Source organism: Burkholderia sp. BCC1977 (assembly GCF_905339595.1).
GTDB lineage: Bacteria > Pseudomonadota > Gammaproteobacteria > Burkholderiales > Burkholderiaceae > Burkholderia.
This window is the reverse complement of record NZ_CAJPGQ010000010.1, coordinates 1-57671: the sequence shown is the minus strand read 5'-3', so window position 1 is coordinate 57671 and position 57671 is coordinate 1. Positions and strand designations below refer to the sequence as shown.

The 57671-nt window shown below is 68.7% G+C and carries 36 protein-coding genes and 2 pseudogenes (1 of these 38 running past the window's edge); 14 read left to right on the top strand and 24 right to left on the bottom strand.

The window, feature by feature from the left end; genetic code table 11:
• Positions 1 to 1395 carry the 5' portion of an acid phosphatase gene (locus tag U5771_RS11135; RefSeq protein ID WP_322024009.1) on the bottom strand. Its footprint begins 270 nt before the window's first position, so 1395 of the gene's 1665 nt are visible here — the first part of the coding sequence; it begins with the start codon at positions 1393 to 1395; its stop codon lies beyond the left edge, outside the window.
• Positions 1396 to 1811: 416 nt separating this feature from the next.
• Between U5771_RS11135 and ftsH the strand changes: the two genes are divergently transcribed.
• Together ftsH and U5771_RS11125 are read left to right on the top strand one after the other, a co-directional pair.
• Positions 1812 to 3779, top strand: coding sequence for an ATP-dependent zinc metalloprotease FtsH (gene ftsH / locus U5771_RS11130; protein WP_322024008.1), 1968 nt, complete (start codon positions 1812 to 1814; stop codon positions 3777 to 3779).
• Between the two features lie 123 nt (positions 3780 to 3902).
• Positions 3903 to 4370 carry an OsmC family protein gene (locus tag U5771_RS11125; RefSeq protein ID WP_322024007.1) on the top strand — a complete coding sequence of 156 codons (468 nt, stop codon included), beginning with the start codon at positions 3903 to 3905 and terminating at the stop codon, positions 4368 to 4370.
• Positions 4371 to 4392: 22 nt separating this feature from the next.
• On the opposite strand, the gene otsA is transcribed toward U5771_RS11125, so the two are convergent.
• Together otsA and U5771_RS11115 are read right to left on the bottom strand one after the other, a co-directional pair.
• Positions 4393 to 5799, bottom strand: a complete 1407-nt coding sequence (gene otsA / locus U5771_RS11120; protein ID WP_322024006.1) for an alpha,alpha-trehalose-phosphate synthase (UDP-forming) — start codon at positions 5797 to 5799, stop codon at positions 4393 to 4395.
• 579 nt (positions 5800 to 6378) lie between these two features.
• Entirely contained in the window at positions 6379 to 8457 is a 2079-nt protein-coding gene (locus tag U5771_RS11115; RefSeq protein WP_322024005.1) for a TonB-dependent receptor, read from the bottom strand.
• A 404-nt stretch (positions 8458 to 8861) separates the two neighbouring features.
• Between U5771_RS11115 and adhP the strand changes: the two genes are divergently transcribed.
• Positions 8862 to 9890 (top strand): alcohol dehydrogenase AdhP, encoded by a 1029-nt coding sequence (gene adhP, locus U5771_RS11110; protein WP_322024004.1) that lies wholly within the window; start codon positions 8862 to 8864, stop codon positions 9888 to 9890.
• A gap of 64 nt (positions 9891 to 9954) precedes the next feature.
• Here adhP and U5771_RS11105 read toward each other — a convergent pair whose 3' ends face one another.
• From U5771_RS11105 to U5771_RS11095, 3 genes are all read right to left on the bottom strand, one after another.
• A complete protein-coding gene (locus U5771_RS11105; RefSeq protein WP_322024003.1) occupies positions 9955 to 11415 on the bottom strand; it encodes a sialidase family protein in 1461 nt (486 codons plus the stop codon).
• 471 nt (positions 11416 to 11886) lie between these two features.
• Positions 11887 to 12324, bottom strand: coding sequence for a MarR family winged helix-turn-helix transcriptional regulator (locus U5771_RS11100; RefSeq protein WP_322024002.1), 438 nt, complete (start codon positions 12322 to 12324; stop codon positions 11887 to 11889).
• Positions 12321 to 13238, bottom strand: coding sequence for a serine aminopeptidase domain-containing protein (locus tag U5771_RS11095; protein WP_322024001.1), 918 nt, complete (start codon positions 13236 to 13238; stop codon positions 12321 to 12323). The genes U5771_RS11100 and U5771_RS11095 overlap by 4 nt, the downstream gene beginning before the upstream one ends.
• A 301-nt stretch (positions 13239 to 13539) precedes the next feature.
• Here U5771_RS11095 and U5771_RS11090 point away from each other — a divergent pair, with 301 nt between their 5' ends.
• A complete protein-coding gene (locus U5771_RS11090; protein WP_322024000.1) occupies positions 13540 to 14505 on the top strand; it encodes an ABC transporter substrate-binding protein in 966 nt (321 codons plus the stop codon).
• Between the two features lie 40 nt (positions 14506 to 14545).
• Positions 14546 to 15646, top strand: coding sequence for an LLM class flavin-dependent oxidoreductase (locus U5771_RS11085; RefSeq protein WP_322023999.1), 1101 nt, complete (start codon positions 14546 to 14548; stop codon positions 15644 to 15646).
• A gap of 133 nt (positions 15647 to 15779) precedes the next feature.
• Here U5771_RS11085 and U5771_RS11080 read toward each other — a convergent pair whose 3' ends face one another.
• From U5771_RS11080 to U5771_RS11040, 9 genes and pseudogenes are all read right to left on the bottom strand, one after another.
• Positions 15780 to 16712: an ABC transporter substrate-binding protein gene (locus tag U5771_RS11080; protein ID WP_322023998.1), complete on the bottom strand. Its 933-nt coding sequence runs from the start codon at positions 16710 to 16712 to the stop codon at positions 15780 to 15782.
• Positions 16713 to 16746: 34 nt separating this feature from the next.
• On the bottom strand, positions 16747 to 18534 hold the full coding sequence (locus U5771_RS11075; protein ID WP_322023997.1) for an amino acid ABC transporter permease/ATP-binding protein: 1788 nt from the start codon (positions 18532 to 18534) through the stop codon (positions 16747 to 16749).
• 59 nt (positions 18535 to 18593) lie between these two features.
• Entirely contained in the window at positions 18594 to 19952 is a 1359-nt protein-coding gene (locus U5771_RS11070) for an LLM class flavin-dependent oxidoreductase (protein WP_322023996.1), read from the bottom strand.
• Positions 19953 to 19959: 7 nt separating this feature from the next.
• Entirely contained in the window at positions 19960 to 21018 is a 1059-nt protein-coding gene (locus U5771_RS11065) for an LLM class flavin-dependent oxidoreductase (RefSeq protein ID WP_322023995.1), read from the bottom strand.
• 39 nt (positions 21019 to 21057) lie between these two features.
• Complete coding sequence (locus U5771_RS11060; protein ID WP_322023994.1) at positions 21058 to 21999, bottom strand: ABC transporter substrate-binding protein; 942 nt, start codon at positions 21997 to 21999, stop codon at positions 21058 to 21060.
• A 64-nt stretch (positions 22000 to 22063) separates the two neighbouring features.
• Complete coding sequence (locus U5771_RS11055; protein WP_322023993.1) at positions 22064 to 22624, bottom strand: GNAT family N-acetyltransferase; 561 nt, start codon at positions 22622 to 22624, stop codon at positions 22064 to 22066.
• Positions 22625 to 22935: 311 nt separating this feature from the next.
• Positions 22936 to 23337 carry a type II toxin-antitoxin system MqsA family antitoxin gene (locus tag U5771_RS11050; protein ID WP_322023992.1) on the bottom strand — a complete coding sequence of 134 codons (402 nt, stop codon included), beginning with the start codon at positions 23335 to 23337 and terminating at the stop codon, positions 22936 to 22938.
• A gap of 2 nt (positions 23338 to 23339) precedes the next feature.
• Positions 23340 to 23633 (bottom strand): annotated as a pseudogene (locus U5771_RS11045) (type II toxin-antitoxin system MqsR family toxin); the annotation flags it as partial.
• A 109-nt stretch (positions 23634 to 23742) separates the two neighbouring features.
• A complete protein-coding gene (locus tag U5771_RS11040; protein ID WP_322023991.1) occupies positions 23743 to 24777 on the bottom strand; it encodes a succinylglutamate desuccinylase/aspartoacylase family protein in 1035 nt (344 codons plus the stop codon).
• On the opposite strand from U5771_RS11040, the gene U5771_RS11035 reads away from it, so the two are divergent.
• Positions 24776 to 25018: a hypothetical protein gene (locus tag U5771_RS11035; protein WP_322023990.1), complete on the top strand. Its 243-nt coding sequence runs from the start codon at positions 24776 to 24778 to the stop codon at positions 25016 to 25018. The two genes, U5771_RS11040 and U5771_RS11035, sit on opposite strands and share 2 nt — an antisense overlap.
• A 5-nt stretch (positions 25019 to 25023) precedes the next feature.
• Here the strand turns inward: U5771_RS11035 and U5771_RS11030 are convergent, their stop codons facing one another.
• Together U5771_RS11030 and U5771_RS11025 are read right to left on the bottom strand one after the other, a co-directional pair.
• Entirely contained in the window at positions 25024 to 25299 is a 276-nt protein-coding gene (locus U5771_RS11030) for a hypothetical protein (RefSeq protein ID WP_322023989.1), read from the bottom strand.
• A 280-nt stretch (positions 25300 to 25579) separates the two neighbouring features.
• On the bottom strand, positions 25580 to 27130 hold the full coding sequence (locus tag U5771_RS11025) for a diguanylate cyclase domain-containing protein (RefSeq protein WP_322023988.1): 1551 nt from the start codon (positions 27128 to 27130) through the stop codon (positions 25580 to 25582).
• A gap of 501 nt (positions 27131 to 27631) precedes the next feature.
• Here U5771_RS11025 and U5771_RS11020 point away from each other — a divergent pair.
• From U5771_RS11020 to U5771_RS11010, 3 genes are read left to right on the top strand one after another with little or no spacing between them, the layout of a single operon-like run.
• Entirely contained in the window at positions 27632 to 30508 is a 2877-nt protein-coding gene (locus U5771_RS11020) for a xanthine dehydrogenase family protein molybdopterin-binding subunit (protein WP_322023987.1), read from the top strand.
• Entirely contained in the window at positions 30505 to 31209 is a 705-nt protein-coding gene (locus U5771_RS11015) for a (2Fe-2S)-binding protein (protein ID WP_322023986.1), read from the top strand. Before U5771_RS11020 ends, U5771_RS11015 begins: the two co-directional genes overlap by 4 nt.
• Positions 31206 to 32465, top strand: coding sequence for a cytochrome c (locus tag U5771_RS11010; RefSeq protein ID WP_322023985.1), 1260 nt, complete (start codon positions 31206 to 31208; stop codon positions 32463 to 32465). The genes U5771_RS11015 and U5771_RS11010 overlap by 4 nt, the downstream gene beginning before the upstream one ends.
• A gap of 107 nt (positions 32466 to 32572) precedes the next feature.
• On the opposite strand, the gene U5771_RS11005 is transcribed toward U5771_RS11010, so the two are convergent.
• Positions 32573 to 32752 carry a hypothetical protein gene (locus U5771_RS11005; RefSeq protein ID WP_322023984.1) on the bottom strand — a complete coding sequence of 60 codons (180 nt, stop codon included), beginning with the start codon at positions 32750 to 32752 and terminating at the stop codon, positions 32573 to 32575.
• Between the two features lie 210 nt (positions 32753 to 32962).
• On the opposite strand from U5771_RS11005, the gene U5771_RS11000 reads away from it, so the two are divergent.
• Complete coding sequence (locus U5771_RS11000; protein WP_322023983.1) at positions 32963 to 33436, top strand: hypothetical protein; 474 nt, start codon at positions 32963 to 32965, stop codon at positions 33434 to 33436.
• 43 nt (positions 33437 to 33479) lie between these two features.
• Here the strand turns inward: U5771_RS11000 and pal are convergent, their stop codons facing one another.
• The gene (gene pal, locus U5771_RS10995; RefSeq protein WP_322023982.1) at positions 33480 to 33971 is read right to left on the bottom strand and encodes a peptidoglycan-associated lipoprotein Pal; all 492 of its coding nucleotides are present in this window, start codon (positions 33969 to 33971) and stop codon (positions 33480 to 33482) included.
• 341 nt (positions 33972 to 34312) lie between these two features.
• Entirely contained in the window at positions 34313 to 35572 is a 1260-nt protein-coding gene (locus U5771_RS10990; protein ID WP_322023981.1) for a porin, read from the bottom strand.
• A 570-nt stretch (positions 35573 to 36142) separates the two neighbouring features.
• On the opposite strand from U5771_RS10990, the gene U5771_RS10985 reads away from it, so the two are divergent.
• The gene (locus U5771_RS10985) at positions 36143 to 48541 is read left to right on the top strand and encodes an LWXIA domain-containing protein (protein ID WP_322023980.1); all 12399 of its coding nucleotides are present in this window, start codon (positions 36143 to 36145) and stop codon (positions 48539 to 48541) included.
• A gap of 101 nt (positions 48542 to 48642) precedes the next feature.
• On the opposite strand, the gene U5771_RS10980 is transcribed toward U5771_RS10985, so the two are convergent.
• Complete coding sequence (locus U5771_RS10980) at positions 48643 to 49290, bottom strand: response regulator transcription factor (protein WP_322023979.1); 648 nt, start codon at positions 49288 to 49290, stop codon at positions 48643 to 48645.
• A gap of 85 nt (positions 49291 to 49375) precedes the next feature.
• On the opposite strand from U5771_RS10980, the gene U5771_RS10975 reads away from it, so the two are divergent.
• The 3 genes from U5771_RS10975 (at position 49376) to U5771_RS10965 (ending at position 54472) form a co-directional block, all read left to right on the top strand.
• Positions 49376 to 51217 carry a hybrid sensor histidine kinase/response regulator gene (locus tag U5771_RS10975; RefSeq protein WP_322023978.1) on the top strand — a complete coding sequence of 614 codons (1842 nt, stop codon included), beginning with the start codon at positions 49376 to 49378 and terminating at the stop codon, positions 51215 to 51217.
• A 447-nt stretch (positions 51218 to 51664) separates the two neighbouring features.
• On the top strand, positions 51665 to 52546 hold the full coding sequence (locus U5771_RS10970; RefSeq protein WP_322023977.1) for a sterol desaturase family protein: 882 nt from the start codon (positions 51665 to 51667) through the stop codon (positions 52544 to 52546).
• 9 nt (positions 52547 to 52555) lie between these two features.
• A complete protein-coding gene (locus U5771_RS10965; protein WP_322023976.1) occupies positions 52556 to 54472 on the top strand; it encodes a serine hydrolase domain-containing protein in 1917 nt (638 codons plus the stop codon).
• A gap of 137 nt (positions 54473 to 54609) precedes the next feature.
• Here U5771_RS10965 and U5771_RS10960 read toward each other — a convergent pair whose 3' ends face one another.
• The 3 genes and pseudogenes from U5771_RS10960 to U5771_RS10950 form a co-directional block, all read right to left on the bottom strand.
• On the bottom strand, positions 54610 to 55251 hold the full coding sequence (locus U5771_RS10960; protein ID WP_322023975.1) for an ankyrin repeat domain-containing protein: 642 nt from the start codon (positions 55249 to 55251) through the stop codon (positions 54610 to 54612).
• Between the two features lie 89 nt (positions 55252 to 55340).
• Positions 55341 to 56843 carry a catalase gene (locus U5771_RS10955; RefSeq protein ID WP_415859402.1) on the bottom strand — a complete coding sequence of 501 codons (1503 nt, stop codon included), beginning with the start codon at positions 56841 to 56843 and terminating at the stop codon, positions 55341 to 55343.
• Between the two features lie 260 nt (positions 56844 to 57103).
• Positions 57104 to 57592, bottom strand: a pseudogene (locus tag U5771_RS10950) (helix-turn-helix domain-containing protein); the annotation flags it as partial.
• Positions 57593 to 57671 lie beyond the last annotated feature (79 nt).

The window sequence follows — 57671 nt, the reverse complement described above, 5'->3', positions numbered from 1 at the left end:
GTGCGTCATCACGATCACGGTGTTCGCCCACTGCGGGCCGCGCCGGATGCGTTCGATCACGTTCGCGATGTGGCGATCGCCCGATTCGACGTCCGCATAGCCCGCGTGCATGTTCAGGTTGCCCTGCGGCTTGTAGAACGCGACGGCCGGCAGGCGGCCGGCGTCGATGTCGGCGATGAAGTGGTTGGTCGACGGTTCATCGCCGAGGCCCGCGTCGCGCAGGTGTGTGCGGCGCGCGTCGGTGCCCGGCGCGTAGTTCACGAAGTAGTTGAACGGCTGGTGGTGATACTGGAAATCGGGAACCATGCCCGTGTCGCGGTGCTCGAGCGCGTACTGCCACGCGCCGCTGTACCACGCCCAGTCGACGTTCTTCTCCGACAGGCGGTCGCCGATCGTCGCATGGCCTTGCGGCGGGATCACGCGATGGTCGGCCGGATCCGCATAGGCGGCGTTGCCCGGATCGGCCGGCGGCACGTAGCTCGGCTGGTAAGGCGGCGCCATCGTGTTGACGCCGTAGCCGTCGGGCGTCAGCGGGCCGTCGACCGCGAACTTAGGCGGGCCCTCGAGCGCGGACGCCGGCGAATCGGCTGCCAGCGTCAGCCGCGTGCCGGCCGGATCGTCGCCGTCGACCTTCGACAGCAGCTTCGCCGCGTGCGGATGCTTGTGCGCATCCGGATACCTCGGCGGCTGCGCGGAAATCAGGAACATGTGGTTCAGCCACGAACCGCCGAAGGCCGCCATGAAGAAGTTGTCGCACAGCGTGTATTGCCGTGCGAGGTTCCACAGCCGCAGCGTGTCGGCGGAGTTGCGGTAATGGCCCATCACGAGGCCGCCGGAATCGGCCCACGCGGCGAACTGGTTGTTGCGGCCCGCGGCGATCTGCATCTGGTTCTGGTAGAAGCGGTGCCACAGGTCGCGCGTGATCACGCCGTTGGGCAGCGGCTTGCCCTGCGCGTCGGCGATCCGGAACGGCGCGTTCGGCAGCGTGTCGATGTCGCGCTCGGCGATCGCGTAGCGCTTGCCGTCCACTTCCTGCGCTTGCGGCACGAGCCCGCCCCAGATCTTCGGCAGCGTCGGCAGCGGCGTCTTGCCGTCGCGATCGAGCTGCCGCGCATGCTCGGGCGGCACCTCGCTCAGCGGGTAGCGCACACCCGGGAAGTCGCCGTACAGGTTCGTGAAGCTGCGGTTCTCCGCATAGATCACGACGATGTGACGCACCTGCCGGCGCAGCGCGTCGTCGAGCCGCAGGTCGGCGGCGGCGCGCGGCGCGCCGCCCGGCGTGGTCTCGCAGCCGCCGAGCGCGACGCCCGCGCCGAGCGCGGCGAGGCCGCCGAGCATGCGGCGGCGGTCGGGGTCAACGGGAAGGTCGTCGGGGCGATCGGGGGTGTCGTTCACGTCGTGTGCTCCTCGGATGGGCGGTTGTCGTTCGATGCGCGGCAGCGTCGCACCGCCGGCCGCGACGCGGGACGGGGCGCAACGGCCGGCGCCGCACCCGGGCGGAGTGTTACGGACTGTCACGAAAATGTCACGAACGCGACTATAACGCGGCCGGCGGCGTCGATGAAAGGTGTTTGTCGGACAATGCGCGACGTCCGCGCGCGAACTAGACTTGAATCACGGGCGGCGCGTTGCGGCGCGCTGTCCATGCGAAGGACGCCCGGCGGCGCCTTCGCGGTGTCATTCATGCGACGAAACGAGGCGACGATGGCGCGGATTCATTCCGTTTGCGCGTGGCTGCCGATGCCGCGCGCCGGCCGGGCGCGCGTGCACGCATAAGCGCGCGCGTCGACGCGCGCGGCCGGCCCGATGCCATGGACAGAAAATTCGACTACGCAGGATTGCTGATCGCGGCGGGCTTCTTCGTGCTGTTCGCCGCGCAGTTGCTGATGCTGCGTCCGGCGTCGACGCTGATCGCGTACAGCGACTTCCATCGGCTCGTCGCCGCGCGGCTCGTCGACGATCTCGAGATCGGACCGGCGACCATCACCGGCACGCTGACGATGCCGCAGGCCGGCGCGATGCTGCCGGCTTCCGAAGTCGCGGCCGTGAAGTCGGACGGCACGCCGCCGCGCTTCAGCACCAACCGCGTGACCGACCCGCAGCTGATCGACACGCTCACCGCCGCCAGCATCCGTTTTCACGGCACGTCCGACACCGGCTGGATCGCGTCGCTCGCGTCGTGGCTGGTGCCGCTCGTCGCGTTCGTGTTCATCTGGAACCTGATGCTGCGCAAGCGTGGCGGGCTGCAGGATTTCACCGGGATGGGCAAGAGCCGCGCACGCGTGTACGTGCAGCAGGAAACCGGCATCACGTTCGACGATATCGCGGGCATCGACGAAGCGAAGGCCGAGTTGCAGCAGCTCGTCGCGTTCCTGCGCGACCCCGATCGCTACCAGCGGCTCGGCGGCAAGATCCCGAAGGGCGTGCTCGTCGTCGGCGCGCCCGGCACCGGCAAGACGCTGCTGGCGCGCGCGGTGGCCGGCGAGGCGGCCGTGCCGTTCTTCTCGATCAGCGGCTCGGCGTTCGTCGAGATGTTCGTCGGCGTCGGCGCGGCGCGCGTGCGCGACCTGTTCGAGCAGGCGCAGCAGAAGGCGCCGTGCATCGTGTTCGTCGACGAGCTGGACGCGCTCGGCAAGGTGCGCGGCGTGGGTCCGATGTCGGGCAACGACGAGCGCGAGCAGACGCTCAATCAGCTGCTCGTCGAGATGGACGGCTTCCAGGCCGGCTCCGGCGTGATCATCATGGCCGCGACCAACCGGCCGGAGATTCTCGATCCCGCACTGCTGCGCCCGGGCCGCTTCGACCGCCACATCGCGATCGACCGGCCCGACGTGAACGGCCGTCGCCAGATCCTCGGCGTGCACGTGAAGCGCGTGAAGCTCGCGGCCGACGTCGACCTCGGCGAACTCGCGTCGCGCACGCCGGGCTTCGTCGGGGCCGATCTCGCGAACGTCGTCAACGAGGCCGCGCTGCATGCGGCGGAACTCGGCAAGCCGGCGATCGGGATGGACGATTTCGACGAGGCGATCGACCGCGCGCTGACGGGCCTCGAACGCAAGAGCCGCGTGATGAACGCGCAGGAGAAGCTGACGATCGCGTATCACGAGGCCGGCCATGCGCTCGTCGCGGAAAGCCGTGCGCATTGCGATCCGGTGAAGAAGGTGTCGATCATTCCGCGCGGCGTGGCCGCGCTCGGCTACACGCAGCAGGTGCCGACCGAGGATCGCTATGTCCTGCGCCGCAGCGAGCTGCTCGATCGGATCGATGCGCTGCTCGGCGGGCGCGTCGCGGAAGAACTCGTGTTCGGCGACGTGTCGACGGGCGCGCAGAACGATCTCGAGCGCGCGACCGCGATGGCGCGCCACATGGTCATGCAGTACGGGATGAGCGAGAGGATCGGGCTCGTGAGCTTCGACGACGGCGAGACGCGCACCGGCATCCCGGGCGTATGGCACGCGGGCGAGGGCCGCTGCAGCGAGCACACCGCAAGGATGATCGACGACGAGGTGCATACGCTGCTGACCGACGCGCATGCGCGCGTCGCGGCAACCCTCGGCGAACGTCGCGCTGCGCTCGAGCGCATCGCAAGACGGCTGCTCGCGCGCGAGGTGCTCGAACGCGATGCGTTGCAGGCGCTGATCGACGGGCGCGAGGAGGCGGTCCCGGAGCCGTCCCCGACGGATCGCGGGCCCGGCGCGAGCGCGAATGCGCCGGAGCAGGCGTCGGCGATCGAGCGCGATTTCGTCGCGTACGGGCCGCCGCGCGAACCCGAGCGCTGAAGCGCACATCGCTAGCGCAGCCGGCGGGCGGCCGTGATCGCGCCGCACCGTCGCTGCGACTCACTCTGGCCGGCGCGGCGTTGCGCCGGCGTTCCCTTTTCTCTTTCCAGTCCCGGAGTCGCCATGAGCGAGGCGCACGTATCGGTCGATGTCGCGCAGCATGCGCGTTTCAGTTTCGAAGTCAGGTTTGCCGGCACCGAGCTTTCGCCGGTGCTCACCGACGAACCGCCGCCGCTCGGCGCCGGCCGCGGCCCGAACCCGGTCCGGCTGCTGGCCGCGGCGGTCGCGAGCTGCCTCGCGGCGAGCCTGTTGTTCGCGCTCGAGAAACAGCGCGTCGATCCGCAGCCGGTCACCGCGCATATCGACGTCGACATGGTGCAGAACGATGCGGGGAGGGTGCGGGTCGGTGCGATGGCCGTGACGCTGTCGGTCGGCAAGGCATGGTCCGATCTCGCGGCGGCGACGCGCATGCTGCACGGGTTCGACACCTATTGCGTGGTGACCGAGAGCATGCGCGAAGGCATTCCGATCGCGGTGGCGGTGCAGGACGTGAACGGTGCGGTGCTCGACCGCGAGATGACCGGCGTGTGAACGTGCGGCAGGACCGGATGCGTCAGGACTCGGTCGCGGCGGCGACTTCCGCCGCTTCGGCGAGTGCGTCGAGAAAGCGCGTGCGCCACCAGTGCACGTCGGTCTTGCGCACGATCGCCATCAGCGCGTCGTGACGCTGGCGGCGCTCGTCGAGCGGCATCGTGAGCGCGCGCTGGATCGCCTGCGCGGTGCCCTGCGTGTCGTACGGATTGACGAGCAGCGCGGGCTTCAGCTGCTCGGCCGCGCCGGCGAAACGCGACAGCACGAGCACACCCGGGTCGGTCTCGTCTTGCGCCGCGAGAAACTCCTTCGCGACCAGGTTCATCCCGTCGCGCAGCGGCGTGACGAGCGCGACGCGGCTCGCGCGGTAGAGGCCCGGCAAGCGCTTGCGCGCGACCGTGCGGTGGATGTAGCGCATCGGCATCCACTCGAGTTCGCCGTAGTCGCCGTTGATCGCGCCGCACAGGCTGTCCATTTCGCGCCGCAGGTCGTCGTATGCGCCGAGATCCTCGCGGCTCGGCGCGGCGATCTGGATCAGCGTCGCACGGTCGCGGTTCTCCGGATATTGTTCGAGCAACTGACGGAACGCGTGCACGCGCTGCGGCAGCCCCTTCGTGTAGTCGAGCCGGTCGACGCCGACGAGCAGCTGGCGGCGCGAATACTCGTCGCGCATCCGCTCGAACATGTCGATGCCGTCGCGATTCTCCGCGAGCGCCGCGAATTCGTCGACGTTGATGCCGATCGGGAACGCACCGGCCGACAGCGTGCGGCCGAACGCGCGCAGGCGGCCGTCCGGCAGCCGCGCGGCGCCGGCTTCGGCCTCGACGTAGTGCTCGAAGTGAAGCAGGTCCGATTCGGTCTGGAAGCCGACGAGGTCGTACGCGAACAGCGAGCGCATCAGCCACTCGTGCTCCGGAATCGCGGCCATGATCGGCGGCGGCGGCATCGGAATGTGCAGGAAGAAGCCGATCGGATTCGTGCAGCCCGTCGCACGCAGTTCGGCGGCGAGCGGAATCAGCTGGTAGTCGTGGACCCAGACGATATCGTCGGGGCGCAGCAGCGTGCTCAGCTTGCGCGCGAACAGCTGGTTCACGCGCCGGTAGCCGTCCGCGAAGCGCCGGTCGAACTGCGCGAGATCGAGCCGGTAGTGGAACACCGGCCACAGCACGTTGTTCGAGTAGCCGAGGTAATACGCGTCGTAATCCTGCGGATCGAGATCGATCGTCGCGAGCTGGATGCCGCCGACGTTCTGGATCTGCACGTCGTCGCCGTGCGCGGGATGGTCGCCGTCGCCGCGCAGCCTGCCGCTCCACCCGAACCAGACGCCGCCCGATTCCTGCAGGCTGTCTTTCACGGCCACGGCAAGCCCGCCTGCCGCGGCTTTACGGGGATCTGCAATACGATTGGATACGACGACGAGTCGGCTCACCAGCTCTCCTGCGAATGGTTGGGGAAGGTTCGTGCGGCCAGGGCGTGAGGCGGACGCCGCCATCGACGCGAGGCGCGATGGGGCCGCGAGACGAGCGGACGGGAATCAGGGCACGCGATTCGCCGTTCGAACGTGGAGTGCTTTTTTAAGCATACTCGTCATTCGGGTGATTTAAAAGTGCATGACCTGGATCAACGCAACCGCGCATCGATGCGATGCGCGTTGTTCCGTGCGTTTGACCGACAGGATCGGAAATTGCGCGGCCGTGTGCGCAACGGGAAGCGGAGGGCCGGAGAAGGGGGATCGAAGGCGACGGCGAGCGATCGTGTTCGGCCACGCTGGCGCTGTCGATCGCGACGGTTTCGGTCGACGCGGGCGGGCCGCGCCGATCGATCATGGGGGGCGTTGTCGGCATGCGGGAATGCGCGGGGCGAACGCACGGCGCGTGCCGCGTGATGCGTGGCGTTTCAGGTCCGCGCGAGCGCAACGACCACCGCACGCGGGCCGGGCCGATGCGCGGCCGGGCCGTGTTCCCGCACGACCGGCGAACGGATACCCGCCGGTTCGAACCGTCCCGCGTCAGAACGTCGTGCGCAGGCCGGCCATCACGCTGCGGCCGCCTTCCGGCGCGAAGCCGCGCACGACCGAGGTCGCATAGCGGATCTCCTGGTTCGTCAGGTTGTCGCCGCGCAGGTACGCGAGCCAGTGCGTCGCGCCGACGCGGAACTTGTACGTGAGCATCACGCCGAGCGACGTGTAGCCGTCCGTCGAGAAGTCGTTGTCGGGCACGCGGTGCTGCGACCACGCGTGCGTGACCTGCGCGCGTGCGCCGAACGGGCCGTAGCCATAGTCGGCCGCGAGCGTCGCGCGCAGCGGCGCGATCCGCGGTAGCGGCTGGCCGGTGTCGACGTTGCGTGCATGCGTGTAGTCGGCGGTCAGTTCCAGGTCGACCGTATGGCCGCGCCGCGAGAACGCGCGCCATTTTCCATCGAGTTCGACGCCGTAGAACTCGGCGCGCACGCCGCGATAGATTGCTTCGTTGAGCGTATCGTCGGCGCCGGGCGCGACCGGCTCGCCGTCGTCGTTCACGACGCGGCCCGTGTTGTACTCGGTCAGGTAGTTCGAGAAGCGGTTGTAGAACACGCCGACGCTGCCGCGGTTCGGGCCGCTCGCATAGCGCAGCGACAGGTCGGTCGACACGGCCTTTTCCTTCGCCGCGTTCGGGTTGCCGATCAGGAACTGGCCGGTCGCATCGTGCGGGCCGTTCGAGTACAGCTCGTAGAAGGTCGGTGCGCGCTCCGTGTAGGCGACGTTCGCCGCGACCGACCATACGGGCGTCAGCGAGAACAGCGCGCCGGCCGAGACGCTGCCGGCATTGAAGTCGCGCGGCTGCGCGCGCGCGAATTTCTCGACGCCGGCCGGATCGGGATCGACCTTCACGTGCTCGAAGCGTCCGCCGAGGCTCAGCTTCAGCGCCGGGACGACCTGCCATTCCTCGAGACCGAACAGCGCGACGCTGTTCGTGCGGGTGGACGGCACGAGCAGTTCGTCGCCGAGCGCCGAGAACGTGTTCTGGCCGAACTGCACGCCGATCGCGCCTTCGAACGGCCCGATCCTGCGATGCCGCGCCTCGATGCGCGCCTCGTAGCCGCGGTTGCGGAAGGTGGTCGCCGTCTCGCCGTTGTCGACTTCCTTGTGGCGATAGTCGGTGTACGCGAAGTCGAACTTCAGCTTCGTGAACGGGCCGCTCAGGTTGCGTACCTCGGACGCGAACGCGAGGCGTTCCTGGCGCATCCGCAGGCGCACGTCGTCCTCGGCGACGGAGCCGTAGTTCGACTCGTAGCCGCTGTACGACAGGCCCGCGAAACCGTCCGCCCACGTGTACGACGCGCCGAGCGCGCCGCCATGCACGCGGCCGTCGCTGTTCGGTACGCTGCCTTCCGGCTGCGGCGTGTCGGGGCCGTCGATCGCGCGTTGCTGGCTGCTGCGCGCGTAGCCGGGAATCCGCAGCTTGCTCGTTTCGCGATCGAATGCGTCGACATGGAACGCGAAGCGGCCGTTGCCGCCTTCGACCTGTGCAGCGCCCGCGCGCACTGAATTCGCGCCGCCGTAGCGTGCGTCGAGCGCGCCCGTCACGCCTTCGATCGCTTCGCGCGGAATCCGGTTGTCGATCGTGTTGACGACGCCGCCGACCGCGTTGCCGCCGTACAGCAGCGCGGCCGGACCGCGCACGATCTCGACGCGTTCGATCGACAGCGGATCCTGCGGCACCGCGTGGTCGTACGACAGCGACGACGCGTCGTACGCGGCGACGCCGTTCTGCAGCAGCCGGATCCGGTCGCCGTCCATCCCGCGGATGATCGGGCGGCCGACCATCGGCCCGTAGGTGGTGGTCGACACGCCGGGCAGGCCGTTGAGCGTCTCGCCGAGCGAGTCGGCCTGGCGGCGTGTCAGCGCGTCGCCGGACAGTTGCGCGGTCGGCGCGATCAGCTCGGTGTCGCCGAGCGGGTTCGCGGTCACAAAGATCGGCGCGAGCGGCGTGGTCTGCGTCGAGGTCGACGGGGCGGGCGTATCGGCCTGCGCGTGCGCGACGGCGGCGAACAGCATCAGCGAAACGGGCGAGAGCGGGCGAAGCGGTAGACGAGGGAGGTCGCGCATGGTCGGTGAATCGTTGGAATCGGATCGGAAAGCGAGCCATGCGGGTCAAGGCTGGATACGATATATTGTTGCATCTGCGGCGCGCAGTGACCCGTCTGGATATGGCTCGGCGTAGCCCGGCCACCCGGATGGAACGGCTTCGGATGGACGAGGTCGCGAAATGATATGTTATATCATTTCAAATTCCAAGCGAAACGGCGGCATGCCGCAGGGTTTCCGGCACATGGCCGAAATGGCTGCGAAAGCAGAGGCGGCCAGTCAAGCCGGGACCGACGGCCCGCGCACCCCGTGTCGCGATGAATCCGCCGGCGTCGCACGCGTTTCCCGCCCCGTTGATGCGCATCAAGGCGTTCCGGTTTCGAGCCCGGATACTGGCCCGGTCATCGACCAGACAGGAGCGACGCATGACACAAACCATGAAAGCGGCCGTGGTGCACGCGTTCGGCGAACCGCTGCGCATCGAGGAAGTGCCGATCCCGACGCCGGGCCCGGGCCAGATCCTCGTCAACATCAAGGCGTCGGGCGTCTGCCATACCGACCTGCATGCAGCCGACGGCGACTGGCCCGTGAAGCCGTCGCTGCCGTTCATTCCCGGACACGAAGGCGTGGGCGTCGTCGCGGCGGTCGGGGCGGGCGTCACGCACGTGCGCGAGGGCGACCGCGTCGGCGTGCCCTGGCTCTACACGGCATGCGGTCATTGCGAGTACTGTCACACCGGCTGGGAAACCCTTTGCCACGGACAGCAGAACACCGGCTATTCGGTCAACGGCAGCTATGCGGAATACGTGCTGGCCGATCCCGACTACGTCGGCCATCTGCCGGCGCAGGTTGCGTTCGACGAGATCGCACCGATCCTGTGCGCGGGCGTGACCGTCTACAAGGGCATCCGCGTCACCGACACGCGTCCGGGCCAGTGGCTCGCGATTTCGGGCATCGGCGGACTCGGCCACGTGGCCGTGCAATACGTGCGGGCGATGGGCCTGCACGTCGCGGCGATCGACGTGTCTCCCGCCAAACTCGCACTCGCGCGCGAACTGGGCGCACAGCTGACGATCGATGCGTCGGCCGACGATCCGGCGAAGGTCATCCAGAAGGAGATCGGCGGCGCGCATGGCGTGCTGGTCACGGCCGTGTCGCGCAGCGCGTTCGCGCAGGCGCTCGGGATGGTGCGGCGCGGCGGCGCGGTGGCGCTCAACGGCTTGCCGCCCGGCGATTTCCCGTTGCCGATCTTTTCGACCGTGCTGAACGGCATCACGGTGCGCGGCTCGATCGTCGGCACGCGTCGCGACCTGCAGGAATCGCTCGATTTCGCGGCGGACGGGCGGGTGCGCGCGCATATCCATCGCGACCGGCTCGGCAACATCAACGACATATTCGCGCGACTGCGCGAAGGGAAGGTCGACGGTCGCGTCGTGCTGACCGACATGCAGTGACGCGCCTTCGGGTACGCTGCCGCGACGCAAGGGGCGCCGCGGCAGCGCTGCGCTCACGCGCAGATCACGGCGCGAAGAACACGTCGGTGCGGTTCGTCAGGTTGCCTGCGTTGGTCTGGACGAAGAACGGATGGAACGACGACGACGGCAGCACGTCGAGCCCCTGGTAATCGCCGATGAAGAAGCCCTCGGCGTTCGGCGCGAGCTTCATGTCGAACGGGCCGCCGACGCGCCGCTCGTCCGCGAACGTGGTGCCGTTGTCATGCGAGATCTTGCGCCAGAATCCGGTCGGCAGCGTCGTGGTGTTGCCGGCCTGCAGGTCGCGGAAGTCGTAGTAGTTGACCATCACCGCGCCGGTATTGTCGACCCGCACCGATGGATTGAACGCGGGACGCCCGGTCGGCGTGTTCAGTTGCAGCGGCGCACTCCAGCTCGCGCCGCCGTCCTTCGACGTCGACAGCGCGATCTCGTCGTACTGGCCGCCATTGAAGCGGCTGTCCTGCCAGACGACATAGAGCTGCCCCGACGCCGGATCGATCGCGGGTTCCGGAATGATGTCGCCGGTGCGTACCGGTTCGCCGGTGTTCGGATCGGTCACGCCGACCGTCTGCAGCCCGGCGATCACCTGCGGCTTCGTCCAGGTCGCGCCGTCGTCGGTCGACTTGATGAACGCGACCTTGCCGGCCGCCTTGCTGAACGGCGGCTGGATCAGGTCGAAGAAGTCGTAGAGCGTGCCGGTCTTCGGATCGACGACGATCTGGTTGCCGATCGTCTGCTGACGCGACGGCACGTTGACGATCACCTTCGCGCGGCTCCACGTCTTGCCGCCGTCGACCGTCTTCGAGAACAACGTCGGCCCGCGGTAGGCCTGCGTGTGCAGGTTCGCGTACGGGTTGCCGTTCGGCAGTTCGAGGCGGTCCCACACCGCGTAGGCCGTGCCGGCCTTCACCGGGTTCGCCGTCACCGATTCCTTGTCGTTGAAGAACTGCGTCGTCGGTTCGTCGTTCGCGATCAGCACGGCCGGGCTGCTCCAGGTCTGTCCGCCGTCGGTCGACACCGACGCCGCGACCGCATTGCCGTTGTTCGACTGGTTGAACGAGATCGACACCGAATACGCGGTGCCGTCCGGCCCGAACGACACCCACGGATCGGACGCGCGCTCGTACTTGAGCCCGCCCGGCGCGCAGGCGCTGAACGGCTGCGGCGTGCGCGCCCAGGTCGCGCCGCCGTCGAACGTGTAGCCCGCGACGAGCCCGTGGGCGCCGCCGTTCGACCAGCGGTCCTGCTGCCACACGCCGATCATGTTGGTCGGGTTTGCCGGATTGACTGACAGCCACGGTTCGACCTCGGCGTTCACGTAGACGGTGCCGGGGCCGCCGATGGTGCAGGCGGCGAACGGGCTCGGGCCGGACACGACCACGGGCTCGGCATGGGCTGCTGCTGCGGCGACCATCGCCATGGCCGTCGCGGCGGACAGGCGGGTGAGGCGAGTGACAAGGGCGGGGGACACGATCGTGCGTCGCATGGACTGCTCCTCGTTGACGTGCGGCGGCGACGGCGCGGCATAGCGGCACGACGCGCACCGGCACGCGGCGGCGATGGATGCCGTGCAGCGCGTCGGCTCGTGTCGTTCAGGGGGCCGCTTCGGTCATCGCAATCCGCGGGTGCTGGAGGCCGCCAGCACGTCGGTCAAGACTCCTCTTCATTTTCATTGGGTGTCGGGTGCGTCTCGGGAGGCGGGCCCGACGGGAAGGCCAGTCCGTGCATACGACGAATGCGTCGAAGTGGATTGCAATGTAGGCGATCCGTATGCGGCACGGCAGGCAATTTTTTGTAACAGAGCGTAGCCGGAAAGCGTTGCCGGCGCGGCGCGGTCGGCACGCAAAATTTGCCGCCGCGAGCGGGGGCAAAAACGAAGCGAGAAGACGAATCGCAATCGCTCTCGATTGCGCTGCTCGCATCACCGGTTGTCGATGCGGCGTGCCGCCCGCGTGGTTCAGCGTTCGGCCGGAAAGCGGTCCTGCAAGGCGTGCAGCCAGCGCGCGACGACGTCGAGTTCGTCGTCGGAAAAGCCGTCGCACAGCTTGCCGTTCAGATCGCGCAGCAGCACGCGCGCACGCTTGAGCGCCGCGTGACCTTCGTCGGTCAGGAACAGGCGCGTGGCGCGCCCGTCGTCCGAATCGGCGTGACGCGCGAGCAGGCCGGCCTTCGCCATCCGGTCGGCGAGCCCCGTCATCGCGGACGGCGCCAGTTGCAGCGCCGCGCCGACTTCGCCGATCAGCGCGCCGTCCTGCCTCGCGAGGCAGAACAGCACGCCGGCCTGCGCGGCGCTGGCGCGCGCATCGGTCTCGGCCTCGGCCTTGCGGTCGACCCAGCGCTGCACGCGCCGCTGGCCGATGTTCAACAGGAAAAACAGTCGTCGGTCTTCGCTCAAGCTCGGTTCCCGGCTGCAATGGAAAGGGACGGACGGCCCGCATCGCGCGGCGCGTCGAGCGCCTGCGCGAGCCAGTCGGCGACCGCAGGCCACAGCACGGTGCCGGGCCGGCTGCGGAAGAAGCCCATGTGCCCGACCGGCCCGCTGCCCGCTGCATGCGGATCGATCTGGCGGCGTTCGACGGCCGCCCGGGTCAGGTAGCTTACCAGCAGGTCGATCGCGGGCGGGTTCGCCCATGGATCGTCGTCGAAGCCGAGCGCGAGAATCGGCAACTGCTGCTTCGAGAAGCGCTCGGCCGCGCCGAGCGTCGGATCGTCGAAGAAGTAGTGCGGCAGCGTGGTCCAGCCGCTCCATTCTCGGAACACGCCGGCGGGGAGGTCCTCGCCGAGCCCGAGCCGCTTGCCGGGCACGTAGCCGAGCAGCGCGGACGCGAGCGGGCCGAGCACGCGCAGGATCAGCCGCACCCTCAGCCGCTCCGCCGCGCGGGCAATCAGCCGCGTGCTGCCCGCGTGCGCGGCGACGAGCACGGCCGCACGCAGGTAACGGGTACCGGCCGACAGCCCGATCGCGTGGCCGCCGACGCTATGCCCGACCGCCAGCAGCGGCAGCCCGTCGTGCGTCTCGCGGGCCCACGCGATCGCGCCGCCGACGTCGAGCTCGACCCAGTCGCGCATGCGGGCCTGCAGCGCGCTCAACCGTGCGGGCCGCGACGCGCCGATGCCGCGATAGTTGTAGGTCAGCGCCGCGAAGCCGCGCTCGGTCAGGAAGCGCGCGAAGCCCGCGTACAGCCGCTCCGGCACGGCGGTTGCCGGATGGATCAACACCAGCGCGCGCGGCGGCGCGTCCGGCGACCACAGCGTGCCGCGCAGCGTGTAGCCGTCGGCGGCGGAAAACTCGATGGGTTCTGACGTCATGGCCATCCTCGTCCCGGGTAGGTATTTCGTATGCGAAATATAGTGCGTAATGTATTTCGCGTGCGAAATATATATCGAGGGAACATTCGAACGGCTTCCGGTGAAGCCCGGCGGACAGCGTCGCTTCACGGCGGTCATTTCATAAAATATTTGCATCTTTGCATAGCAGAATATTGCGTTTGTCTGATGAAGCGGATCGCCGTATCTTCACCGGTTCCAGCCCGTTCGCCGGCCGTCGCGCCAGGCGGACCCAAGGGCGCCGCCGTCGCGCGGCCGCCCGCCAACCTCCGGGGAGATCACCTTGTCGAGCCGAATCGTCACGGCGCTGCTGCTCGCGCTCGCCGCGCAGCCGGGCATCGCGAAAGACACCGTCACGCTGCGCGTCGGTGAACAGAATTACTTCAACATCCAGGCGTCGATGGAGGCGTCCGGCGTGCTGAGGGACCTGCCTTACACGATCGAGTGGAAGCACTTCCAGGCCGCCGCGCCCGTCGCGGAAAGCCTGAACGGCAACGCGATCGACGTCGGCTTCCTCGGCGATTCCGCGCTGCTCACGCTGGCCGCGCGCGGCGCGCCGGTGAAAGTGGTCGCGGTGTCGCGGCAGAGCCTCGACGGCGTCGCGATCCTCGTGCCGAAGCACTCGCCGGTGCGCACCGTCGCCGACCTGCAGGGCAAGACCATCGCCGTCTGGCGCGGCGCGTGGAGCCAGCAGCTCGTGCTGCGCGCGCTCGAACACGCCGGCCTGCGCGCGGATTCCGTCAAGTACGCGTACCTGATGCCGATCGATGCGACCAACGCGCTCGCGAACGGCTCGGTCGACGCCGTGTCGTTGTGGGAGCCGTTCGTCAGCACGCTCGCGCTGCGGCAGGGCGCGCGGCCCGTGACGACCGCGCAGGGGCTGATGCCCGCGCTCAGTTTCGTCGCGGCGAACGAGCAGGCGGCCACGGCCAGGCGCGCGGAGATCACCGATTTCCTGAAGCGCGTGGTGGCGGCGCGCCAGTGGGTCGACAGTCATCCGCGCGAGTACGCGGACCTGTGGGCGAAGCGCGCGAAGCTCGAGCCGGATGTCGCGTACCGCTGGCTCGACCATGCGCACCAGCGCGTGGGCCCGGTCGACGACACGGCCGCGAAGGATGCGCAGAACACCGCCGACTTCCTGCACAAGGCGGGCGTGATTCCGGCCGCGTACGACACGGCGAAGCTGCTCGACCGCTCGTATGCGGGCGCGTTCGCGGCACCCGCACAGAAGACGGCCGCCGCGCAGTGAACGTGCGGCCTCCGATCCCTCCTCAGAAGGACAGCCCGACATGCCAGTCGACATCATCGGCATGATCACCGCGACGCCCGGCGCGGAGGTCGACGTACCGGGCGGCGCCGCCGTCCAGCCCGACTACGTGCGGCGCTTCGCGCAGGCGCACGAAGCCGCCGGCTTCGACCAGATCCTGGTCGGCCATTTCAGCAACGCGGCGGACGGTTTCATCGTCGCGTCGTTCGCGGCCGCCGCGACCGAACGCATCCGCCTCCTGCTCGCGCATCGGCCGGGCGTGATCGTGCCGTCGGCCGCCGCGCGGCAGATCGCGACCCTCGACGTGTTCAGCGGCGGCCGGCTCGCGCTGAACGTCGTGTCGGGCGGCGACGATGCCGACCTGCGGCGCGACGGCGATTTCGTGCCGCACGACGCACGCTACCGCCGCACCGGCGAATATCTCGACGTGCTGAAACGCATCTGGCTGGCCGACACGCCGGTCGATCACGACGGCGAGTTCTATCGGCTGCACGGTGCGTCGCCGGTCGTGAAAGGCGCGCAGCGGCCGCACCTGCCGATCTATTTCGGCGGTTCGTCGCCAGCCGCGCTGGCCGTGGCCGGGCAGCACGCGGACGTCTACATGACGTGGGGCGAGCCGCTCGCCGCGGTGCGCGAGCAGATCGCGCGCGTGCGGGCCGCTGCGGCGCCGTTCGGACGCGCGCCGCGCATCAGCGTGTCGTTCCGGCCGATCGTCGCCGACACCGAAGCTGCTGCGTGGGAGAAGGCCGAGGCGATCCGCGCGCGCGTGCGTGCGGCGCGGCTCGCGAACGGCCAGCCGATCGACGGCCATGCGCCGCGGAATGCGGGCTCGCAACGGCTGATGGCCGCGGCCGCACAGGGCGACGTGCTCGACGAGCGGTTGTGGATGGGTGTCGCGAACCTGACCGGCGCGCGCTGGAATTCGACCGCGCTCGTCGGCACACCGGAACAGGTCGCGCGTGCGCTCGGGGCGTATTACCGGCTCGGTGTATCGACGTTCCTGATTCGCGGTTTCGATCCGCTCGACGATGCGCTGGCTTACGGGCGCGATCTGATTCCGGCGATTCATGCGCATGTCGCGGAACTTGACCACCATCGCGATCGCGCGGCGGTGATGGCATAGGCGACGCCGGCCGATTCGTGGATGCGCCCCGGCATCGCCTTCGCGGGATGCCGGGGCGATTTCATTTCATGCGCGTGCCGATGGGCGCTTGATGCACCGGCGCAAAGGCGCATCGACACATCGACGCATCGAATCAAAACGACGGCAACCCCGGCGGATTCGTCTCCGCATGCGCGACCGCCTCGCTCTGCAACCCCCAGCGCGCGAGCGCCTGCCCGTAGCGGCCGTTGCCGATCAGCGCGTTCGTCGCGAGCGTCAGCGCCGGCGCGAGCCCGCTGCCGCGACGCGTCGCGATCGCGACATCCGCATTTGCGGGCCAGCCCGCGTTGACGACGCCGACCCGGCGGATCTTGCCGTCGCGCGCGGCCTCGTACGCGAGCGACGCGTTCGGATTCAGTTCGGCATCCGCGCGGCCCGACAGCAGCGCGACGCGTGCCGCCGCATCGTCGTCGAAATAGAGCAGTTCGGTCGCCTTCAGCCCTTGCGCGTCATTGCGCCGGCTCCATTCGAGCAGGATGCGTTCCTGGCTCGTGCCCGCCCCCGTGATGATGCGCAGGCCCGCGACGTCCTTCGGTTCGGCGATCTTCGCGATCGGGCTCGCGGTGCGCACGTAGAAGCCGTGCAGCCCGAGCCGGTAGGTCGTGAAGTCGTATTTCTCCTTGCGCTTCTCGGTCACGCCGACGTTCGAGATCACCGCGTCGTACTTGCCGGACGTGAGCCCGAGCGGCCAGTCGGCCCACGCGGTCGGCACCAGCACCAGCGTGCGGCCGAGCGCATCGGCGACGAGCTGCGCATAGTCGGGATCGGCGCCGACCACCGTGCGCGCGTCGGTTGCATAGGTCGATACGGGCGGTGCATGTGGCGAGATCGCGACCGTGAACGCACCGTCGCGTACCCAGCGGTAGGTGCTTGCCGCGCGAATCGCCGCATCGTCGCGCGACGCGCGGATCCGGCCGGCCTGGCGCGGATCGAGGTCGGCGGTCGCGGCGGCGGCCTCGGTCGCTTGCCACCGCAGGCCTGCGACGGCCGCCAGGGTGGCGGCGATGAACCGGCGTCGGTCGATCATCGTCGGTGGCCTCGAAGGTCGTGAGCCGTGTGCATCAGAGCACCCGCGACAGGAACGCGCGCGTGCGCGGATGGGCCGGCGCGTCGAGCACGACGGCGGGCGGCCCCGACTCGACGACGCGGCCGCGCTCCATGAACAGCACGGTGTCCGCGACTTCGCGCGCGAAGCCGATCTCGTGCGTGACGATCACGAGCGTGGTGCCCGAGCGCGCCAGCTCCTTGATCACGTCGAGCACTTCGTTGACCAGTTCGGGATCGAGCGCCGACGTCGGCTCGTCGAACAGCAGCACCTTCGGGCGCAACGCGAGCGCCCGCGCGATCGCGACGCGCTGCTGCTGGCCGCCGGACAGCTGGCGCGGGTATGCATCGGCCTTGTCGGCGAGGCCGACGCGCGCGAGCAGCGTGCGCGCGGTGCGTTCGGCGGCCTCGCGCGTGACGCCGCCGACGGCGACCGGCGCCTCGATCAGGTTCTCGAGCACGGTCAGATGCGGAAACAGGTTGAAGTTCTGGAACACCATGCCGACCGCCGTGCGGCGCTTCAGCACGTCGCGCTCCTTCAGCTCGTGCAGCACGTCGCCGTCGCGCCGATAGCCGATCAGCTCGCCGTCGATGGCGATGAAGCCGTCGTCGACGCGTTCGAGATGGTTGATGGTGCGCAGCAGTGTCGACTTGCCCGAACCGGACGGCCCGACGATCACCGTCACGCTGCCGCGCGGCGCGACGAACGACACGTTGTCGAGCACGCGCTGCATGCCGAACTGCTTCGACACGTTGTGCACGGCGACTTCGCCGCCGGTGTGCGGCACCGGCGCGGCCGCGGCGTCGCCGTGGGCCGCCGCGCCGGTTGCCGTTGCGTTGGGTGCCGCCGCATGCCGCCACAGCGCACTGACGCGCGCCAGCACGAACGTCAGCGCCGACGGCGGCGGGTTGCGCAGCGCGCCGCGCGCATAGTGGCGCTCGACCTGCACCTGGATCGCCGACAGCACGGTCAGGATGATCAGGTACCAGACGGTCGCGACCATCAGCAGCGGAATCACTTCCAGATTGCGGCGATAGATCACCTGCACCGTATAGAACAGCTCGGGCATCGCGAGCACGTAGACCATCGACGTGCCTTTCGCGAGCGAGATCAGGTCGTTGAACGCGGTCGGCAGGATCGCGCGCATCGCCTGCGGCAACACGATCCGGGTGGTCTGGCGGCCGCGCGGCAGGCCGAGTGCGGCGGCCGCTTCGAGCTGCCCCTGGTCGACCGCGAGAATCCCGCCGCGAATCACCTCCGCGGAAAACGCCGCGTGGTTCAGCGACAGGCCGAGCACGGCCGCGAGGAACGGGCTGATCAGGTCGGTGGTCGGCGTGTCGAACCACACGATGTCGGTGAACGGCACGCCGAGCCGCACGTGTTCGTACAGGTAGCCGACGTTGTTGAGGATCAGCAACAGCACGATCAGCGGAATCGACCGGAACAGCCACACGAAGGCCCATGCGCTCGCCGAGAGCAGGCGCGAGCGCGACAGCCGGGCCAGCGCGACGAACCCGCCGAGCGCGAAGCCTAACACCGCGCCGAGCAGCGTCAGCACCAGCGTGCGCGCGAGCCCGGACAGCACCGGCGGCGACAGGAACCATTCGGCGAACACGGGCCAGCCCCATTGCGGGTTGCCGAGGATCGAATGCAGCGCGAGCGCGATCAGCACGAGCGCGAGCACGGTGCCGACGGTGCGCGACCGGTGCCGGGCCGGCACGATCCGCGGGCGTGTGCCCGCGTCGCGGAGGTGGGAGGAAGCGAGCGGCGGCAGTGCGCCGCCGAGATGGGTCGTGTCGCTCATGTCGGTGAGGGTCCTCGATCGGGTCGGTCGGACGCGCCGCGCGTGGCGGCGCGGCGGCGTCACGCGTGCGCTTCGGCCGCGTCGTCCTGCTTCTGCACCGCGCCGGGCGCTGCATGGCGGCTCGCCTTGCGCGGCAGGCCGAGGTGGTCGCGCAGCGTGCTGCCCGGCAGGTCGCGGCGGTAGCGGCCGCGCGCCTCGAGCACCGGAATCACGAGGTCGACGAAATCGTCGACGCCCTGGGCCTGCACCGGGAAGCCGAGGATGAAACCGTCGCCGGCACCGGCGTCGTGCCAGCGGATCAGCTCGTCGGCGACGTGCTCGGCCGTGCCGATGAAGTTCGGGCGCGGCGTCGCGACGGCAAGCGCCGTCTCGCGCAGCGTCAGGTGCTTATGCTTCGCGTCGGCCTTGATCCGGTCGGTGGTCGAGCGGAAGCTGTTGCGGCCGATGTCGCCGAGTTCGGGGAACGGCGCGTCGAGCGCGTACTGCGTGAAATCGTGGTGATCGAAATAGCGGCCGAGATACGCGAGCGCCTCGTCGATCGTCAGCAGGTCGCGGATCGCCTGGTATTTGTCTTCCGCCTCGGCAGCCGTGCGGCCGACGATCGGCCCGACGCCCGGGAAGATCTTCACGTCGCCGGGCTGCCGCCCGTGCTCGACCGCGCTTTGCTTCACGCGCCGCGTGAACGCGGCCGTTTCGTCGAGCGACGGCGAATGCGTGAACACCGCGTCCGCATACTTGCCCGCGAGCCCGATGCCCGTGTCGGACGAGCCGGCCTGGAAGATCACCGGCTGCCCTTGCGGCGAGCGCTGGATGTTCAGCGGGCCGGCAACCTGGAAGAAGCGGCCGTGGTGATCGAGCGTGTGGAGCTTGTCGCGATCGAAGAAGCGCCCGCTCGCGCGATCGCGCACGAACGCGTCGTCGTCCCAGCTATCCCACAGCCCCTGCACGACGTCGAGGTATTCGTCGGCGATCTCGTAGCGCAGTTCATGCTCGGGATGCGCCTTGCCGAAATTCTTCGCGGTGCCTTCGAGCGGCGTCGTCACGACGTTCCAGCCCGCGCGTCCGCCGCTGATCGCATCGAGCGACGCGAGCTGGCGCGCGACCGTGAACGGCTCGCTGTAGGACGTCGAGATCGTGCCCGCGAGGCCGATCTTGTTCGTCGCGACCGCGAGCGCGGACAGCACGGTCAGCGGCTCGAAGCGGTTCAGGAAGTGCGGAATCGACTTCTCGTTGATGTAGAGGCCGTCCGCGACGAACGCGAACGCGATGCCGGCGGCTTCCGCCTTGCGCGCGATGCCGATCGCGAAGTCGAGGTTGATGCTCGCGTCCGGCGGGTTGCTCGGATGCCGCCACGCGTTCATGTGGCTGCCTGCGCCTTGCAGCATCAGGCCGAAGGGAATCGATCGTCGGGTCGTCATGGGGGCGTCACGCGTTCTGGTCGGGGAAAGTGGAACGAAGGGAGGGTTCGGCCGCGAGGGCCGCCTGCACGGGGGTGATCGACTGCACGCCGCCGAGCCATTCGGCCGACGCGAGCCGTGCCGCGTAATCGGTCACCGGCGAGTCGATCACGAACGCGTCGACGTCGAGCCGCCGGCTCAGTGCGTCGAGCGCGCGGTGCACGCGCTCGGGCGTATCGGCCAGCACGGTCGGGCGCAGTTCGTCGATCCGGTAGTCGGACGCGCCGCTTTGCCGCGCGAACTCGGCGGCGGCCTGCGCGCTCGCCAGGTTGAAGCTCTGGCCGCCGGCGAATTGCAGTTTGAAGATCTTCAGCGGCCCGATCAGTTGCTCGGCTTCGTCGCGGGTCGGGGCGGCGACCGCGTACAGCGCGACGAGGGGGCGCGTGCCGCCTGCGTCGCGGTAGGCGGCCAGCGAGCGTTCGAGGTTCGCGTCGTCGCCGTTGAAGTGCCCCGCGTAGCAGAAGCGCCAGCCGTTGCGGGCGGCGAGCGCGCCGCTGTCGGGCGAGCCGCCGAGCAGGATGCGCTCGGGCGCGTGCGGTGGCACCGGCATCGCGACCGCGCCGGCGAGCGGATGATCTTCCGCGACGCCCCAGCCGAGGAACGCGTCGAGTTCCGCGAGCTGGCCCGCGAAGTCGGGCTTCTTCGCCTTGTCGTGAAACCACTGCAGCGCGCGCGTGGTCAGCGGCAGCCCGCCGGGCGCCTTGCCGATGCCGAGATCGACGCGGCCCGGCCCGAGCGCGGCGAGCAGCTTGAACGTCTCGGCGACCTTGAACGGGCTGTAGTGCTGCAGCATCACGCCGCCCGAGCCGACGCGAATGCGCGACGTGTGCGCGAGCAGGTGCGCGACGACGATCTCGGGCGCGGAGCTCGCGAAGCCGGGCGTGCCGTGATGCTCGGCGACCCAGAAGCGCTCGTAGCCGAGCTGTTCGGCGCGCTGCGCGAGGGTCGTCGTGAAGCGCAGCGCGTGGGCGGCGGTCGCGCCGTCGGCGATCGGACTCTTGTCCAGCAATGAAAGCGAATAAGACATGGTGTTCGGCGTTCCTGCGAAGGCGTGAAGGGGCGGCGCTCAGCTCTTCGGCAAACCGGGTGGATTCGTGCGCGACTGGTCGATCGCTTCGGATGCGAGGTTCCAGCGGCCGAGGATCTGCTGATAGCGGCCGTTCTTGATCAGCCCGTTCAGCGCGACCGTCAGCGGATCGGCGAGCCCGCTGCCGCGGCGCGTCGCGATCGCGATGTCGGCCGTGCGCGGCCAGCCGCCGCTGATCGCGCCGACGAGCCGCGTCTTGCCCTGCTGCGCGCTCTGGTACGCGAGCACCGAGTTCACGCTGAACACGGCATCCGCGCGGCCCGACTGCACCGCGACGATCCGCATCGCCTGGTCGTCGTAGTACTGGACCTGCACGGGCTTCAGGCCGTGCGCGACGTTCTCGCGGTCCCACGCGAGCAGGATCTTTTCCTGGTTGGTGCCGGCGTCGGTCACGATGCGCAGCCCCGCGACATCCTTCGGTTCGCGGATCGACTGGATCTTGCTGTCGTTGCGCACGTAGAAGCCGACCTGGTCCTTGCGGTAGGTCGAGAAATCGAACTTCTGCTTGCGTTCCTCGGTGACGGTGACATTCGAGATCACCGCGTCGACTTTCCCCGATTCGAGCGCGAGCGGCCAGTCGGCCCACGTGAGCGGGACGATCTTCAGCTTGCGGCCGAGACTGTCGGACACGAGCTGGCCGACGTCCGCGTCGAAGCCGATCACCGTGCGTGCGTCGGTTGCATACGAGCTGATGGGCGGCAGGCTCGGCGCGACGCCGATCGTCAGCGTGCCGGCTTCGGCGAACTTGAACGACGCCGGCACCGCACGCTCGACGGCCGCATCGGCCGTGCCGCGCGGACGGGTGCGCTGCTCGGGGCTCAGGTCGAAGGTCGCGGCGGCCGCGGCGAAAGCGGTCGCGCCGATCAGCGCGGCGGCCAGCGTGCGGATCGCACGCGGCGTGAAGGGTACGGCTCGTTGCATGGATGTGTCCTGTTGTTGTGTTGTCGTCGGAAGCGAGGGAGCGGAATCGGATGGCGCGAGGCGTTCAGCGCGGCAGCGCCGCTTCCGGCAGCGGCGCCCACAGGTCGGCGAGCGTCGACGTGCGCGACGGATCGGCGAGATCCTTGCCGAAGCGCAGGTGGAAATACGCTTCGGGGTCGATCGACGAATCGAACAGCCGCGTATAGCCGGTGCGGTCGTACAGCGCCCACGCCTCGGGCTGGCGAAAGCCGGTGGTCAGGTACACGCGTCGATAGCCCTGCTGCGCGGCACGCAGTTCGAGCGCGTCGACGATCAGGCGCGCGAGCCCCTGGCGGCGCAGGTCCGTGCGGGTCCAGATGCGTTTGAGTTCGGCGGTCTGCGCGTCGTAGCGCTTGAATGCGCCGCCGCCGATCGTTTCACCATCGCGCAGCAGCAGCACGAACGCGCCTTCGGGCGGTGCGAACAGGTCGGCCGGGTAGCGCGCGAGTTCGTCGCGGGCGGACGCGCGGCTGTCGGGGCGATACGCGTCGTAGCGCGTCGCGTATTCGTCGATCAGTGCGTCGATCAGCGGCTGGGCGCGGACGTCGAGCGGCGTCGTGTCGATGATGCGGTCGTTCGTGGCCATGGGCATCGCGAAGGGCGCGCGATGCGGACGTTCCTGGCGGGGGCGGGGCACACGGCCCGTCCGGTCTGTTCCGTTATCGCGACGCGGTTGTCGTGATGGCGGCGGCCGCCGTGCTTGCTGCGCTGCATCCGGCGTGCCGCCGCCGTTTTGAATACGTTAGCGGCGCGGCCGGCAAAGACGAACGAAGCAATTTCGATAAGGATTTCGCGGGGGGCGTCAGAAGGCTTGCAGGGGGAGTGGGGTGGGGGTGACGAAGGTGCGCATGCGTCGAATGTCCTGTTCAACGCATGCGGATGCCGAACGGCGTGTGTCTAGGCCGCGCGTACCTCGGCGAGCAGATCCGGATGGCGATCCAGGATCTTGAGCAGCTTCACAAGGGCAAGCGGAGGGTTCGTCTTGCCGGTTTCATAGCGCGAGAACGCATTGACGCCGCCACCGAATAGCTCGGCTGCCTCGCGTTGATCCAGCATCAACTTCTTGCGCACCTTCGCAATGAACCTCGGGTCGACGATGGTCGCGTTCACTTGCTTGTTGAACTCGCTGATCGCTTCCCCGAGCCGGGTGGCCTCGTCGATATCAAGCACCGACTCGCCGCAGGCCGGACAGAAGTCGCCGGTTATAGCGCGAACGACGGTCGAGCGGCCCTTGTACGTGTAAGGAACGTCTCGTGTATCACGGACCAGTTTTGCGGCACCGCACGCAGGGCACTTCATTTTCATCGCTCCTTGAACGACACGATCAGCACATCGTCGATCACGGTCAGTTTCAGATACACGTCGCCATTCACGGTGCGACGCCGATAGCCGTCCTGCCAGATCGTATGGTCGGCGTAGGTCGTCATGCTCTTGTAGAAATCGGCGGTATCCAGCGACATGACGACACCGAGCGCCTCCGTTTCCGTGAAACCCGGTTGGCGGGCCCCGAACACCGCACTCGTCGTCAACCGGACGTTGCCGGTTTCGATGAGTGCCTTGACCCGCGACAGCTTGCAATGAGGCGTGTTCTTTTCCGGCCGCGATCGTAACCAAAAAAGTTAATTTGTCAAGTTGGTTAATGGCGCACGTGCGGTCCGCCACCCTTGGCAGACTGCCCGGAAAAGACACGAATCGGTAACGGGCCTAACGGGCAACGCGCGGCGGCGTCGACGCCTCCGCCAGCTGAAACAGGCAATCCCCACGCCGCACCTGCGCGGGCACGCGCTTGCACACCACCTCGCCGTCGCCCTTGAACCGATGCAGCACCGGTTCGCGCAGCGGCGTATCGGGGAAGTGCACCCACGCGGCCGGCTGGCCGGCCTTCACCTGGTCGCCGAGTTCGACGAGCGGTTCGTACAGCCCGCGTTCGTACGCATAGACGAAGTGGCGATCGCCGTCGACGCGCAGGAAGCGCGTGACGGTCGGCGGCGCGTCGGGCACGAGCGCGCCGTGCAGCAGGCCGATATGGCCGAGGTAGTGCAGCAGCCCGTGGCGGCCGAGCCGGATCAGCGACGGATCGGCCATCCCCGCACCGCCGAGTTCGGTCACGATCGAGATCGCGCCTTGCCGGCGCGCGGCCGATGCGGAATGCACCGGGTTCGGCGCGTGCAGCAGTGCGTTCGGCAATCCGAACGCGACGAGCAGCCCGTTGAGCGTCGCCGCTTCGTCGTCGTCGAGCGGGTCGATCGCGAGCATGTTGCCGCCCTGGTACAGCAGCGAGCTGCCGCCCGAATGCAGGTCGACCAGATACTGCGCGCGCGACAGCAGCGCGTGCTCGATGTAGTGGGCGATCATCTGCGTCGGCGTGCCGGTCGGGTCGCCGGGGAAGCTGCGGTTCAGGTTGCCTTCGTCGAGCGGCGACACGCGCAGGCCCGCGTCGGCCGCGGGGAAATTCGCCATCGGCAGCAGGATCAGCTGCCCGGTGACCGACTCCGGGTCGATCTCGCGCATCAGCTGCGACACGATGATCTGGCCTTCGTATTCGTCGCCGTGGTTGCCGGCCATCACGAGCGCGACCGGGCCGTCGCCGTTGCGGATCGACACGATCGGGATCGGCAGCCAGCCGTACGCGGAGCGATGCACGGAATGCGGCAGGCGCAGGTAGCCCGCATGCTTGCCTTGCGCATCGAGATCGATTTCGCAGTGGATGGGATTTCGGTGTGAGGAGGAGGCGGTCATGGCGGCATCGTTCGAAGAACGTGAATCTGCCATCTTATCGGGAAACGACCGCCGCGCGGCGTGCGCGGTGCGGGCGATGTCGAACGCCGTCAACCGGCCCGCGCGCGAACGCGCGACAGGCGCAACCGGAGCAGCCGCGTGCGACGTTGCAGCGCTGAAACGCATGCCGGCGTGCGGCCGGCAGCCTGCATACGCCGTGTCGCGCGTCAGCCCCTTGCCGCGACGGGGCCGGCGCGCGTGATCGCGTCAGCGGCCCGATGTTTCAGCTTCGATACGGCCTTCTTCCCACAGCGCCCAGAAACGGCTGCCGGCGCGATACGGATTCGCGCGTCGCGCGGCGTGATCGGCGACGCCCTGGCGAAACGCGCCGTACAGCGTCAGCGGCGGATTGTCGACGCACGCGGCTTCACGGGCGGCGGGCATGCGGCGCTCGGAGACGAGCCGCCGGATCAGCGAGGCACCGTCGATCACGTCCAGTTGATCGATCGTTTCCGCGCGGCTGAGAACTTCGACGGTATTCATGTGTGGGCTCCCGGACATCCTGTTTCCCACTCAAGGAGCAATAAGAGTGCCAGCCATGAAATACCGCGCGCCGCCGCGATCGTGCGGGCTTCTGCTGCGAACGCGACGCATGGAACGGGCCGATGTTACGGAACACGTCACGTGACATCGCCGGGCACGGCGAAACACATGCACGCACGCGTCGAACCACGCAAAGCGTTTCCGACATGAATCGCGGGAAGCGAAGGGACCTGCAGGGAAGCGCGGCGGCCGGCGGCGGAGACACGCGCCGCGCGTGCGCTCAGGTCGCGGTGGCGGGCGCCACGCGGCGGCTGCCGGCCGAATAGAAGCGGTACATCCCCTTGCCGGCCGACTTCGCGTCGTAGAGCGCGCTGTCGGCCTGCCGGATCAGTTCGTCGGGGGAGCCGTGTCCGTCGTCGAGCGCGATGCCGATGCTGATCCCGAACACGACGGTCTCGCCGATCGACAGCGTGTACGGCGTCGAGATCTGCCGGATGATCCGCGCGGCGAGGACCGAGCAGGCCTGCATCGTGGTGGCGTCGAGCGCGACGATGAACTCGTCGCCGCCGACCCGTGCCGCCAGTTCGCCGGGCGGCAGCGTCTTGCCGAGCCGCTCGGCGACCTGCATGAGCACTTCGTCGCCGGCCTGGTGGCCGAAGCGGTCGTTGATCGCCTTGAAGCCGTCGAGGTCGAGATACATGACGGCGAGCGTGGGGCTCGGCAGGTGCGACCGGTGCGCGAGCATCCGTTTGAGTTGCGCATGCAACTCGTGGCGGTTCGGCAGTCCCGTCAGCGCGTCGTGCCGCGCGAGGTGCCGGATGTGCTGCTCGGTGCGGCGGCGCGCGGTGACGTCCTCGACGATGATCACCGCGTTGCCGTCCGGCACGCGGTGGCGCGTGAGTTCGAGCTGGCGGCCGTCGTCGAGCGCGATGTCGAGCGGCACCGGTTCGTCATGGTTCAGCCAGACGTCGCATTGCACGGCGAGACCGGCGCCGTCGGGGTCGGTGACCGCGTTCGCGCCGAGCGCCGCGACGACGTCGGGCAGCGGCGTGTCCAGCATGATCTCGCGCGGCGAGCCGAACAGTTGCGCGGTGCGCCGGTTCGCGACGATCACGCGGCTCTCGCCGTCGATCATGCACAGGCCGTGCGGCATGTAGGTGAGGGCGGCGTCGAAGCGCGCGACGAGCTCGGCATTGCGCTGGCGTGCGGCGATCAGCGCGACCAGCACGCGGTAATGGCGCTCGACGACCGTGCGCATGGCCGCGAGATAGATCACGAGCGGCGGCAGCAGCAGCCATGCGCCGGGCCGGGTGACCAGCAGCGCGCCGATGCCGATCGGCACGACACCGAGCGTGACCTGCGTCATCGCGAGCCGCGGCAGCGCCGAATTGCGCGACGCGATCCCGCCGAACACGCCGCCCGCGACCATCACCGACAGCGTGCCGAGCTCGACGTCGGGCGCATCCACGCAGCCCATCACGCCGAGGCCGAGCACGAAGCACGCGGCGAGCGACACGGGCGCATAGCGCAGCGCCCAGTATTCGGCACGATCGTCGCCGGCGGCACGACGTACCGTATAGGCGCGTGCGATCGCGAGCCGCGCGGCGAGCAGGCCGACGTCGACGACGAGCCACACGAAACACCAGAGTTGTTGCAGCCGGATCAGCGCGATCGCCGCGACGAACGCGCTGGCGAGACCGGACAGCGCCATCGGGCGCACGTCCTCGAACAGCGTGACGAGCATCGACGGGCGCAGCGCGGCCGTCACGCGGTGATTGCCGCAGGGAGGGGTGGCGAGAACGGCGTTCAGGAGGCTTGCCTTGACTGCCATGGCTATTTTGACCTCGACACGATGCGGCGCATCGCCGGCAGCCCCGCACGGCACGGGGCGGGATGACCGGCAAGCCGGATGCGCACGACATTACCATGAAACATCGGCCGCGCGTGCCGTGCGGGGCGTCGGCGCGTAGTCGTACATCGCGCCCGCGCGCATCTTGCGGATTCGCCGACGCGGGGGCAGGATCGTTGCCGACGGGACGATGCCGGGCAGCCGCCCGCGGACCGGTTTCGGCGCGCGCCGCAGGTGGCTCGCCGGCGGAGCGAGATCGGCCGGCGGCGATCGATGCTGCCGCCGCGACACCGCCGGGTCGCGCACGTGTGCCGCCCGCGACCGGGCGCCGCAGCCCGTCCGAATCCCGTTATAAGAAATTCAATAAGTAATTCATGCGGGAAATACTATAGGCGATATATCCAAAACAATGCCAGAATGCGCGCCGCTCCGAACGCCGCGACACCCGATCGCCGTCCGAGCCGCATCAGGAGGTTCCCCCCAATGAAAAACCACGGCCTGTCACGGCGGGGTTTTCTGAAAGCCAGCGTGCTGGCGGGCGTCGCAGTCTACGTCGCGCCCATCGGCAGCCGCGCGTTCGCGGCGCTCTTCGAAGAAAAACTCCTCACCCCCGTCAAATGGGATAGCGTCACCGGCATCCCCCAATTCCGCATCGACGGCATCGCGAAGGTCACGGGCTCGAAAGTGTTCGCCCGTGACGTGCGCGCAGCAGACATGCCGCACTGGCCGCAGCAGCAGTCGCACGCGCTGATCCTGCGCATCACGCAGGCCGACCGCACCTACGAAGGCTTCGACCTGTCGCTGCTCGGCGACGAACTGAAGCCGGACCGCGTGGTCACCGCCGACGATCTCGCGCGCGACGGCGTCGCGTTCCCGACGTTCTACGGCGACGACATGCTGTTGCCGGCGGGCAAGACGCCCGCGTATCTCGGCCATGCGGTCGCGATCCTCATCTACCACGACTTCGCGCGCTTCCGCTTCGCGAAGAACGCGCTCAAGTTCCGCGACGACGTGATCCGCTACGGCGCGGTCACGGGCCCGCTCGAGCGCGATCCGTGGGGTACGTTCCGCTACGTGCGGGTGGGCGGCGGGACGGCCTACGACGACGATGTCTATTCGAGCCTGAAGGACGCGCCGATCTTCCCGAGCATGATGCGCAAGCACCTGCCGGTCTGGCCGGACGGCAAGGAGCACGGCAGGCTCGACGAGCAGGGGATGTTCCTGGCCGGCCAGATCGCCGCCGAACTCGATCGTCCGTCGGCCGACTGGCTCGTGTTCGACCGCGAGTACCGCACGCAGTCGGTCGATACCGCCGCGCTCGAACCCGACAACGCGAACTGCTGGTACGACGCCGCGACGCAGTCGCTGCACCTCGTCGTGCCGACCCAGTCGCCGCTCGAAGTGGCGGAGAACGCGGCCGCGATGGTCGCGAAATGCCGCTTCCCGGTGAAGAAGCTGTTCGTGCATCCGTGCTACACGGTCGGCTACGGCTCGAAGGATCACTGCAACGTGCCGTTCTACGGGCTCGTCTGCGCGCTGTACGCGGACGGCCGTCCGGTGCGGTTCGCGAACGACCGCTACGAGCAGTTCCAGACGTCGCTGAAGCGTCACGCGTTCAAGATGCATTACCGGATCGCGGTCGACCGCAACACGGGCCTCCTGCAGTCGTTCAAGGGCGACTTCGAGGCGAACGGCGGCGGGCGCTCGAACTTCTCGCCGTCGGTGGCGATGGTCGGCGCGACGGCCGCGCAATCGATCTACTACTTCCCGAAGAGCGACCTCGCGGCGGTGGCGATCGCGTCGCGCGCGATCGATGCCGGTTCGGCACGCGGCTACGGCACGCTGCAGAGCATGGCCGCGACCGAGATGGCGGTCGACGAGATCGCCGCGCAACTGAACCTCGACCCGATCGATTTCCGCCTGCGCAACGCGCTGCGTTCGGGGATGAAGAACACCCAGGGCGCGATTCCCGCCGGCGCGCTGCGCGTCGACGAAGTGCTGGAACGCGCGAAGCAGCATCCGCTGTGGACGCGTCGTGCGGCGCGCAAGGCCGAATTCGAGGCAGCGAACCCGGGCAAGCGCTACGGTGTCGGCTTCGCGTGCGTGCAGAAGGATTTCGGCACGGGTGCCGAGGCATCGTTCGCGAAGGTCGAATTCGACGAGAACGGCAAGGTGTCGCTGCAACACACGGCCGCCGAGATCGGCACCGGGATGTCGACGTCGCAGGCCGTCGCGGTCGCGAAGTGGCTCGGCCGCCCGGCGACCGAGGTGCGCGTGGCGGTGACCGAATGGCCCGACCTGCCGGTCGAGACGAGCGGCGATCCGTACCTGATGTCGCAGGCCGACCAGGACCGGCTGAGCGCGAATCCGCGCTGGTCGCCGGGCTATGCGTCGCCGTCGAGCGCGACCAACTCCGCGTACTACTTCACGCACAGCACGCGCGAAGCGGCGCGCGCGGTGTTCCGCTACGGGCTGTGGCCGGCCGCGATGTCGATCTGGACGCGTGGCCTCGGCGGCGGCCAGGCCGCGCCGTACACGATCCGCTTCGAGGACGCGCGCTGGGTCGACGGCAAGCTGACCGCCGACGGCCTCGAGCCGCTGACGTTCGAGCAGCTCGCGAAGCAGGCGCATGCGCTCGGCCTGCCGACCGGCGCCGTCGTGCACGTGTTCAACCGCTGGCAATGGACCGACGCCGAGTTCGACGTGGGCGGCGCGCTCGAGCGTTTGCCGATCGACGGGCTGTCGCTGCGCGTCGGCGCGCCGAAGACCGGCGACGACGGCCCGATTCCCGGCACCGCCGCGCCGGCCGGCGCGACCGCGATGCGCGGCACGCTGGCGCCGACCGCGAACGGCTATCGCGTGCTGGACCGCAAGCGCGTGTTCATCCCGCCGACGAGCCGCAACAACGCGGCCGTCACGTACTACACGGCGGTCGGCACGCTCGTCGAGCTGGCCGTGCACGAAGCGACCGGCAAGGTCGAGCTGCTCACGCATCACTCGATCATGGAGTGCGGCAACCAGATCTCGCCGCAGCTCGTGTCGGGCCAGTTGCAGGGCGGCCTCGCGATGGGCATTGGCCATGCGCTGCACGAGTACCTGCCGCTCTACGAAGACGGCCCCGGCAACGGCACGTGGAACTTCAACCGCTACCCGTTGCCGCGCGCGACCGACGTCGCCGTATGGTCGCAGACGGGCGACATCCTGCCGCCGCTGTCCGAGACCGACCCGCCGAAGGGCGTCGCCGAAGTGGTGATGATCCCCGTCGTCGGCGCGATCGTGAACGGCATCGCGCACGCGATCGGCCATCGTTTCACCGACTTGCCGGTGACCCCGCAAAAGATTCAGGAGGTGCTCGCATGACGACCGCCCAAACCGCCGCGTCGGCCGCGAGCGCCAGCGCGGCTGCGACCGGCGCGTCCGCGCCGAACGCGGCTTCGGCCGCCCCGGCATCCGCGCCCGCGGCGTCTGCTGCACCCGCTGCAGCGTCGGCCGCCGTCGAGCGTCCGCTCGTCCGGTTCCAGCAGAAACCGCTGTCGGTGAACATCAACGGCAAGTCCGTCGGACCGATGCCGGTGCCCGAGGGGCTGATGATGATCGAGTTCCTGCACGAGTACGCGGGCCTCACCGGCTCGCGGCTCGGCTGCGGGCAGGGCGTCTGCCACGCGTGCGTCGTGATCGTCGACAAGCCGGATGGCACGAGCGAGGAAATGCGCACCTGCATCACCGGCGCGCATTTCTTCCATGGCCGTTCGATTCGCACGATCGAAGGCCACGCGAAGCGCAACGAAGCCGGCGAGGTGGTCGAGCTGTCGCCGATCCAGCAGAAGTTCCTCGAGCACTTCAGCTTCCAGTGCGGCTACTGCACGCCGGGCTTCGTCAACGCGGCGACGGTGCTGATCGAGCGCCTGAAGCGCGAGCCGGTCGCGAAGGCCGACGTCGAGCGCACGATCACCGAGGCGCTGAACGCGCACATTTGCCGCTGCACGGGTTACGTCCGCTACTACGAAGCCGTGAAGGACGTGATTCTGACGACGCCGGGACTCGTGAAGGACGCCGCATGACACGCACATTCGCCCATCGTGCCGCGCGGGCCGCATGCCTGCCCGCACTCGCGGCCGCCTGCGCGCTGCTGCTCGCCGCCTGCGGCGGCCACGACGCGCCGGCCTCGAGCGCCGCTTCCGGCGCGCCTGGTGCCGACGCAGTTGCGCGCGGCCGCTATCTCGTCAAGGCCGCGGACTGCGCGGCGTGCCACACCGCGAAGGACGGCGCGCCGTTCGCCGGCGGTGCGCCGCTCGAATCGCCGTTCGGCACGTTCTACGGCTCGAACATCACGCCCGACAAGGATCACGGGATCGGCAACTGGAGCGCGGACGACTTCTACGCCGCGCTGCACGACGGCAAGGCGCCGGGCAAGCGCCTGTATCCGTCGATGCCGTACACGTCGTACCGGCAGCTTACGCGCGCCGATACCGACGCGATGTACGCGTACCTGAAGACCGTGAAGCCGGTCGCGCAGGAAAACCGCGCGCACGCACTCAAGTTCCCGTACAACCTGCGCTTCGGCATGGTGTTCTGGGACATGGTGTTCCTGAAGGACAGCCTGCCCGACGCGTCGAGCGGCCAGTCCGCCGACTGGCGGCGCGGCCGCTATCTGGCGGGCGCGCTCGGCCACTGCGCGGAATGCCACACGCCGCGCGCGTTCACCGGCCAGCTCGACGACGCGAAGCCGTTCGCGGGCGCCGCGCTCGGCCGCGTGGCCGCACCGGACATCACGCCGGCCGGCCTCGCCGCGCGCGGCTGGACGGGCACCGACCTGCAGACGTTCTTCGCCGTCGGCATCGCGCCGCAGGGCTCGGCGTTCGGCGAAATGTATCCGGTCGTGCACCTGAGCACGCAATACATGACGCAGGACGACCTGCGCGGGCTGTCCGTGTATCTGCTCGGCGATACGCCGCCGGCGCCGCAGCCGGTGAAGCCGGTGTCGGCCGACGCGGCGCAGCTCGCGGCCGGCCGCTCGGTGTATCTCGCGGTGTGCGCGGGCTGTCACGGCTTCAACGGCGAAGGCAAGCCGCACGTGGCGGTGCCGATGAACGGCAATTCGACGCTGCGCCAGGGCGACGCGCGCAACCTGCTGGTCGCGATGCTCGACGGCATCGACGAGCAGAAGTTTGCCGGCTACGAAAACCTGCAGCCGATGCCGGGTTTCGCGCACACGCTGAGCGACGACGAACTCGCGCAGCTCGCGAACTACCTGCGCGCGACGTGGGGCGGCCAGCCCGCGAGCGTCACGCCGGCCGACGTGAAGGCCGTGCGTTAAGCGGTCGTGCGGCAGGGCGGGGCGTCGCGCGCAGCGCAGCCGGTTTCCGGCTGCGTTCGCGCGCGACACCTCGTCCGACACCTCGTCCGATCCCGCGAGGCGGCGCTTCAGTAGCCGCCGCCTCCACCACCTCCGCCGCCACCACTACCCCCTCCGCTGCCGCCCGCGCCACCATAGCGGCTCATGCCGGCCCCTTGCGACCCACCGCCGCCCGACGACATACATCCCGTCGACAGCACCAGCATCAGCGCCGCGACCAGCGCCGCGGCCAATCTTGCCGATTTCATTTCATTCCCCTTTCGGTGCGCAGGCCGCGGGACAAGCCGGTTCGCGCGAACCGGGCGACCACGCGATGACGAAACGTTTCGGCGCGCCGGTTTATTCCATGGTTTCTGCATGTCGGCGCGCGTCGCATGCGAAGGGGCCGGATCGGCGGCGAAGCGCGGCGGCTTGGTACACTCCCGCTCGCCGCCATTCCGATTCCGACTACAAGAACCATGAGCACCGCCCTCGAGCGCCCGCCGCGCAAATCGTCGCGTCTGTCCAGTCACGTCGTGCTCGGCTGCGTGTCGTTTACCCTCGGCGCGCCGCTGGTCGCGGCGCTCGTGTGGCCGGGCGTGATGCTGATCGTGTGGACCCTGATGGACGGCCCCGAGTGGGCCACACTGAAACTCTGCGCAGGCATGGTGCCGCTGATCTTTTTCGCGTCGTTCGTGTTCGGCTATTTCCTGCCCGCGACGATCGCGGGAGGGATCATGGCCGCGATCGGCACGCGCATCCGGCGGCGCTGGTTCGTGTTGCTGGGCATCATCGTCGGCACCGGTCTGATGGTCGCTTATGTCCTGTTGCTGACGCATCTGATGAACACCGATGAAATCGGCGGCATCAACGTGATCGCGATACTCGATTCGTTCCTGACCTCGGCGATGATGTCGCGCTGGCTGCATCGGCGGCTCGAGCGCTTGCGTTGAGCGCGAAGCGGGGTGCCCGACCCGCCGTCGCGGCGGCGTTCGATCAACGATAGACGAGATCGGCGCGGCGGTTCTGCGCCCATGAATCCTCGTCGTGGCCGAGCGCGACCGGCTTTTCCTTGCCGAGACTGACCGCTTCGAGTTGCGCGGCCTGCACACCCAGCGTTTCAAGCGCGCTCATCACGGCTTGCGACCGCCGTTGACCGAGCGCGAGGTTGTATTCGGACGTTCCGCGTTCGTCGGTGTTGCCCTGGATCAGCACGCGGCGCGACGGATGGCTGCGCAGGTAGTCGGCGTGCGCCTGCAGCAGCGTCTGGTATTCCGGCTTCACGGAGTACTGGTCGAAATCGAAGTAGACGCTGCGCTTCGCGAGCGGGCTGTTCGGATTGTCGAGATCGTCGGCCGCCACCGTGGCGACCGCCTCGCTCGACGGCGCCGGCGCCATCCCGGCAGGCTCGGGCGTTTTCGCCGCGTGGTGGCAACCCGCCAGCAGCACGAAGGCCGCCATGACCGCAAACCGGTTCGTTTTGCTCATCGTGCGTCTCCTGCGGTTGACTGAGTGGGAAGCGTCGTGCGCGCGAACTGCCGCGTCACGCATCCGGCGAGACGGCACGACAATGCCGGCTTCCGTGCGCGATGCGCGTTCGTCAGCCGGCGCCGTGCCATGCGAAAGATGGTCTCGGCCGGAACGCCGAAGCACGGCGCCGCTGCAACCAGATTAGGAAAAATGTCAGGGCGTGACCAGTTTCTCCGTCTTTTTCGCACGGGCACGGCACCGGGACGCGGGACGCCTTCTTGCTTGCGCGAGCGCCACGGGATGCGCGGCGATGCGTGATGCGCCATTCCGCGGCGGGCGCGTCACGCGTCGCAGGGTCGTCAGAACTTGTGCCGCAACCCGAGCGCGACCACCAGCTGGTTGCTGTTGGCTGAAGGCGTCATGGTCCAGACGGTCGCGTTGAACGCGGGATTGCCGTTGCCGCCGCTCACGCTTTGATAGACGGCTTCAAGATACGCGTCCGTGCGTTTCGAGAACGCGTAGTCGGCCTGCGTGACCACGTGGTTCCATTTCGGGCGCGTCTGGCCCGTGCGCGTGTCGAAACGGCCCATCGTGTAGGTGTACGCGGCGGCGAGGCTGAACGCCGGCGTGACGAAGTAGCGGCCGTCCACGGTGAAGTTGTCGAAGACCAGCGATTCGCCCTTCAGCGGGGTGATGCCGCTGCCCTGGAGCACGCCGCTCACGCCGTCGGTGGCCGAGTGCGACCACGCGGCGCCGACCGAGTGCGGGCCGAACGCATAGCGGCCGGCCATGGCCCAGATCTGCTGATTGCCGCCCGTGATCGTCGCCGAGCCGTCGACCGTGCTCAGTGCGCCGTCCGGGTTCGGCGCGTTGCGGTCGCGGCTGATCTTCAGGTAACCGGCGCCGAGCTTCAGCGGTCCGTTCGCATACCCGAGCCCCGCGCTCCATACGGCGTTGTTCGAGAACGCGCCGGCCGTGTTCGAGAATCCGACCATCGCGCCGAACGTCAGCCCGCGATACGTCGGGCTCGTGTACTTCACCGCGTGGTTGATGCGCAGGTTGCGGTTCGAGTCGTCGTTGTCGTACGGATGCACCGCGAGGTTGCCGCCCCAGCCGGGGCCGGACGCGCCCAGCGGTGTCACGAAATCGAGGATCAGGTCGTACTGGCGGCCGAACGTGAGCGTGCCGGCCGTGCGCGAACTCACGCCGAGCCACGCCTGACGGCCGAACATGTCGACGCCTTTCTGCGACAGCTTGCCGGTCGTGCCCGAGAAGCCGTTCTCGAGCGTGAAGACCGCCGCCATCCCGCCGCCGAGATCCTCGCGGCCGCGCAGCCCCCAGCGCGACGCGTTCAACGCGCCGCTCGTCAGCGCGACGCTGCCGCTGCCCGGCGAACCGGCGCCTTGCGTACGCTGGTTGGTCGCGTAGGTGATCGACGTATCGACCAGGCCGTACAGCGTCACGCTGCTCTGCGCGTGCGCGACGGACGGAATCAGGAAGCCGGCCACGCAGGCCGCAATCGCGGTCCCCGGGAGCGCGCCGGGACGACGGCCGCGGCGGACGGCATGCGGCGCGGCAACGCGCGCGCCGGCGGGCTGGCTGGTTTGGCAGGAATGCATAGGATTTTTTATCATTGGTCTCCGGCCCGATCGCCGGTGGGTCGCGTCGGCGCACCGGCCGACGGATCGAGCGGCCATTATTGGAGAACGTGCGACCGTCGATTAAGGCGCTGCACAGGAAAGGTCCTCTGCGAAATCGCGTGGAATCGTGGCGTTTCGATGCGCGGTGTTTCCGTCGAATCGATGCGGAACGCAGCCGTCGCGCGTGCGGAACGATTCGGCAGGGCCGGGGCGGTTCAGCATGAGCGTCGCTGCGTTCAGGGGCCGGCGGCGGCGGTCATCGGGGTGATGACGCATCGCGAAAGGTCGTGTGTTGCCGGACGACGGCAACGTGTATTTTTGACCCGCTGCGCGGCAGCCAGCAAAATCTGCCGCCCGAAGCGGCACGGGCCGAATTGCGGCATCGGGTTCATTGCGTTCGTAGCGCGTGTCTTCCCGCGCCGGCGCAACCCGCCCGACGACTACGTAATACGCGACTTTTTCACGCTTTCCCGTTCGGCACAATGGACCATTGCGCGTGGCCCGCCTGCCGCTGTGCCGGCACGTCACGCATGCCGCGGGAGAACGGACATGGTGTTGATGGCTGTGGGCGGGGGCGGACCGGTGAACGTGCCGCAGCCGCAGGATGACAACGATCCGGCGCCCAAGAACGGGGCCGGCGGCACCCCGCCGGCGCAGACGCCGGAACAGCAGGCCCTCGCGGCCGCGCAGGCCGAGACGCAGCGCCTGCTGCAGCTCGCGCAGGCCGAAATGGCGACGCTCAAGCGCCTGCACGACCAGGACGCGTCGCAGGCCGATCTCGACAACCAGGTGAAGAAGGCCGAAGCGGCATGGGGCTCGGTGCAGGCGGCCGTCGAGAACCAGATGCGCGTCGCGGCCGACGGCGGCGGCGACACGAACAAGGCGATCGCGGGCGTGGCCTCGGATCTGCGCAATGCGTCTCCGAACGATCCGGTGCTCGGCTCGGTGCTCGACGATGCGCAAAAGGCGGTGTCGGCCGAATCGGCGCCCGAGCGGGCGACCAACGTGAAGGCGTTCCAGTTCGCGATGGCGATGCAGAAGGACCAGGCCGCGAACGCCGACGTGCAGCAGTACAACGCGTTGCCGGGCGGCATCCGGCGCGCCGATCCCGACACGGGTGCGCAACTGCGCCAGGCGGCGAGCACGGCCGACACGAATGCCAACGACGCGTACACGGCGCTCACCACCGCGTTGCGCCACGAATACAGCACGTCGGCCGCGACGCTGCGCCTGAACGACGCGAAGGCCGACTACGCGGCGTGGCAGAAGGAGCCGGGCGGCTTGCGCCGCGCCGACGAAGCCGACATCACGCAGGAACTGTCGCAGGCGCAGAGCCAGTACGACAAGGTCGTGACGGGCGGCGACGACACCGCATTGACCTACGTGACGGCCGACGAGCAGAAGCAGGTCGTCGCGTCGGTGAAGCAGAATCACGACGGCATGTGGTACACCGGCCTCGTCGACGCACTGGGCGAGGAAAGCCAGCTCAAGCGCACGATCGCGACGATCAACCCCGGCGATCCGTCGCTGTCGCCGCAGATGAAACAGCTCGCACAGTCCGACCCGGTCACGTTCGCGCTGCTGCAGGACACCGGTGTGAGCGTCGATCCGAACGACCCGAAGCTGTCGCCGCAGGAGAAGGCGCTCGCGCAGCAGAATCCGCTCGCGGAGGCGTTCGTCAAGATGACGGGCGTTCCGGTGGGCACCGACGGCAAGAGCGACGCGGACGCGAAGGCGCTGAACGCGCAGATCGACCAGGCGGGCGGCGTGTTCGCGTACGCGATGGCGCAGGCGCAGGCGGACAAGAACAATCCCGGTTATCAGAAGATCCAGACGCTGCTCGCGGCGGCGCCCGAGGTGCGGCTGCAGTATACGAAGCAGCAGGTCGCGCAACTGATGCAGGGCCCGGGCAGCAACCCCGGCGCGGCGCTCCAGGTGCTGAAGACCAACATGGACGCGTCGTTCTCGCTCGACGAGCGCCAGACGCTGTGGACGCAGGCCGGCCAGCCGCATTTCGACGCGAAGTTCATCCATTCGCAGATCGATCCGCTGATGCAGAAGCCCGATGCGGACGCAACGGATCAGGCGAGCATGCGTGCGCGTTACGACGACACGATGAACGCCGACAAGGCCGGCAAGTGGATGCAGGACATCCTGAACAATGCACCGCCCGAGTTCGCGGGCGTCGTGCTCGACACCGTCGAGAAGGATTTCAGCAACAAGTGGATGCAGACGAACACGGGCACGCCGCAGCCGTACGGGCAGGGCACCGAGTTCTACAAGGGGCTCAGCAAGGCGGTCGGGCTGGCCGACCAGCAGCCGACCGCGAGCGGCGTGCCGGTGCAGCGCGAGGACGACGTCGCGAACTGGCTGCTCGACGACAAGGGCAACGCGAAGACGCTGATCTATACGCTGCGCGGCAGCAACACGGGCTACGGTTTCGACACCGTGCGCGAGGCGCTTTCGTCGGGCGTCGATCCGGCGCTGTCGAAGGCGCTGCTGTCCAGGATGCAGAACGACGACCGGTTCCGCGCGGGCTTCGCGAACGACTTCCAGCTGCGTTACGACCAAGGCACCCGGAATGCGCAGAGCAAGCAGAACAAGGATGCCGCAAGCGCGAGCTACAAGCTGTTCCAGGCCGATCCGGACAAGCAGCTGAAGGCGTATTTCGACGACTTCCAGAAGCACTTCGACGACAAGTCCTACACGTTCACCACCGGCTCCGACCAGATGACGAACTTCGTCGGCGCGGGGCTCGGCATCCAGCCTGACGACCCGGCCGCGACGCCGACCGACCGGAACGACGTGCCGTCGATGGCGCTGCTCGAGCAGCTGATCGTCAGCAACGGGCAGTTGCAGAACGGCACCGCGGTCAACAGCCAGTCGCTGTACGCGAAGAATTCGGCGGCGACGCAGATGATCCAGGCCGTCGTCGACCAGATCCGCAAGGTCGGCGGCGATCACGCGGTCGTGTCGCTGGTGCCGATCTACTACGTGTCGAAGGGGACCGGTACCGCGCCGAGCGCGCTGTTCAAGGTGCAGGTCGCGAACCATCCGGACCAGTACAAGCTGATCGACGATCGCGGCTGGAAGTACGACACCGTCGACGATTACCAGCACAACAACGCGCTGTCCGACGACGGCAAGCTGTACGTGCCGAAGAGCCTGACGAACGGCTCGGCGTCCGGCGGTTACTCGCAGTACGAATCGATCGACGCGCACAAGACGGAGTGGTACCAGCACGTCGAACACTACCTCGAGATCGGCACGGGCATTCTCGCCGCGGCCGGCGGTGTCGTGCTGGTCGCAAGCGGCATCGGCGCGCCGGTCGGCGGCCTGATGCTCGGCGCCGCGTGGACCGCCGTCGGCGCCGGGATGGCGGTCGGCGTGCCGGCCGCGATCGGCGACCTGAACAATCTGAGCGATCACGGGCAGTCGATCGGCTTCGGCAATGCGCAGGCGCGCGGCGACTGGATCAGCCTGATCGGCAGCGGCGCGGGCATCGCGGGCGGCGGGCTCGGCGTCGCGGCGAAGTCGCTCGCGGAGGCGTCGTCGCTGTTGCGCACGACGGGGCAGGTCTCGGACATGGTCACGCTGGCATCGCGCGGCGAGGGCGTGACGGCCGACGTGGCCGGTCTCGGCCGTTTCACGCAGGAAGCCGACGCGTTCCAGTCGGTCGCGCAGACGACGGGCCGCACGGCCGGCGTGTTCAACGTCACGGGCGGCGCGATCGGCGGCTATCAGATGGTCGACCAGGGCGCGTCGCTCGTGAAGAACTGGGACGCGATGTCCGATTCCGATCGTGCGCAGCAGCTGCTGAACCTCGGGATCGGCGTCGCGCAGATGGGCCTCGGCTCGCACACGCTGATGGAGCGGCCGATTCGCGCGATCACGAAGACGCCGGCCCCGTCGTCGACGCCGCGGCCGATCGCGATCGACGTGGCGAACACGATGTTCGGCAATGGCCTGGCGAACCAGCGTCTCGCGGTCGGCGAGATCGGCAACCCGTGGCAGCACGCCGAGGCACAGGCGGCCAGTTTCGGCGAACCCGCCGGCGACGGCGAGCCGGTGTCGCCGGCGGAAGGCGGGCTGCGGGCGCGATTCACCGCGTGGCTGCGGGCGCGCCGCACGCAGGGCACGCCGGACGACGGCGACGCGATGCTGCTGCGGCTCGCGCCCGACGCCGAAGGGATCGACGGCGAAGCGACGCCGGCCGTTGCCGCCGCGCTGGCGGGCGATGATGCGACGCCGGCCAGGGCCGGCATGCCGGCATCGGCGGCAACAGCGGCACGCCCCGCGACGTGGGACATTCCCGCGCATGTCGCCGCCGATCCGGAGATCCTGAGCGGCGTGGTCGGGTCGATTCTCGAGAGCGGCAACCGTCTCGAGGACGTCGAATACTACGTGTACGCGCTGGCGGATGGCGAAGGCAACGTGCGCGGCCCCGCGGAGGACGGCCTGCCCGCAACCGAAAGGGGCAACCTGTCGGCGGACATCCGCGCGGCGAACGCGGACGAGCGGCGCGCGGCCGCGGGGAACGATCCGGCGCAACGCGCGGCCGCCGCCTCCGCCGACGACGGCACGATCGGCGTCACGCGTTATGCGTCGTACCACGACGCGATGATGGTCGCCCGCAACGGCGCGGCGGCCGGCCGCTACCAGGTCGCGCTGGTCGATCACACCGCGCTGGCCGCGGACGGCTCGGTGCCGCCCGAGGCGATCGTCGGCCGGGTCGGGCTCGACGCGGCCGGCAAGCGGCTGACGCTGTCGATGAACGACACGTACGACCGCACGCTGAGCGTGTTGTACCCGCGCGGGTTCGATCCGGCGAAACCGCTGATTCGCAGCGAGGACGGGCGGCGTGTCGACGTGATCAACGCGATGCTCGGCATGAACGAGACGCAATGGGCCGCCTATCCGCGCCGCGAGGCCGATCTCGCGATCTATTCGAACCATCCCGCGCAGCCCGAGAACCGGCTGCCGGCGGGCGAGCGGCCGTTGATGCCGGTGCCGCCCGGCTACTTCGCCGTGTACGCGCACGCGTGGACCGATGCGTTCGCGAGCGCGACCGGCAAGCCGATGAGCGCCGAGGCCATGGCCGAGCTGGTGCGCCAGAGCGGCTGGGACGGCACATCGCCGGTGATTCTCTATGCATGCGGTGCGGGCACGCGGGTGAGCCCGCTCGCGCAACTGCTCGCGAACGTGCTGGGGGTGGACGTCTACGGCGCGAGCGGCTTCGTCGCATGGCGTTCGCCGCGCAGTCGCATCGACGGCAGCCCCGACTCGGGCTATACGGCCGGCATCGTGATCGAGCCCGATGCCCCCAGTTTCGCGGGCAAGCCCGACCGTTCGGTGCAGCATGGGCCGCGCACCTACCGTTTCTCGCCGGCGCTGGCGGTCATCGACCAGGGCGCGCACGCGGTCGACTGGAGCACCGTGGCGCCGCGTCCGGTGTCGAACCGCTGGGGCGGCAGCGGCGCGTCGGGCGACGCGCGCGTGCCGCTCGGCGTCTATGTGTGGCGCGTGCTGACGCATCGCGGCTCGGTCATCAATCCGCGCAGCGGCCGCTCGGCGAGCGCGCTCGAAATGACGTACGCGCTGGAGGAGCTGGCGTGGAAAGGCTATACGCCGGGCACGCCGATCGCGCTGGAGGGGCCGCACAGCGGCGCCGATCCCGAGTTGCTGCAGGAATTCGCGGACCTGATCCAGGCGCCGGTGTTCGGCCGGCTGGGCGACGACGACACGGCCGGATGGCAGCGCGCGATTCCCAATCCGGACCGCCGGCTCGCGCGCTTCCAGATCGAGCCCGACGTGAACGGCAAGTTCTCGCCGGGCCGCGCGCAGCCGGTTCGCGTCAATCCGCTGGAACTGCGGCCGGTGCCGGGCTCGAATGTCGTGAACCTGCTCGGCCACGCGACCGCGCGGCAATTCCTGAAGGTGTCGGGCTTCGACATCGCCGAATCGCACGGTACGAAGCCGCGCGACGTGCGCTGGGACAGCGCGATCGCCATCACCAAAGACGGCAACACGATGTCGCCCAGGGAATTCGCGCGCAGCCTGCTCGAGGATCCGGCCTACACGGAAGGCAACGGCGTGCTGCTGACGGGCTGCTATCTCGGCTCCGGCGGCTATCCGTTCGCGCAGGAGCTCGCGTATGAACTGCAGGTGCCCGTGATCGCGTCGATCGCATCCAATTCGATACGCGGCACCGGTGCGCTGGAACTGCATCCGAACAGCGACGACATCGTCGTGCCGGCCCACGATCCCGACGTGTCGACACGGCTCTACCTGCACATCCCGGAGACGCCCGACGCGAGCGAGCCGCCGCTCGTGTTCGCCCGGCGCGGCGAACCCGTGCCGGGCACGGTCGCGCACGGGCACGACAGCGCGCCGGTCGAACCGGTGCGCCCGATCGACGGGCAGATCGATCCGGACGCCGACAGCGGGCGGCGCGGCAACCCCGGCACGCCGGGCGATGCCGCGCGGCCGGGCGCGACGCCGCGCGGGCCCGCCCAGCCGCGGCCCCACGCGCATCCGCGTCTCGCACCGGAGCCGGACGCGGGCGAGCCGCCGGTCTACGTGCCGGTTCCTGTCGTCGAGGTCGAGCCGGGGCAGATCTTCACGGCGGACGAGTGGGCCGCGCGCACCAAGCAGGCTGCCGAGGCCGAAGCCGACGACGGCCTGTCGGGGATTCCGCAGAAGACGTACCGGAACAACAGCCGCGTCTATACGGACCGCACGATCGCCAACGACGGCGTGATGACGACGACGATCCACGGCGACGCGGTACTGCAACCGGGTTTCGACGACGTAACCGGGGTCGACGCGACGCAGCATCCCGAATTCCTGCGTCCGGCCGACACGCTGCTGATGCCGGCCGGCGACCCGCTTCATCCGATCGGCGCGCGCGGGCTGATGTCGCCGCCGGGCCATCACGTCGTGTTCGGACACGGCATGTCGGCCGATGCGATGCTCGGCCCGGAAGGCCGGCCGGTGACGCCGAACGAGGTGGCCGAGCGTGTCGCGCCGCACCTCGAACCGGGGCAGGACGTGACGCTGTATTCCTGTTTCAGCGGGTCGGACAAGCACGATCCGCTGCGGGTCGCGCCGGGCCAGGTGCCGGCCGCGAGCGGGACGTTCGCGGCGGCGCTCGCGCAACGCCTGTCCGAGCTCACCGGGCGGCCGACGTCGGTCTGGGCGCCGCAGGACATCCTGCTCGTCAAGCCGGACGGCTCGGCCACCGTGCGCGGGACGCGCCGGACCGGCGAGGTCGATACCGATCGCCTGCCGATGCAGCGCTTCGTCGGCGACCCCGCGCGGGCGGGCCGCCCGGCACTTGCGGCCGGGCCGAACGCGGAGCCGGCGCCGACCGCCGCGCACACGGCGGCGCGGCCAGCGGCCGATCGGCCGGCGCGTCCGACGGTGCCGCGTGTGCCCGATCCGACGTTTGCCGATCCCGGCTACGACTTCACGCCGATTCCGGACGATACGTTCGAATCGGTCACGCTCGACCATCCGTTCCGCAGCGCGCTGGCCGACCGGCCGGGCGTGATCGGCGACGCCGCGCGCGTGACGCAAGTCGGCGGCACCGTGCGCCAGCACTGGCCGAGCTACTTCCTCGACGGCCCCGAACCGACCCGCGTGATCGACGACGTGATGCAGGCGTTCGACGCGGCCGGCCTGACGAACCTGCGCGTCGAATTCGTGACGGGCGACGGCAGCATCGTGCTCGGCGGCGGCACCGATTTCGGCGCGCTCGATCCCGAGGCGGGCTGGTTCCGGTTCAGCGGCACGGTGCCGGAAGGCGCGGCGTCGGCAGCGCACGCGACGGGCCGCACGGCCGCCGCAGCGCAACTCGCGTTGCCGGAAGGCGTGAGGACGGTCGCGCACGACGATCTCGGGCACGCGCTCGATGCGGCGCATGCCGGGCCGCGCAATCACGCGTACGTGCCGGCCGATGCGTTGCCCGACGACACCGCGTTCGCGCAGGGCGACCTGACGCCGGCGGAACGCGTCGCGGCCGGCGCCACCGCGAACCTGGCCGCCGTCGACGCCGCCGCACCGGCCGACGTCGTGTTGCTGTCGGTGCTCGGCCACGACCCGGCGAGTGCGCTGCGCATCACCACGCCCGACGGCGGCACGCTGTTCAAGCCGGCCGGCGTCGACATGTACGTCGTGCGCACCCGCGATGCGGCGACCGGCGACGTGTCGTACCGGCTCGTCGACATCGATCGTTCAGGCTTGCCGGAAGGCTATGCGGTCGTGCATGCCGGCGGCACGCGCGCGCTCGGCGCGGTCGACGGCAGCCCGACCTGGCCGATGATCGGACCGACGGGGCCGGCAAGCCGCCTCGCGAGCACGGCCGGCGACCCGGCAGGCAACGCGTCCGCAGCGGCAACGCCGGCTACCGTTTCCGGTCATGCCGCCGCGCCTGCCGCGCCTCAAGGTGCCGCCGCGGTCGAGGCCCAAAATCAGGCGCGAGCCGCCACCTGGCTCGACACCCTCGGCCGCCGCACGCTCACGCGGGTCGACGGCCGGCATGCGCCGACGCTGGACGGGCTGGCGCGACAGCTCGGCCCCAATGCGCATGTGCTGGTGACCGCGCATGCGGCGCCGCCCGCCGGCACCGGCGCACATGCGGCACCGACATTCGTCGCGGTGCTCGAGACCGACGCGAACGGCGTGCTCGGCCCGGTGCGGATGCTGAACGGCAAGCGCGTACCGCACGCGCTGAACAAGGCGCTGGAGCGCGCCGACAGCAGCGGTCGGCGCGCGCGCGGCAAGTTCGATTTCTACGTGTCGCCGGTCGCGCACGACGAACTGGTGGCATTCGGCGGCCCGTCGAAGATCGAGACGCCGGACGGCAAGACGTCGTGGGCCGTGACGACGTCGGGCCAGGCGATCGAGACGACGCTCGCCGCGGACGTGTCGAAGCTGCAGGATGCGCCGGTCTTCAAGCGGCCGCGCCAGGCCGTGCGCGCGGTTGCCGGCGAGCAGCGCTGGATTCACGTGGTGGACGACGAGACGGGCAAGGTGCTCGGCCATGCGGAGCGCAACACGAACCACGCGTGGACGTACTTCGAGAAGGCGTCGGTCGGCGATACCGAGATTCCCGAGCAGGATCTGCGTACGGTGTTCCGGCGCCGCCGCCGCGGGGGCATTCCGGTCGGCCGGTCGCCGCGCCGCGGGATCCGCTTCGTCGTCAGCGACGTGACGCCCGCGACCGTCGACCGCGTCGGCGGGTTCCGGCCGGCGAAGGCGGCCCCGGCCGTCGAGAAGAAGCCGTTGCGCTCGGCCGGCGACCTGTTCCAGTCGATCGTGCCGGTGCGCCGGCCGCTGGCGCGCGCGGAGCAGGGCGACGACGCGAACGCCGCGCCGCTGGCGCCGGTCGATCCGCATCTGTTGCCGTCGGACCAGTCCGCGCTCAACGCGGTCGACTTCAGCGGCAACAGCGTGTCGCACCTGCTGACCGCGATCCGCAACGGCGCGCTGGACGGCGGCCGTCATGTGATCTACGTGTTCAGGACCGACGGCGCGGTGGCCGAGGCGCTGGGCGACCCGCTCGGCGTGATCGCCGAGCGCGACGGCGAGATGCGCTGGTTCGACAAGATCCCGCAGGCCAACGACAAGCACCACCCGGGCGTGCCGCTCGACGCGATGCCGATCGGCAACGACCGCTTCGGCACGGACGTGCATTTCCTGCTCACGCAACTGTCGCCGCGCGATTTCCTGAACAGCGCGCGGCCGACGCGCGTCGCCGCGCTCGAGGCGCGCGCGAAGGCGCTGCACGATCAATGGAAGGATGCGGAAGCGCGCGGCCTGCATTCGGCGCCGTTCCGCGCGCTCGCGGCCCGGACGCGGCACGGCTACAACGAGGTGCTCGCGGACTTGCGGCGCCTGGGGAACAAGGGCACCGCGCCCGAGCCGCTGTCGATCGAACCGTACCAGCCGGGGCTGTCGTCGGCGACCGCCGTCGAGTTCAGCCTGCGCAACGGCGCGGCGAAGCCCGAGCAGTATTTCGCGACGCACGAGCAGATCGAGGCGTACAACACGCAGGCGCAGCGGCCCGGCGACGTGAACCTCGTGCTGAAGGGCGACCCGCAGGCCGTGATGGTCGACGTGGGCATGTGGCGCACGCTGCGCAACAAGCTGTACGTCGCGCGCGACGTGTCGACCTCGGCGTCGCGGTTCCTGCCGGTGCCGGGCAAGCTGCGCGCGCGAACGCGCAACCTCGGCGCGGCGACCGTCGCCGACAAGCGGATCCGGCAGATCTTCACGCGCTCGAGCGACGCGTTGCAGGATCGCATGGTGCCGATGGCGCGTGCGTTCTCGCTGAGCGACGATCCCGCGCTGATGGGGGCGCTCGTCGAGCGGTACGGCGGCGTGACACCGGTCGTCACGCTCGTGATCGATCCGCATTCGCTCGCGGCGGTGCTCGGCAAGGCGCACGATCCGGATTTCCTGCGCGCGGTGCGTGCGCTCGGCGACCAGAAGCACGCGGTGTTCGACGGCGAGAACGGCATGATCCATCCAGCGCCGGACTCGGACGGGACGGCGCTCGCGCTCGACGATCTCGCGCATCTGCATCGCTGGCTCGACGAGGCCGCGCGCACCGGTTTCGCGATCCGGCTCGAGACCGCGCCGTCGCGCGCGCTCGTGTCCGGTACCGACTACCGGTTCCAGTCGGGCACCAACGACACGTATCACGACTACGTGCGCGTGATGACCGCGCTCGAACGCTGGTCGAACGCGCATCCCGACACGAAGGCGCCGAACGTGATGGTCACGTTCCACGGCTGGGATGCGGTGCCGGAATCGGTGCCGGGCGGCGGGCACGAGAAGCTGCTGCGCGCGGTGCTCGAGCGCAAGGGGCTCGAATGGGTGCACATGGGGCTGTCGTACGGCACCCACGGCGCGGACTTCATCGGCAACCAGGATCTGACCGGCGCGCTCGCGAAGCTGATCGTCGAGAACCGCAACCGGCCGGAGATCATCAACCGCCTGCATGGCGCCGATGCGCTGACGCGCGTGTTCGAGCGCGTCGACCGGCAGACGCTCGCGAACCAGCACCAACTGCTGTTCGCGGAAGTCGAGCGGCTCGGTGCCGCGGACGGGATGACGCCTGCCGAGCTGGCCGCATTGCGCCAGAAGCTTTACGAAGGCAACACGACCGTGTGGCTGAACCAGGCGCGCAAGGCGACGATCGAGCATGCGACGCCGCTGTGGGAAGCCGACGGCAACCCGCCGCGCTCCGGGACGGACGAGGGCGCGCGCAAGTTCGGCGGACGCTGGCTGGCCGACTACGGCGCCAGCATTCCCGACCGGGTGACCACCGGCACGCGGCCGGCCGCCGCCGACCCGCTCGACCACTGGCGCGCGGTCGTGCACGATCCGGCGCTGCTCAACGACGGCACCAAGCCGATCGGCGCGAGCCGCCGGGAAGCCGCCCAGCTCGCGAAGGTCGACATTCCCGACGCGCAGCGCGCACAGGCGGAACTGCATGCGCTGCGCGTGCATGACGAACCGATCGGCGAGAACACGCCGCCACCGTCTCCCAAGCGGATCGCCGGCGACATCGCGGCGGCCACCGTGACCGGCGGCGCCGGCGCGGGCGTGCTGGTAGCGGTCGGCCGGGAGTCGGTGCGCACCGCGACGAACTCGCTGTACGCGGGCCTGCGGGTCGGGCGCGTGTTCCAGGCGCTGCATCACGGCGCGGTCGCGAGCCTGAAGAACGGCGATCCGCGCGTGTTCGACCGCGTCGTCGACCGGCTCGTGCGCGGGTTGCAGGCACAGCTGAAGGCGAACGGTTTCGACGTGCCCGCACGCGGCGCGCAGCTCGAGCAGATCGCGCACGAAGGCAAGGCGATGGCCGCCCAGCTTCGCGCGCTGAACGACGACGGGATGCTGTCGTTCGACGACACCATCGCGCATACGAAGGTGATCGCCGCCGACATGCTCGCGCAAATGCAGGGCGTGGTCGGCGGGACGTCGCTGAAGCTGCTGCACCACGGCAGCCCCCGGCATTCGGTCGGCCGCGTCGGCCGCGTGCTGGCGCTGGGCGGCTACGGCGGCTCGATCACGATGAATGCGTTCCGGGCGATCACGCACGGCGACCTGCTGGCCGGCGGCCAGGCGATCGGCGGCGCGTTCAGCGCCGTCTACACCGGCATCGTTTACAAGGGCAGCCTGCGCGGCGTGAATGCCGAGAACCGCAGTCAACTGGCGCGGATCGCCAGCGCGACCGGCGACTATCTGACCTCGGCGGTCGGCATTGCAACCGGCGTGCATACCGCGCTGACGGTGGATCCGGTGACCGGCACGCTGACCGCGATGTCCGGCGCGCTACTCGGCGCCGGGCGGCTGCATTCGCATTTCCCGAATGCGACGCCGTGGATGGAGCGCTTGCCGACCGGCATCGCGCTGGCGCCCGTGGCGATCTTCGGGATCATGCAGGGGATCAGCCTGTACACGTCGGCGACCGCGTCGGACGATCAGCACAAGCCGCCGGGCTCGTCGCCGAAACCGTCGGGTTCGAATGCCGGGGTGCCGACGCCGGGCGCGTCGTTTGCGCCGTCGCCCGGCACGACGACGGCACCGGTGCAGCCGCATGCGTCGGCGACGCCGTCGGTATCTTCATCTGCATCGGCTACGGCGAGCACACAGCCGTCGAGTACGCCGTCGCAACCTGCGCAGCCGTCGACCGGCTCACCGAGCCCCGCGCCGACGCCGCTGACGGCGACCGTGGCGGCCGGCGACTCGTTGTGGACGATCGCGGAAAGTCATGAAGCATCGCTGCTCGCCGCGGCCCACGTGCCGGCCGACGAGCAGCAGCGGATGTCGGACGGTCAGCGGATCAGCACCGCGTTCAACGAGATCCTGCAGCTCAACCGGAACCTGGCGAACACGCCCGGCGAGATCAATCCGGGGCAGCAGGTCGTGGTCGGGTGACGGGTGTCGCGCGGAGGCAACCGACACGTCGCGCGTGACGACGATCATCGGAAGGGCGAGCCACGACGCTCAGGCATGCGTCGTCCTCGCCGGCCCGGGCGTCAGCGCAGTGTCGCCTCCGTGCCGACATCGTCGGACAGCGGCAGCACGGTCAGGCCGTCGCGCAGCGCATAGGCGATCACTTCGGCAACGTTGTGCAACGACAGTTTCGACATCAGGTTCTGTCGATGCTTGCGTACCGTGAGCACGCTGAGATTCAGCTTGATGGCGATGTCCTTGCTCGAGTGTCCGTTGGCGATCAGCACGAGGATTTCCTTCTCCCGCGCCGTCACCGGCGGCACGGCGGCGGCGCCGGTGTGCTCGAGGACATGGGCGAGCGAGTCGCTGACATAACGGATTCCCGACAGCACCAGCGAGACGGCACGCAGCAGCTCGTCGCCATCTTCGTGCTTGAGCATGTAGCCGTCGACGCCGAGCGCGACGGCCGCCCGGACCGTGGCCGGGTTCTGATTGCCCGTGACCACCAGGATCCTGGTCTGCGGCGATTGCGTCTTGATCTGCTTCGCCAGGTCGATGCCGGGGAAGCCGGGCAGGTCGAGATCGAGCAGCAGCAGGTCGGCCTGCGTCTCGCACACCAGCTGACCGACCCTCCGGCCGTCGCCGGTCTCCCCCACGACGGTCCAGTTCGCTCGCGTCTTCAGCAGCAACTTCAGCCCGTCGCGAATGACGGCGTGGTCTTCGGCAAGCACGATTTTTTTCATTTTTCTTTCGCCTTCTCCCGGGGCACCCGGAAGCTCATTCCTTTGCGACAATACGATGCAACCCCGTTGCGACGTGTCACGCGGCGGGCGAGATCGACGCCCGACCACTCCAACGCCGGATCCGCTACGCGATTTTGAAATGGCAAACAGGATAGCGCAAGAATATCGTGGCCACGTGCAGCTGGAGCTGGTCAATACGCTGTACCGACAGTCTCCGCCGATCCTGTTCGGCAACCTCGCCGTGGTCAGCCTGACCACCTTTCTGTTGTGGAACGAGGTGTCGCGACACGCGCTGCTCGCGTGGGCCGCGGCGATCTGCGTGCTGACCGCCATCCGCACCGTCGTGGTCTGGCGGGATCGCCGCGCGGGCGAACATCCTGCCGGGACGGCCAGGGGCCGCGCGCGGAAATACCTGGTGTTCGCGGGCTTGTCCGGCTGCCTGTGGGGCGCCATGGGCGTGCTGTTCTTTTCGCCCGACAACACGATCGTGACGGCGCTGATCTGCATCGTGCTGGCCGGCATGACCGGCGGCTCGGTGGCGTCGCTTTCGTCGTGGTGGCCGACCTACGTGGCTTACGCATTGCCGACGGTGCTGCCGTTCGCGTTCCGTTCGTTCATGCACGGCAGTGCGCTGTTTTCCGTGCTGGGCTTCCTGTCGCTGTTCCTGCTCGCGGTCAATCTCGCCTTCAGCCGGACGCTGCAGCGTACCGTGCGCGACGCCGTGTCGCTGCGCTTCGAGAACGTCGACCTGATCCGGCAACTGACGCAGGAGAAGGAGCGCGCCGAACTCGCCAATCGCAGCAAATCGCAATTCCTGGCCGCCGCCAGCCATGACCTGCGTCAGCCGACGCATGCGCTCGGCCTCTACATCGCGACGCTGCGCGCGATGGCACGCGCACCGAGCGTCGATGGAACCGCACTCGACGACATCGCCGAACGGCTCCGGACCGCGTTGAAAGGCATGTCGCAATTGCTGAACGTGTTGCTGGACATCTCCCGGCTCGACGCGGGCGTGATCGACGTCGAGCCGCGCCGCTTTCCGCTGCGGCAGGAACTCGATGCGCTGGACCACCAGTTTCGTCAGGCCGCGTCGGCCAAGGGGTTGACGCTCCGGATCCGGCCGACCGCGATCTGGCTGGAAACCGATGCGGTGCTGCTGCACACGATCCTGTCGAACGTGTTGTCGAATGCCGTGCGTTATACGCAGCGCGGCGGCATCCTGCTGGCCTGCCGGCGGCGCGGCACCGACGTCGAGATCCAGGTCTTCGATACCGGCATCGGCATCGAAGCCGATCAACTGCCGAACATCTTTCGGGAGTTTTACCAGATCGGCAACGCGGCGCGGGACCGGGAGCAGGGGCTGGGCCTCGGGCTCGCCATCGTGCAGCGCACGGCCGTGCTGATCGATGCGAGCGTCCAGGTGCGTTCGACCGCGGGCCGCGGTTCGCTGTTCTCCGTGCGGCTGGCCATGGCCGACCATGCCCCGTCGCGCGCCACCGGCGCGAACCCGTCGGGTGAGGGCGAGGGCGCGGACGCCGGGCGCGGGCAGGGGCGCAAGACCATCCTCGTCGTCGACGACGATCGCGACGTGCTGGCCGGCATGCAGACGCTGCTTCAGACCTGGGGGCATACCGTGATCGCCGCGCCATCGCTGGAGCGTGCGATCGAGCTTGCCGCGCCCCGGCGCGCCGAACTCGACCTGATCGTGACGGATTTCAGGCTGGCGGGGCACGTGACCGGCGCCGATGTCGTCCACGGGGTGTTCCGCGTGATCGAACGCGAGATACCGGCCATCATCATTACCGGCGATACGTCGCCCGAGGGCATCCATGCCGCTTCGTCGAGCGGCTTCAGCGTGATGCACAAGCCGCTCGACCCGCAGGCCATGCAGACCTTGATCGACGCGTCGGCGTGATGGCGTGACGGTGCAACGGCACCGTGCCCGCTTGCGCCGACACGCGAATGCGACGCGTTCGCGACGGCTGCACTACTGCATATGCGGTATTTCCCAAACGAAACGGCTGCAGTACCTTCGCACCTGCTGGCAATCGTAAAAGAACAGTCGTAAAAGAACAGTCGCGCGGGGTATCGAAGAAAGCCTGGACAGCCGGGGAGACCAACCCACGGTTCGGGCCGCACGTCCGATCGAATCGGCACGGCCTGACGCCGCGGAACAGCCGATCGGCCGGAGTACGGCCGATCCTTTTCCGGGCGCCGTCCTTTGTGAAAGCATCGCGACAGGGTGCCGTGCCTGCACCCTGAATCGCGTTCACCCTGCGCATGAGCCGACCGGCCTCTCGCGGTCGAATCCTTGAACGGCCATGGCGCGGCCTCGTCGCCCGCCGGCAGGAGCGCAACGGTGATGGACAATCTGCCCAATATCATGGTGGCCGCGTTCCCGGCCTTCGCGGTGCTGATCGCCGTGGAAATCGTGCTCGCGGCGGTGCTCGGGCGGTCGCTGTACCGGACCCGCGACACGCTGGCGAACCTCGCGCTCGCGATCGGCGCATTCGTCGCCAGCGTGCTGACCGGCGGGCTGGTGCTCGCGGTGCTGAGCTGGGTGTACGCGCACCGGATCTTCACGATCCCGACGAACGTCTGGTGGGCATGGGTGCTGTGCTTCTTCGCGGACGATTTCAGCTACTACTGGTTCCATCGCCTGAGCCACGAGGTGCGCTGGTTCTGGGCGTCGCATTCGGTCCACCATTCGTCGGAGCGATACAACCTGTCGGTATCGCTGCGCCAGACGTGGACGGGCACGATCACCGGATCGTTCCTGTTCTGGGCGTGGATGCCGTGGGTCGGGTTCCATCCGAAGATGATCCTGTTCATGCAGTCGGTGAGCCTGATCTACCAGTTCTGGATCCACACCGAAGCGATCGGCAAGATGCCGCGCTGGTTCGAGGCGCTGCTGAACACGCCGTCGCAGCATCGCGTCCATCACGGCAGCGATTTCGACTATCTGGATACCAACTACGCCGGCACCACGATGATCTGGGACCGCCTGTTCCGGTCGTACACGCCCGAGCGATTCACGCCGCACTACGGGCTGACCTCGAGCATCGGCACCGACAATCCGTTCAGGATCGCGTTCTACGAGTGGCGCAATATCGCGCGCGACCTCGCGAAGGCGGACAGCCTGCACACCGCGATCCAGTACCTGATCCGGCCGCCGGGCTGGAGTCCCGACGGCAGTTCCCTGACGACGCGCGATGCGCGGCGTGCCGCACAGCAGGTTTCCTGAGAAGGCGATATGGCCCACACACGCGATCCACACCACCGGCGCCACGACGCGGCGCCATCCAGCGCCGGCCGCCGGCAATTCCTCGAATACGCGGGTGCGGGATGGTTGTCCGCGATGCTGCCCGGCTGCGGCGGCGCGGATACGATTCAGCCGTCGACCTACGGCGCGACCATCGCGGCGGGACGGCAAACGATCCAGGCCGCGCTCGATGCCCATCCGCAGAGCCTCGCCGGCCTCTCGGTTGCGTTGCTCAAGGGCGATCAGGTCGTGTGGGCCCAGGCGTTCGGCAATGCGTCGATCAGCCCGGCGGTCGCCGCCACGCCGACGACGCGCTACAACATCGGTTCGGTCACCAAGGTGATCGCGGCGCTGGCCGGCGTGATCCTGCAGGATCGCGGGCTGATCGACCTCGACGCGCCGATCGTCCGGTACGTGCCGTCGTTCACCATGCTGTCGCCGCAGTACACGCAGATCACGTCGCGTCATCTGCTGTCGCATTCGTCCGGGCTGCCCGGCCAGAACGTCGACAACATGTTCGCGTATGCGCCGATTCCCGGCTACGCGGCCGCCGCACAGAAGGTGCTCGCCAACGAACACCTGAATCATCCGCCGGGCCAGTTCGCGGTGTACTGCAACGACGGCTTCACGATCTTCGAGCTGGTGGTCGCCGCCGTCACCGGGTTGAGCTTCACCGATTTCGTTCAGCGCAACATCCTCGCGCCGCTGAACATGACGAACTCCGGCTTTCTGACCAGCGTGCCGGCGAGCGGCCAGTTCGCGCTGGCGTACGCGAACGGTACCCAGTACGGGCAGGAATTCGCGAATCCGTACGCCACCGGCGGCCTGTCGACGACGCCGCTCGACATGATGAACCTCGCGCAACTGTTCATCGGCAACGGCATGTTCCAGGGGCAGCGCATCGCGTCGGCGGCGGGGATCGCCGACATGCTGACGGACCAGACCGACCGGTGGCAGATCAAGTCGACCCGGCTCGGTTATGCGTATGCGTATGGTCTCGGCTGGGACGACGTCGACGATCCGGTCCTGCGCGCTGCCGGTGCCGCAGGGGCGTACAAGAGCGGCGGCACGCAGTTCTTTTCCAGCCATTTCTACGTGCTGCCCGCCGCGCGAATGGCGCTGATGATCACCGGCAACACGGGTTATGACGCGGCCAGCATCGCGCCCGGGATCCTGCTGCAGGCGTTGCGGGAAGACGGCAGCATCGCCGGTGCCCCCGCAAAGGTGAATGTCGCGCCACCGTCGGCCGCTGCGTCGCCGGATGTGTCGGCGGTCGGCGGCGTGTACGGCAACGAATCGTTGCCGATGCAAGTTGCCGTGAACGCGGACGGCAGCCTCGCGTTGACGAAATGGAACGGATCGACGTGGACGGACGTTGCGCCGAGTGGCGCGCCATACGTGTACCGCAGCGACGGCTGGTGGTGGAGCGACGGCGATACCGTGTCGTACCGGTTCGATATCCTGCCCGGCACGGACGACGCAGGCAACCCGGTGAGCAACCGGTATCTGACCAAGCGCGTCGTCGACGGCTCGGGCTATGTATTCCGCGTCACGCCGTATGCGCAGCAACTGCCGGCGTTGCCGGTGCTCGATGCTGCCTGGCAGGCACGTGTGAACACGTCGTGGAAAGTCATCAACGAATCGGCGCAGTCGGTGTTTTCCGGGGGCATGTTGCGCGTCTCGCTCGGCAGTCTCGGCGTGTTGCCGGGCTATGTCGTGTTCGCCTACAGCACCGACGGCGGCACCCATACCAACTACCAGCTGTTGAAGCCGCTGGACGACGACCGCTGCGGGATGACCGTCAGGATTCCGGTAATGCCCGGCCGCGATCTGTTCGAAATCAGCATGACGAACGTGAACAACGTCGAGACGATGGCGGCGTCCGGATGGCTGTGCCAGCGCGCGTGAGGGGCAGGGGGAAGGGTTCGATGCGCGACCGGCGGGACGTGCAGAATCGTGGCGACGGCGAATTGATTCGCGACACCGGCACCGAGGCCGAGTTCGTGGTCGAGGAGGCTGCGTTCGTCCGCACGAGGTTCAAGCGCTTACGGCCTCGATCGCAACGTCACATCGGCGTTCGGTGTCGCGCCCACCTTTTCGAGCGCCGAAACCGCGGCGTCGTTGCCTTGCAGGATGGCGTTCTGCAGCGCGGTGCGGCCGAGGGCATCGACATGATCCGGGTTCGCGCCGTGGGCGACGAGCACGGGCAGCATGTCGAGGCGGCCGAACAGCGCGGCGAACGACAGCGCGGTTTCGCCGGCGTGATTGGTCTGGTCGATCGGGCAGTGCGTATCGGCCAGCCGCTTCGCGATCGCTGTCTCGCCCTTGAACAGCGCGCCCATCAGTGCCGTGTTGCCGTGACGATCGCCGACGCACGGGTCCGCGCCGTTGCGCAGCAGATAGTCGAGCGTCGCGGGCTGGTCGCGATAGGCGGCGAGGATGAGCGCGGTGTAGCCTTCGCGCGTCGTCGCGTCGATCGGATAATGCGCGTCGACGAGCGACTGCAGGATGTCGATGCGGCCGAGGCGCGCGGCGGCGAACCATGCATCGTCGTAGCGGCGCAGGTCGGCGTGCGCGTCGGGGTGCGGCATGGCCGCGGGCGGTGCGATCGGCGCGCAGGCCGCGAGCACGGCGGGGCCCGCGATCGCGAGCATGCGGAAGAGGGCGGTTCGGAGTCGATTTTTCATCGGCAATGCGCGCCGCGCGTGGCCGCGCGGCGCAATCGGATGGGTTGGGACGCGAAGGCCGCGCCTGCAGCCTTCGCAAGATTGCCCGATCAGTTTTCGACGAGCTTGTCGGCGAGCGATTTCACGCGGGAAAGGTCCGCGTGCGTGGCGCGTGCGAGACGGCTACCGTAATCCGCATCGGCCTTGAAGAAGTACGACAGCATCGCGTACTTGTTCGCGTCGTTCGTCACGTGGTTCAGGTCGCCCGACAGCGCGGTCACGAGATCCTGCCGTTCCTGCGCGGGCAGCATGCGGTAATACTCGCCGGCTTGCCGGAAGTTCAGCGTCTTGCGGATCGCGGCCTGCTGCGTCGTGCCGGCAAGCGGCGTCTGGACCGACTTGTAACGCGGGTTCTGCGCGAGTTCGTTCAGCGTCGACGGCTCGTAGTTCACTTCACCCTTGCGGTCACCGAAGTTCATCGCGCCGTCCTGGTTGTTGTTCGTGACGGCCACGCGCGGACGATTGATCGGCAACTGGTTGAAGTTCGCGCCGAGGCGGTACATCTGCGTATCCGCGTACGAGAACATCCGGCCCTGCAGCATCCGGTCTTCCGACGGCTCGATGCCCGGCACCATCCGCGACGGGGCAAACGCGGATTCCTCGGTCGACTCGAAGTAATTGTCCGGTACGCGGTTCAGTGTGAGCGTGCCGATCCTGCGCTCCGGAACGCCGGCCCACACCTTCGTATCGTCGAGCGGGTTGAAGTCGAACGCGTCGAGCTCGGACGGCTTCAGCACCTGGATGTAGAGGTCCCACTTCGGCGCGTCGCCGGCCTTCAGCGCGGCATACAGGTCATTCGTCATCAGGTTCCAGTCGGCGCCGATCGAACCCGGAATGTCCTTCGGACGCAGCCCGTGCATCCCTTGCTCGCTCTTCCAGTGGAACTTCACGTACGTGTACTTGCCGTCGGCATTGACGAACTTGAACGCGTGCACGCCGTAGCCGTCCATGTGACGGTACGAATCGGGCATGCCTTCGGTCGTGTACAGCCGGGTCAGCATGCTGGTCGCCTCCGGCGCGTGCGCGAAGAAGTCGAATGCGAGGTTCGGGTCCTGTACGCCCGTGACGGCGCTCGGCTTGTTCGCATGAACGAAGTCGGGGAACTTGATTGCATCGCGGATGAAGAAGATCGGCAGGTTGATCCCGACCAGATCCCAGTTGCCTTGCTCCGTGTAGAACTTCACGGCGAAACCGCGCGGATCGCGCGCCTGCTCGGGCGAGCCGCGATAACCCATCACGGTCGAGAAGCGGACGAACACGGGCGTCTTCGTGCCGGGTGTGAACACCTTGGCCGTCGTCAGGTCGCTGATGTCGGCGCTCGGCACGAATTCGCCGAACGCGCCGGTGCCGCGGGCATGCACGACACGCTCGGGGATGCGTTCGCGATCGAAGCGCTGGAGTTTTTCGATGAGATGCGAGTCTTGCAGAAGCGTCGGCCCGTTCGGTCCGGCTGTCTGCGAATTCTGGTTGTCGCCGACGGGCGAGCCGTTGTCGCGGGTCAGTTCAGCGGCATGAGACGAAGTGGCCAATGCGACGCAGGCCGCGGCAATCATGCTTTGCAAAAAGCGATTCGCGGTGTGTGACATATCGATGAGGTTCCTTGGCTGAGGGGGAGATGCCGACGAAATTTAGTCTCTTCGGCGGGCATCGAGCCAATTGAATCTCTCTAATTTGGCGATAGGTTGCCGTGTTTATTCCTGGTTGATATGGGTAGCTAAATTATTTTTTCTCCTTGCGACAATCACTTGCGCAGTGTCGAAGATCGGCGCGCAAGTGGGCAGGGTGCTCGCGTTTGTTTCAACGGTTGTTTGCGGGCCGGTGCCCGTTCGGCGAAATACCGATGGTCGCTGCCGTCGACTTGGATCGGTTCGTCGAGGCAGGCCCGGCGCGCTCGCGGTTGATAGACCTTGGGCGGTCGTTGCCGGCGCGGCACCCATAAACCAGCCTCCGTCATCAGCTTCCTGACCGTTTCCTTGTCCAACCGAACACCGTGACATTCCCAGAGCTTCTCGCAGGCCAGCGTCGGCCCGAAATCGGCGTAGCGATCGCGGATGATCGATAGCGCCCGATCGGCGGCTCCTGGGTCCAGGCGACGGTTGCCGGGCTTCGATCGGTGTCCCGATACCAAACCCGCCGCGCCGTGTTCCCGAAGCCGGGCGACCAGCCGGCGAACCTGCCGCGTCGTCAACTCCAGCCGTTCCGCCGCTCGCCATGGCTTGAGCTTGCCGTCGGCCACGTCTTGAATGACCTTGAACCTGTCCAGCTCGCGCATCGTCATCGTGATCCGTTCCGTTGCAGCCATCGAAGCCTCCGGCGCTGGATTCCCAGCGGCCGATCAGCTTACGATGGGTCGAAAAGCGGACATTTGAACTTGGCTAGAA

Coding starts and splice junctions, on each gene's coding strand:
- ftsH (WP_322024008.1), top strand. CDS start 1,812: ATGGACAGAAAATTCGACTACGCAGGATTGCTGATCGCGGCGGGCTTC.
- U5771_RS11125 (WP_322024007.1), top strand. CDS start 3,903: ATGAGCGAGGCGCACGTATCGGTCGATGTCGCGCAGCATGCGCGTTTC.
- U5771_RS11115 (WP_322024005.1), bottom strand. CDS start 8,457: ATGCGCGACCTCCCTCGTCTACCGCTTCGCCCGCTCTCGCCCGTTTCG.
- adhP (WP_322024004.1), top strand. CDS start 8,862: ATGACACAAACCATGAAAGCGGCCGTGGTGCACGCGTTCGGCGAACCG.
- U5771_RS11105 (WP_322024003.1), bottom strand. CDS start 11,415: ATGCGACGCACGATCGTGTCCCCCGCCCTTGTCACTCGCCTCACCCGC.
- U5771_RS11095 (WP_322024001.1), bottom strand. CDS start 13,238: ATGACGTCAGAACCCATCGAGTTTTCCGCCGCCGACGGCTACACGCTG.
- U5771_RS11085 (WP_322023999.1), top strand. CDS start 14,546: ATGCCAGTCGACATCATCGGCATGATCACCGCGACGCCCGGCGCGGAG.
- U5771_RS11080 (WP_322023998.1), bottom strand. CDS start 16,712: ATGATCGACCGACGCCGGTTCATCGCCGCCACCCTGGCGGCCGTCGCA.
- U5771_RS11075 (WP_322023997.1), bottom strand. CDS start 18,534: ATGAGCGACACGACCCATCTCGGCGGCGCACTGCCGCCGCTCGCTTCC.
- U5771_RS11070 (WP_322023996.1), bottom strand. CDS start 19,952: ATGACGACCCGACGATCGATTCCCTTCGGCCTGATGCTGCAAGGCGCA.
- U5771_RS11065 (WP_322023995.1), bottom strand. CDS start 21,018: ATGTCTTATTCGCTTTCATTGCTGGACAAGAGTCCGATCGCCGACGGC.
- U5771_RS11060 (WP_322023994.1), bottom strand. CDS start 21,999: ATGCAACGAGCCGTACCCTTCACGCCGCGTGCGATCCGCACGCTGGCC.
- U5771_RS11055 (WP_322023993.1), bottom strand. CDS start 22,624: ATGGCCACGAACGACCGCATCATCGACACGACGCCGCTCGACGTCCGC.
- U5771_RS11050 (WP_322023992.1), bottom strand. CDS start 23,337: ATGAAGTGCCCTGCGTGCGGTGCCGCAAAACTGGTCCGTGATACACGA.
- U5771_RS11035 (WP_322023990.1), top strand. CDS start 24,776: ATGGCGGCATCGTTCGAAGAACGTGAATCTGCCATCTTATCGGGAAAC.
- U5771_RS11040 (WP_322023991.1), bottom strand. CDS start 24,777: ATGACCGCCTCCTCCTCACACCGAAATCCCATCCACTGCGAAATCGAT.
- U5771_RS11030 (WP_322023989.1), bottom strand. CDS start 25,299: ATGAATACCGTCGAAGTTCTCAGCCGCGCGGAAACGATCGATCAACTG.
- U5771_RS11025 (WP_322023988.1), bottom strand. CDS start 27,130: ATGGCAGTCAAGGCAAGCCTCCTGAACGCCGTTCTCGCCACCCCTCCC.
- U5771_RS11020 (WP_322023987.1), top strand. CDS start 27,632: ATGAAAAACCACGGCCTGTCACGGCGGGGTTTTCTGAAAGCCAGCGTG.
- U5771_RS11015 (WP_322023986.1), top strand. CDS start 30,505: ATGACGACCGCCCAAACCGCCGCGTCGGCCGCGAGCGCCAGCGCGGCT.
- U5771_RS11010 (WP_322023985.1), top strand. CDS start 31,206: ATGACACGCACATTCGCCCATCGTGCCGCGCGGGCCGCATGCCTGCCC.
- U5771_RS11005 (WP_322023984.1), bottom strand. CDS start 32,752: ATGAAATCGGCAAGATTGGCCGCGGCGCTGGTCGCGGCGCTGATGCTG.
- U5771_RS11000 (WP_322023983.1), top strand. CDS start 32,963: ATGAGCACCGCCCTCGAGCGCCCGCCGCGCAAATCGTCGCGTCTGTCC.
- pal (WP_322023982.1), bottom strand. CDS start 33,971: ATGAGCAAAACGAACCGGTTTGCGGTCATGGCGGCCTTCGTGCTGCTG.
- U5771_RS10990 (WP_322023981.1), bottom strand. CDS start 35,572: ATGCATTCCTGCCAAACCAGCCAGCCCGCCGGCGCGCGCGTTGCCGCG.
- U5771_RS10985 (WP_322023980.1), top strand. CDS start 36,143: ATGGTGTTGATGGCTGTGGGCGGGGGCGGACCGGTGAACGTGCCGCAG.
- U5771_RS10970 (WP_322023977.1), top strand. CDS start 51,665: ATGGACAATCTGCCCAATATCATGGTGGCCGCGTTCCCGGCCTTCGCG.
- U5771_RS10965 (WP_322023976.1), top strand. CDS start 52,556: ATGGCCCACACACGCGATCCACACCACCGGCGCCACGACGCGGCGCCA.
- U5771_RS10960 (WP_322023975.1), bottom strand. CDS start 55,251: ATGAAAAATCGACTCCGAACCGCCCTCTTCCGCATGCTCGCGATCGCG.
- U5771_RS10955 (WP_415859402.1), bottom strand. CDS start 56,843: ATGATTGCCGCGGCCTGCGTCGCATTGGCCACTTCGTCTCATGCCGCT.